The 53113-nt window shown below is 68.8% G+C and carries 56 protein-coding genes (1 of these 56 cut by a window edge); 27 read left to right on the plus strand and 29 right to left on the minus strand.

What is annotated here, in order from left to right; all coding sequences use genetic code 11:
* Together ACFWUU_RS22880 and ACFWUU_RS22885 are read left to right on the plus strand one after the other, a co-directional pair.
* Positions 1–1016, plus strand: partial view of a sensor histidine kinase gene (locus ACFWUU_RS22880; RefSeq protein WP_380177955.1) — the 3' portion only. Its footprint begins 103 nt before the window's first position; 1016 of the gene's 1119 nt are visible here — the last part of the coding sequence; its start codon lies beyond the left edge, outside the window; it ends in the stop codon at positions 1014–1016.
* Positions 1013–1672, plus strand: a complete 660-nt coding sequence (locus tag ACFWUU_RS22885) for a response regulator transcription factor (protein ID WP_137258486.1) — start codon at positions 1013–1015, stop codon at positions 1670–1672. The genes ACFWUU_RS22880 and ACFWUU_RS22885 overlap by 4 nt, the downstream gene beginning before the upstream one ends.
* A 42-nt stretch (positions 1673–1714) precedes the next feature.
* Here ACFWUU_RS22885 and ACFWUU_RS22890 read toward each other — a convergent pair whose 3' ends face one another.
* The 4 genes from ACFWUU_RS22890 to ACFWUU_RS22905 all read right to left on the minus strand — a co-directional run bounded on the left by ACFWUU_RS22890 (position 1715) and on the right by ACFWUU_RS22905 (position 5246).
* A complete protein-coding gene (locus ACFWUU_RS22890) occupies positions 1715–3022 on the minus strand; it encodes an NAD(P)/FAD-dependent oxidoreductase (protein ID WP_380177957.1) in 1308 nt (435 codons plus the stop codon).
* 108 nt (positions 3023–3130) lie between these two features.
* Complete coding sequence (locus tag ACFWUU_RS22895) at positions 3131–3460, minus strand: VOC family protein (RefSeq protein WP_170989975.1); 330 nt, start codon at positions 3458–3460, stop codon at positions 3131–3133.
* A gap of 60 nt (positions 3461–3520) precedes the next feature.
* Positions 3521–4705, minus strand: coding sequence for a GNAT family N-acetyltransferase (locus ACFWUU_RS22900; RefSeq protein WP_380177959.1), 1185 nt, complete (start codon positions 4703–4705; stop codon positions 3521–3523).
* A gap of 40 nt (positions 4706–4745) precedes the next feature.
* The gene (locus ACFWUU_RS22905; protein ID WP_380177961.1) at positions 4746–5246 is read right to left on the minus strand and encodes a DinB family protein; all 501 of its coding nucleotides are present in this window, start codon (positions 5244–5246) and stop codon (positions 4746–4748) included.
* 62 nt (positions 5247–5308) lie between these two features.
* On the opposite strand from ACFWUU_RS22905, the gene ACFWUU_RS22910 reads away from it, so the two are divergent.
* A complete protein-coding gene (locus ACFWUU_RS22910; protein ID WP_233715115.1) occupies positions 5309–6070 on the plus strand; it encodes a DUF4118 domain-containing protein in 762 nt (253 codons plus the stop codon).
* 83 nt (positions 6071–6153) lie between these two features.
* On the opposite strand, the gene ACFWUU_RS22915 is transcribed toward ACFWUU_RS22910, so the two are convergent.
* Positions 6154–7050, minus strand: coding sequence for an NADP-dependent oxidoreductase (locus ACFWUU_RS22915; RefSeq protein WP_380179051.1), 897 nt, complete (start codon positions 7048–7050; stop codon positions 6154–6156).
* Between ACFWUU_RS22915 and ACFWUU_RS22920 the strand changes: the two genes are divergently transcribed.
* The 4 genes from ACFWUU_RS22920 (at position 7049) to ACFWUU_RS22935 (ending at position 10489) form a co-directional block, all read left to right on the plus strand.
* Entirely contained in the window at positions 7049–7426 is a 378-nt protein-coding gene (locus ACFWUU_RS22920; RefSeq protein ID WP_380177963.1) for a winged helix-turn-helix transcriptional regulator, read from the plus strand. The genes ACFWUU_RS22915 and ACFWUU_RS22920 overlap by 2 nt on opposite strands.
* A 145-nt stretch (positions 7427–7571) precedes the next feature.
* Positions 7572–8393: a Bax inhibitor-1/YccA family protein gene (locus ACFWUU_RS22925; RefSeq protein WP_137258480.1), complete on the plus strand. Its 822-nt coding sequence runs from the start codon at positions 7572–7574 to the stop codon at positions 8391–8393.
* A 111-nt stretch (positions 8394–8504) separates the two neighbouring features.
* Positions 8505–9644, plus strand: coding sequence for a VOC family protein (locus ACFWUU_RS22930; RefSeq protein WP_380177965.1), 1140 nt, complete (start codon positions 8505–8507; stop codon positions 9642–9644).
* A 5-nt stretch (positions 9645–9649) separates the two neighbouring features.
* Positions 9650–10489, plus strand: a complete 840-nt coding sequence (locus ACFWUU_RS22935) for an LLM class F420-dependent oxidoreductase (RefSeq protein ID WP_380177967.1) — start codon at positions 9650–9652, stop codon at positions 10487–10489.
* Positions 10490–10555: 66 nt separating this feature from the next.
* On the opposite strand, the gene ACFWUU_RS22940 is transcribed toward ACFWUU_RS22935, so the two are convergent.
* Both ACFWUU_RS22940 and ACFWUU_RS22945 read right to left on the minus strand, forming a co-directional pair.
* Positions 10556–10786 (minus strand): DUF4287 domain-containing protein, encoded by a 231-nt coding sequence (locus ACFWUU_RS22940; protein ID WP_137258477.1) that lies wholly within the window; start codon positions 10784–10786, stop codon positions 10556–10558.
* 179 nt (positions 10787–10965) lie between these two features.
* Complete coding sequence (locus ACFWUU_RS22945) at positions 10966–11994, minus strand: SGNH/GDSL hydrolase family protein (protein ID WP_380177969.1); 1029 nt, start codon at positions 11992–11994, stop codon at positions 10966–10968.
* Between the two features lie 77 nt (positions 11995–12071).
* Here ACFWUU_RS22945 and ACFWUU_RS22950 point away from each other — a divergent pair, with 77 nt between their 5' ends.
* On the plus strand, positions 12072–13445 hold the full coding sequence (locus ACFWUU_RS22950; RefSeq protein WP_380177971.1) for a cystathionine beta-synthase: 1374 nt from the start codon (positions 12072–12074) through the stop codon (positions 13443–13445).
* 232 nt (positions 13446–13677) lie between these two features.
* Here ACFWUU_RS22950 and ACFWUU_RS22955 read toward each other — a convergent pair whose 3' ends face one another.
* Positions 13678–15129, minus strand: coding sequence for a flavin-containing monooxygenase (locus tag ACFWUU_RS22955; RefSeq protein ID WP_380177973.1), 1452 nt, complete (start codon positions 15127–15129; stop codon positions 13678–13680).
* A 22-nt stretch (positions 15130–15151) separates the two neighbouring features.
* A complete protein-coding gene (locus tag ACFWUU_RS22960) occupies positions 15152–16375 on the minus strand; it encodes a lactate racemase domain-containing protein (protein ID WP_380177975.1) in 1224 nt (407 codons plus the stop codon).
* A gap of 82 nt (positions 16376–16457) precedes the next feature.
* On the opposite strand from ACFWUU_RS22960, the gene ACFWUU_RS22965 reads away from it, so the two are divergent.
* On the plus strand, positions 16458–17810 hold the full coding sequence (locus ACFWUU_RS22965) for an FAD-binding oxidoreductase (protein WP_380177977.1): 1353 nt from the start codon (positions 16458–16460) through the stop codon (positions 17808–17810).
* On the opposite strand, the gene ACFWUU_RS22970 is transcribed toward ACFWUU_RS22965, so the two are convergent.
* Positions 17779–18528 (minus strand): hypothetical protein, encoded by a 750-nt coding sequence (locus ACFWUU_RS22970; protein WP_380177979.1) that lies wholly within the window; start codon positions 18526–18528, stop codon positions 17779–17781. The two genes, ACFWUU_RS22965 and ACFWUU_RS22970, sit on opposite strands and share 32 nt — an antisense overlap.
* Before the next feature lie 19 nt (positions 18529–18547).
* Between ACFWUU_RS22970 and ACFWUU_RS22975 the strand changes: the two genes are divergently transcribed.
* Positions 18548–19027 carry an NUDIX domain-containing protein gene (locus ACFWUU_RS22975; RefSeq protein ID WP_380177981.1) on the plus strand — a complete coding sequence of 160 codons (480 nt, stop codon included), beginning with the start codon at positions 18548–18550 and terminating at the stop codon, positions 19025–19027.
* A gap of 9 nt (positions 19028–19036) precedes the next feature.
* Positions 19037–19858, plus strand: coding sequence for an AAC(3) family N-acetyltransferase (locus ACFWUU_RS22980; RefSeq protein WP_380177983.1), 822 nt, complete (start codon positions 19037–19039; stop codon positions 19856–19858).
* Here ACFWUU_RS22980 and ACFWUU_RS22985 read toward each other — a convergent pair.
* From ACFWUU_RS22985 to ACFWUU_RS23000, 4 genes are all read right to left on the minus strand, one after another.
* Positions 19842–20864, minus strand: coding sequence for an NADPH:quinone reductase (locus tag ACFWUU_RS22985; protein ID WP_380177985.1), 1023 nt, complete (start codon positions 20862–20864; stop codon positions 19842–19844). The two genes, ACFWUU_RS22980 and ACFWUU_RS22985, sit on opposite strands and share 17 nt — an antisense overlap.
* Before the next feature lie 10 nt (positions 20865–20874).
* A complete protein-coding gene (locus tag ACFWUU_RS22990; protein WP_380177987.1) occupies positions 20875–21372 on the minus strand; it encodes a GNAT family N-acetyltransferase in 498 nt (165 codons plus the stop codon).
* A 70-nt stretch (positions 21373–21442) separates the two neighbouring features.
* Positions 21443–22258 carry an alpha/beta fold hydrolase gene (locus ACFWUU_RS22995; RefSeq protein ID WP_380177990.1) on the minus strand — a complete coding sequence of 272 codons (816 nt, stop codon included), beginning with the start codon at positions 22256–22258 and terminating at the stop codon, positions 21443–21445.
* Between the two features lie 82 nt (positions 22259–22340).
* Entirely contained in the window at positions 22341–23165 is an 825-nt protein-coding gene (locus ACFWUU_RS23000; protein WP_137258467.1) for an alpha/beta fold hydrolase, read from the minus strand.
* 119 nt (positions 23166–23284) lie between these two features.
* On the opposite strand from ACFWUU_RS23000, the gene ACFWUU_RS23005 reads away from it, so the two are divergent.
* The 3 genes from ACFWUU_RS23005 to ACFWUU_RS23015 all read left to right on the plus strand — a co-directional run bounded on the left by ACFWUU_RS23005 (position 23285) and on the right by ACFWUU_RS23015 (position 27206).
* Complete coding sequence (locus tag ACFWUU_RS23005; protein WP_380177992.1) at positions 23285–26017, plus strand: BTAD domain-containing putative transcriptional regulator; 2733 nt, start codon at positions 23285–23287, stop codon at positions 26015–26017.
* An 84-nt stretch (positions 26018–26101) separates the two neighbouring features.
* Entirely contained in the window at positions 26102–26620 is a 519-nt protein-coding gene (locus tag ACFWUU_RS23010; protein WP_380177994.1) for an RICIN domain-containing protein, read from the plus strand.
* 73 nt (positions 26621–26693) lie between these two features.
* Entirely contained in the window at positions 26694–27206 is a 513-nt protein-coding gene (locus tag ACFWUU_RS23015) for a DinB family protein (RefSeq protein WP_380177996.1), read from the plus strand.
* 8 nt (positions 27207–27214) lie between these two features.
* On the opposite strand, the gene ACFWUU_RS23020 is transcribed toward ACFWUU_RS23015, so the two are convergent.
* Complete coding sequence (locus ACFWUU_RS23020) at positions 27215–27586, minus strand: YciI family protein (RefSeq protein ID WP_380177997.1); 372 nt, start codon at positions 27584–27586, stop codon at positions 27215–27217.
* A gap of 136 nt (positions 27587–27722) precedes the next feature.
* Here ACFWUU_RS23020 and ACFWUU_RS23025 point away from each other — a divergent pair, with 136 nt between their 5' ends.
* The 4 genes from ACFWUU_RS23025 (at position 27723) to bfr (ending at position 31108) form a co-directional block, all read left to right on the plus strand.
* Positions 27723–29663 (plus strand): heparinase II/III family protein, encoded by a 1941-nt coding sequence (locus ACFWUU_RS23025; protein WP_380177999.1) that lies wholly within the window; start codon positions 27723–27725, stop codon positions 29661–29663.
* Between the two features lie 51 nt (positions 29664–29714).
* Positions 29715–30344 (plus strand): hypothetical protein, encoded by a 630-nt coding sequence (locus ACFWUU_RS23030; protein WP_380178001.1) that lies wholly within the window; start codon positions 29715–29717, stop codon positions 30342–30344.
* 88 nt (positions 30345–30432) lie between these two features.
* A complete protein-coding gene (locus tag ACFWUU_RS23035) occupies positions 30433–30642 on the plus strand; it encodes a bacterioferritin-associated ferredoxin (RefSeq protein ID WP_380178003.1) in 210 nt (69 codons plus the stop codon).
* On the plus strand, positions 30629–31108 hold the full coding sequence (gene bfr / locus ACFWUU_RS23040) for a bacterioferritin (protein WP_137258460.1): 480 nt from the start codon (positions 30629–30631) through the stop codon (positions 31106–31108). Before ACFWUU_RS23035 ends, bfr begins: the two co-directional genes overlap by 14 nt.
* Positions 31109–31112: 4 nt before the next feature.
* Here the strand turns inward: bfr and ACFWUU_RS23045 are convergent, their stop codons facing one another.
* Positions 31113–33413, minus strand: coding sequence for a CDP-alcohol phosphatidyltransferase family protein (locus tag ACFWUU_RS23045; protein WP_380178005.1), 2301 nt, complete (start codon positions 33411–33413; stop codon positions 31113–31115).
* A gap of 81 nt (positions 33414–33494) precedes the next feature.
* On the opposite strand from ACFWUU_RS23045, the gene ACFWUU_RS23050 reads away from it, so the two are divergent.
* Both ACFWUU_RS23050 and ACFWUU_RS23055 read left to right on the plus strand, forming a co-directional pair.
* On the plus strand, positions 33495–34520 hold the full coding sequence (locus ACFWUU_RS23050; RefSeq protein WP_380178006.1) for a glycosyltransferase family 4 protein: 1026 nt from the start codon (positions 33495–33497) through the stop codon (positions 34518–34520).
* 74 nt (positions 34521–34594) lie between these two features.
* Entirely contained in the window at positions 34595–35500 is a 906-nt protein-coding gene (locus tag ACFWUU_RS23055) for a YbhN family protein (protein WP_380178008.1), read from the plus strand.
* A 1-nt stretch (position 35501) separates the two neighbouring features.
* Here the strand turns inward: ACFWUU_RS23055 and msrA are convergent, their stop codons facing one another.
* Complete coding sequence (gene msrA, locus ACFWUU_RS23060) at positions 35502–36146, minus strand: peptide-methionine (S)-S-oxide reductase MsrA (protein ID WP_380178010.1); 645 nt, start codon at positions 36144–36146, stop codon at positions 35502–35504.
* An 88-nt stretch (positions 36147–36234) separates the two neighbouring features.
* Positions 36235–37677, minus strand: a complete 1443-nt coding sequence (locus ACFWUU_RS23065) for a PLP-dependent aminotransferase family protein (protein WP_380178012.1) — start codon at positions 37675–37677, stop codon at positions 36235–36237.
* A gap of 63 nt (positions 37678–37740) precedes the next feature.
* Between ACFWUU_RS23065 and ACFWUU_RS23070 the strand changes: the two genes are divergently transcribed.
* On the plus strand, positions 37741–38397 hold the full coding sequence (locus ACFWUU_RS23070) for a YitT family protein (RefSeq protein ID WP_380178014.1): 657 nt from the start codon (positions 37741–37743) through the stop codon (positions 38395–38397).
* A 3-nt stretch (positions 38398–38400) separates the two neighbouring features.
* The gene (locus ACFWUU_RS23075) at positions 38401–38697 is read left to right on the plus strand and encodes a DUF1905 domain-containing protein (RefSeq protein ID WP_380178016.1); all 297 of its coding nucleotides are present in this window, start codon (positions 38401–38403) and stop codon (positions 38695–38697) included.
* Between the two features lie 60 nt (positions 38698–38757).
* On the opposite strand, the gene ACFWUU_RS23080 is transcribed toward ACFWUU_RS23075, so the two are convergent.
* Together ACFWUU_RS23080 and ACFWUU_RS23085 are read right to left on the minus strand one after the other, a co-directional pair.
* Positions 38758–40179, minus strand: coding sequence for a hypothetical protein (locus ACFWUU_RS23080; protein WP_380178018.1), 1422 nt, complete (start codon positions 40177–40179; stop codon positions 38758–38760).
* Between the two features lie 10 nt (positions 40180–40189).
* Complete coding sequence (locus tag ACFWUU_RS23085) at positions 40190–40771, minus strand: hypothetical protein (protein WP_380178020.1); 582 nt, start codon at positions 40769–40771, stop codon at positions 40190–40192.
* Between the two features lie 178 nt (positions 40772–40949).
* Between ACFWUU_RS23085 and ACFWUU_RS23090 the strand changes: the two genes are divergently transcribed.
* From ACFWUU_RS23090 to ACFWUU_RS23100, 3 genes are all read left to right on the plus strand, one after another.
* A complete protein-coding gene (locus ACFWUU_RS23090) occupies positions 40950–42104 on the plus strand; it encodes a cystathionine gamma-synthase (protein WP_380178022.1) in 1155 nt (384 codons plus the stop codon).
* Positions 42101–43471, plus strand: a complete 1371-nt coding sequence (locus ACFWUU_RS23095) for a glutamate mutase L (RefSeq protein WP_380178024.1) — start codon at positions 42101–42103, stop codon at positions 43469–43471. Before ACFWUU_RS23090 ends, ACFWUU_RS23095 begins: the two co-directional genes overlap by 4 nt.
* A 196-nt stretch (positions 43472–43667) precedes the next feature.
* On the plus strand, positions 43668–44891 hold the full coding sequence (locus tag ACFWUU_RS23100) for an AI-2E family transporter (protein WP_380178026.1): 1224 nt from the start codon (positions 43668–43670) through the stop codon (positions 44889–44891).
* Here the strand turns inward: ACFWUU_RS23100 and ACFWUU_RS23105 are convergent.
* From ACFWUU_RS23105 to ACFWUU_RS23145, 9 genes are all read right to left on the minus strand, one after another.
* On the minus strand, positions 44888–45670 hold the full coding sequence (locus tag ACFWUU_RS23105) for a nucleotidyl transferase AbiEii/AbiGii toxin family protein (RefSeq protein WP_380178028.1): 783 nt from the start codon (positions 45668–45670) through the stop codon (positions 44888–44890). The two genes, ACFWUU_RS23100 and ACFWUU_RS23105, sit on opposite strands and share 4 nt — an antisense overlap.
* The gene (locus ACFWUU_RS23110; protein WP_380178030.1) at positions 45667–46026 is read right to left on the minus strand and encodes a hypothetical protein; all 360 of its coding nucleotides are present in this window, start codon (positions 46024–46026) and stop codon (positions 45667–45669) included. The genes ACFWUU_RS23105 and ACFWUU_RS23110 overlap by 4 nt, the downstream gene beginning before the upstream one ends.
* A gap of 12 nt (positions 46027–46038) precedes the next feature.
* Entirely contained in the window at positions 46039–46689 is a 651-nt protein-coding gene (locus ACFWUU_RS23115; protein WP_380178032.1) for a nucleotidyl transferase AbiEii/AbiGii toxin family protein, read from the minus strand.
* A 76-nt stretch (positions 46690–46765) separates the two neighbouring features.
* Positions 46766–47923: a hypothetical protein gene (locus ACFWUU_RS23120; RefSeq protein WP_380178034.1), complete on the minus strand. Its 1158-nt coding sequence runs from the start codon at positions 47921–47923 to the stop codon at positions 46766–46768.
* Positions 47924–47931: 8 nt separating this feature from the next.
* Entirely contained in the window at positions 47932–48513 is a 582-nt protein-coding gene (locus tag ACFWUU_RS23125) for a hypothetical protein (RefSeq protein WP_137258444.1), read from the minus strand.
* Between the two features lie 60 nt (positions 48514–48573).
* Positions 48574–48867: a hypothetical protein gene (locus ACFWUU_RS23130; RefSeq protein WP_380178037.1), complete on the minus strand. Its 294-nt coding sequence runs from the start codon at positions 48865–48867 to the stop codon at positions 48574–48576.
* Positions 48864–49457, minus strand: coding sequence for a hypothetical protein (locus ACFWUU_RS23135; protein WP_137258442.1), 594 nt, complete (start codon positions 49455–49457; stop codon positions 48864–48866). Before ACFWUU_RS23135 ends, ACFWUU_RS23130 begins: the two co-directional genes overlap by 4 nt.
* A gap of 186 nt (positions 49458–49643) precedes the next feature.
* Positions 49644–51263: an MDR family MFS transporter gene (locus tag ACFWUU_RS23140; RefSeq protein ID WP_137258441.1), complete on the minus strand. Its 1620-nt coding sequence runs from the start codon at positions 51261–51263 to the stop codon at positions 49644–49646.
* Positions 51260–51859 carry a MarR family winged helix-turn-helix transcriptional regulator gene (locus ACFWUU_RS23145; protein ID WP_380178039.1) on the minus strand — a complete coding sequence of 200 codons (600 nt, stop codon included), beginning with the start codon at positions 51857–51859 and terminating at the stop codon, positions 51260–51262. Before ACFWUU_RS23145 ends, ACFWUU_RS23140 begins: the two co-directional genes overlap by 4 nt.
* A gap of 237 nt (positions 51860–52096) precedes the next feature.
* Between ACFWUU_RS23145 and ACFWUU_RS23150 the strand changes: the two genes are divergently transcribed.
* Together ACFWUU_RS23150 and ACFWUU_RS23155 are read left to right on the plus strand one after the other, a co-directional pair.
* Positions 52097–52870, plus strand: coding sequence for a type II CAAX prenyl endopeptidase Rce1 family protein (locus ACFWUU_RS23150; protein WP_380178041.1), 774 nt, complete (start codon positions 52097–52099; stop codon positions 52868–52870).
* Positions 52871–52917: 47 nt separating this feature from the next.
* Positions 52918–53103 (plus strand): hypothetical protein, encoded by a 186-nt coding sequence (locus ACFWUU_RS23155; protein ID WP_380179053.1) that lies wholly within the window; start codon positions 52918–52920, stop codon positions 53101–53103.
* Positions 53104–53113 lie beyond the last annotated feature (10 nt).

Consider the following 53113-nt stretch of genomic DNA (forward strand, 5'->3'; position numbering starts at 1 on the left):
AGGACCCGATCAGCCCCGGCCTCCTCGCGATCGACTTCTACGTCGGGATGGCGCTGTGCCTCACGCTCTGGTTCCGCCGGCGCTGGCCGCTCCAACTGGCGATCATCGGCGCCGCCGTCTCGACCTTCTCGGACACCGCCGGGGTGGCCGCCTTGATCCTGATCCTCACCGTGGCGATCCATCGGCCGCTGCGGACGACCGTGCTGGTCTTCGGCGTGAACGCGATCAGTCTGGCCGTCTACGTCCAGATCAGGGACAAGCCGGACGATCCCACGGCGGTCGTGATCGCAGCGATCTCCGTGTACGTCGCCGTGGCCGGCTGGGGTCTCTACATCCGATCCCGCCGCCAGCTCCTGCAGACGTTGCGAGACCGCGCCGATCGCGCCGAGGCGGTCGCGCGACTCGAGGCCGAGCGGGGCCAGCTCCGCGCCCGGGAGGAGATCGCCCGCGAGATGCACGACGTACTCGGGCATCGGCTGTCCCTGCTCAGCGTGCACGCCGGTGCGCTCGCGTATCGCCAGGACGCGTCCGCGGACGAGGTCGCCGGCGCCGCCGAGATCATCCGGGCGAGCGCGCACCAGGCGCTGCAGGATCTCCGCGAGGTGATCGGCGTACTGCGGGCGCCCGTCGGCGAACTCCCGCAGCCGGCGTTCTCCGACCTACCCGCACTCATCGACGGCTCCCGCGAGGCCGGCATCCCCGTCGACCTCACCCTCGACGCACCGGGCGCGATGCCGGAGCACGTCGGGCGTACGGCGTACCGCATCGTGCAGGAAGGCCTCACGAACGCGGTCAAGCACGCGCCCGGCGAACCGGTGACGATCAGCGTGACCGGTGCCCCCGGCAACGGATTGTCGGTGGAGCTGCGCAACCCGGCGCCCAACCGCAGACGAGGAGATGGCCAAGGTTTGAAGGGACTCAGCGAACGCGCCGCCCTGGTCGAAGGCCGGATCGAACACGGCCGCACCCCCGAAGGCGACTTCCGCCTCTACGCCTGGCTACCGTGGCCCGCATGACCATTCGGGTGCTGATCGTCGACGACGATCCGTTGTTGCGGGCCGGGCTGAAGTTGATGCTGGGCGGCGCGCAGGACATTCGCGTGGTCGGCGAGGCCGGCGACGGTTCCGGCGTACAGACACTGATCGATCGGCTCGCGCCGGACGTGATCCTGATGGACATCCGGATGCCCGGCACCGACGGCCTGACCGCGACCGAGACGGTACGGCGCCGTCCGGGCGCGCCCGAGGTCGTCATCCTGACCACGTTCGACGCCGACGAGCACGTACTCCGGGCGCTCCGCGCCGGCGCGGCAGGCTTCGTCCTGAAGGACACCCCGCCGGGCGAGATCGTCGAGTCGGTACGCCGGGTCGCGGCCGGCCAGCCCGTCCTCTCGCCGGCCGTCACCAAGCGCCTCATCACCCGCGTCGCCGACTCCGGCACCGACAGCCGCAAGGCCAAGGCCGTCGCCAGGCTCAAGGACCTGAACGACCGCGAACGCGAGATCGCCGTCGCCGTGGGGGAGGGGAAGTCGAACGCCGAGATCAGCGCGACGCTCTACCTCAGCGTGCCGACCGTGAAGACGCACGTCTCCCGCATCCTCACCAAGCTCGACCTGAACAACCGCGTCCAGATCGCGTTGCTGGTGCACGACGCGGATCTGCTGAACGAATGAAGAAGGCCGGCCCCCGGCGAGTCGAGGGCCGGCCGATCAGGTTTACGACTGGGTGGCCCGGCGGAACTCCTCGTTCGGAGTCTGCAGGCTGCCGAGGCTGGTGACCTCGCGGCGGAAGAACAGCGCCAGCGTCCAGTCGAGGATGACGCGGGCCTTCCGGTTGAAGGTCGGGACGCGGGACACGTGGTACGTCCGGTGCAGGAACCAGGCCAGCCAGCCCTTCACCTTCACGCCGTACAGCTGGGCGACGCCCTTGTGCAGGCCGAGGCTCGCGACCGAGCCGACGTACTTGTGCCGGTAGTCCTGCGGCGGCTGGCCGTCGACCACCCGGAGGATGTTCGCGGCGAGCTGGTGGGCCTGGCGGACGGCGTGCTGCGCGTTCGGGGCGCAGAAGGCGCCGGTCTCGCTGGTCAGGTCCGGTACGGCGGCGTTGTCGCCGGCGGTCCAGGCGTCGTCGAGGCCCTCGATCCGCAGGTTCGCCAGGGTCTTGATCCGGCCCTTCTCGTCCAGCGGGAAGTCGGTCGCGGCGAGCGCCGGGTTCGCCTTCACGCCGGCGGTCCAGACGATCGTGTCGGCGTCGAACTCCTCGCCGTCGCTGAGGATCACATGGCCCTTCTCGCAGGACTCCAGCCGGGTCTCCAGCTTGATGTCCATGTTGCGCTTGCGGAGCTCGTCCACGGTGTACTTGCCGAGGTCCTCACCGACCTCGGGCAGGATCCGCCCGGTGGCCTCGACCAGGACCCAGCGCATGTCCTCGGGCTTGATGTTGTCGTAGTAACGGGTGGCGTAACGGGCCATGTCCTCGAGCTCGGCGAACGCCTCGACACCGGCGTACCCGCCGCCGATGAAGACGAACGTCAGCGCGGACTTGCGCAGCGCCGGGTCGGGCTGCGACGAAGCGACGTCGAGCCGGTCCAGGACCTTGTTGCGCAGCGCGATCGCTTCCTCGACGTTCTTGAACCCGGTGGCCTCGTCGGCCAGGCCGGGGATCGGCAGGGTCCGGGCGATCGAGCCGAGCGCGACGACGATCTGGTCGTAGGCGAGCTCATACTCCGGGCCCTCCTCGGGCATTACCTTGGCGACCTTGTGCGCGTGGTCGATACCGGTCACGCGGCCGGTCACCACCCGGCAGCCCTTGAGGGTCTTGCGCAGCGGTACGACGACGTGCCGCGGTTCCACCGATCCGGCCGCCGCTTCGGGCAAGAACGGCTGGTAGGTCATCACCGACCGCGGGTCGACCACGGTCACGCGGATCCGGCCCTTGCGGGCGGCGCGGCGCAGGCCGTACGCGGTGTACATCCCGACGTAACCGCCTCCGACGACGAGGATGTGCGGCACCTGGGCTGTCATGCGGTTCACTCTCCCTGAGTGGTTCTCCGACTTCATGTTAACTTCAACGCTAAGGGCTCGTGAAAGATTTCACAAACCCCCGGAGGAGTGATCTCACCCACCGAACAGCTACTCGGACTCACCCTCCAGAGCGAGGCGATACCCACTCGGAGTACGGAGCAGGAGGCGGCGATAGGTCCACCCCGGAGCAGGGTCGTTCTGCTCGAGTTCGAAGTCGAGGCCGGCCTCCTTGCAGCGGGCGATCGCCGCGTCCACGTCGGACACCGCGATCTGCCAGGTGAGCACACTCGGCGGATCGTTCTCCGCCTCCGCCTGCTGGATCCCGAAGTGGATCGTGTCCGTGCCGAACGCGATGAAGTCCGGGTACTCCGATCCCTCGTAGATCACAGGTAGCCCGAGCTTCTCGTAGAAGGCGCGCTCGGCCGCAAGATCGGACACGTTGAGAACGGGAGCCAAACGCGTGAACAGCGGGTCGGTAGCCACAGCTACCAGCGTCCTCTACGTCGTGCCGAGGCGGTAGACGGAAACGTGGGACGGGGAGTCGGCGGTGAACGGCGTGCTTGACCAGTCGGCGTGGCGGGATTCCAGGGTGAAGCCGGCGAGTTGGGCCATCAGGTCGAGCTCGGCAGGCCAGATGTAGCGGTGGGGGCTGCGGAAGAGTTCGGCCTGGGTTCCTTCGGTGAAGTGGAAGTGGTGGGAGACGACGTGTTGTTTCAGTACGTCGTACGTGTCGAGAAGGATGTAGCCGGGGTCCGCGATGCCGACGGTGGCCGGGGTGCCGGGTGGGAGGCGGCGGAGTTCGGGGACCCAGAGTTCGATGACGAAGTGGCCGCCGGGGGAGAGGTGGCGGGCGGCGTTGCGGAAGCAGGCGACCTGCTCTTCCTGGGTGAGCAGGTTGGAGATCGTGTTGTAGACCAGGTACACCAGGCTGAACTCGCCCGGCACCCTCACCGCGGACATGTCGCCCACGACCACGGGGATCGCGGTCTCGTCGGCCTTCGTGCGGAGTTCGGCGAGCATCGCCGTGGACAGCTCGATCCCACTTACCGACACGCCCTGCGCCGCCAGCGGTACGGCGACCCGCCCGGTGCCGATCGCGAACTCCAGCGCCCGCCCACCACCCACGAGCTCGGCCAACCGATCCACGGTCGGCTCAAGGACGTCGGCCGCGAACATCCCGGTGCCGGGAGTGTCGTACCGCTTCGCCACCTCCGCGTCCCACAGTTGCGTGCCATGGGTCCACTGCATGACATCCTCGGCGCCGTCTTCCCCGGTCTTGTGGAAGCCGAGGCGGTCATAGAGCCGCCGGGCGCCGGGATTGTCGCGTTCGACGTGGAGTTCCAGCGGTACGCCGCGACCGGCTGCCTCGGACTGCAGTTCGGTGATGATCGCAGTACCGATGCCGCGGTTCTGCACGTCCGGATGGAGCTGGATGCCGTTCAGCTCGACGGCTTCCGGCGTACGGCTGACGCGCAGGCGCCCGACGCGCTGTCCGTCGAGCTCGATCACGGTGAGATCGGTGGCCGGGTCGTCGATCGACTCGCGGCTCCAGTCCGCGAAGCCTTCGCGCCAGGCTGGCTCGTCGAAGTCCGGCGCCAGCCGTCCTTGGGCACGGGTGGCGGTGAGGGTCACGTCAGCGAGGAACTCGACGTCCGCGAGCGAGGCTTCCCGGATTCGGTACATGCCGAGGAACCTACGCAGGCACTCGGACCGCAGCCACCGGTTATTCGCCCACCTCGCCGTCGGTGGCTTCGCGGAGGAGGTCCAGGTGGCCGAGATGGCGAGCGGTCTCCTCGATGATGTGCGCCACGGCGTACCGGAGGTTGAAGCGCATGTCCTCCGAGCGGGCCACGTCGTCGAAGGACGCGGCGGCGGTGATCTCGCGAGAACGCGCGCACTCGGCCCGGTACGCCGTGAGAATCGACTCGACGGTGTCGCCCGGCAGGATCGGGAAGCCGCCGTGCGGATCCTCCTCGCTCCACGGCCATTCGAGATCGAGCCCTCCGAAGTCGATCGAGAACCAGAACCGCTCGACCGCGGTCAGGTGTTTGACGACGCCGGCCGGGGTCAGCGCCGACGGATCGACGGGCCGGGCGAACGCTTGCTCCTCGGTCAGGCCGCTGAGTTTCAGTTCGACGGTGGAGCGGAGGAAGTCGAGCAGGCCGGTGAACGTACTGCGTTCGTCGGCGTCCTCCGGTGGCCGGGTACGGGTGATCTCGGGCATCCGCCAACGGTAGGCGCGACAGAGTTCCGCGAGAAGGGTTGATCGGGACAGGTGAAGTGCGCATGAATAGGGGTGTGGAGAGTTACCGCACGCCCGTCCTGACGGCCTCGCTGCTCGCGCCCCCGGCGGTTTGTGCGCTGCTGACCCCGTTCCGCGAGCATTTCGACAACGCCAACGCGGCCCTGCTGCTGGTCGTCGTGATCGTTGCCGTCGCCGTGTTCGGCATCCGGCTCGCCGGTGTGCTCGCGGCCATCTCCAGCGCGGTCTGGTTCGACTTCTTCCTGACCGTCCCGTACGACAGCTTCACGATCAACAGCAGCAACGACGTCGAGCAGGCCGTCCTGCTGCTGGTGATCGGGATCGCGGTCACCCAGATCGCGATCTGGGGCCGGAGGCAACAAGCCAACGCCTCCCGGCGCCGGGGTTACCTGGACGGCGTGATCACCACCTCGCAAGCGGTTGCCGCCGGTGGCTCCACCGACGACCTGATCGACCAGGTCCGCACCGAGCTGACCGCCCTGCTGGGGATCGACGGCGCCAAGTTCGTTGCCGGCAGCAAGCAGACCACGGCGCCGCGGCTGAACCCGGACGGCTCGGTCACCCGCGGATCCCATGTCCTGAAGGTCGAGCGCGACGGCCTGCCGACGAACGCCGAGATCGAGCTGACCGTCCAGCACGCCGGCGAGACCCGCGGCCGCTTCCTCCTCACCGCGGCCACCCGCATCGCGCGCCCCGACCTCGAGCAACGCCTGGTCGCCGTGGCCCTGGCCGACCAGGTCGGCGCGGCCCTGTCCACGCAGGAAGCCCTCCACCCCCATATCTGACCCCCGATCCGGCCTGCGGGAGCAAGGCGTCCCGGGTGGCCGCCGGTCCCGGCGTCGCGCCTGCCCATACGGGCGCGACGCCGTCAGACCGTGAGGACCAGTTTCCCGGTCGCGCGGCCGGTCTCACTCAACTCGTGGGCCTTCGCCGCATGCTCGAGCGGGAACACCTGCTCGACCGAGACGCGCAACGCGCCGGCGTCCACCAGGTCCGCGATCGCATCCAGGTCCTCGGCCGTCGGCGCCATCCGGAACTCGTCGTACCGGATCCCGCGGGCGGCGGCCATCGGCCGGACCTCGGCGCGGTCCGGACCCGTCCCGCGGACGTCGAGCAGGATTCCGTCCGGGGTCAGTACGTCGAGGGACCGTACGGCGTACTCGGCCCCGATCGGATCCATTACGACGTCCACGTCGTGAACCGCCGTCGTGAAGTCGGTCGTGGTGTAGTCGATCAGCTCGTCCGCGCCGAGGCCGCGAAGGAACTCGTGCTTCGAGGCGCGTGCCGTACCGATCACATGAGCGCCGCGGTACTTGGCGATCTGTACGGCGAGGTGCCCGACGCCTCCTGCCGCGGCGTGGATCAGGACGCGGTCACCCGGCCCGATCTTCGCGACACCGGCCAACGGCTGGTACGCCGTGAGTCCGGCGGTGGGCAGTGCCGCCGCGTGGACCCAATCGACCGTGGACGGCTTGCGGGCAAGGCGATCCAGGCTCGCGACGGTGAACTCGGCGTACGCACCGCGCGGCGGATAGACGACTCCGTACACCTCCTCGCCGGTGTCCTCGCGGGTGCCGGCGAAGTCGAGGCCGAGAACGAACGGGGGCGGGCCGAAGCGGGGGAGCAGGCCGGAGCGGATCTTCCAGTCGCTCGGGTTCACCCCGGCCGCGCGGACCCGGACCAGGGCCTCGCCGTGGCCCGCTTCGGGGCGTTCCAGTTCGGCGAGCTCGAGGACGCCGGGATCGCCGAACGTGTACTGCGTGATGGCGTTCGATGACTGGGTGAAGACCTACGGGCGTGACTGCCCGTCACGGACCGTCATCGACGTACTGGCGAACAAGTGGGCCTTGTACGTCCTCGGCGCGCTGCGTCGCTTCGACCGGCCGCTGCGCTTCAACGAGCTCCGCCGGCTGCTCGACGGCGTCACTCAGAAGATGCTGACCCAGACACTCCGCACGCTGGAGCGGGACGGTCTGGTCACCCGGACGCTCTATCCGGCGGTCCCGGTCCGGGTCGAGTACGCGCTCACTCCGCTGGGGGTCGAGGCCGGTCAACTGACCACCGCGATCGCCGAATGGTCCGTCGCCCACGCCCACCAGATCCACGCCTCCCGCGCCGATTACGACGGTCGCGAGCAGTAACTCGATAGCGAAGCGATTGGATTGCGCAACCGGTTGTTTTGAAGGGATTTCGGTTGCGGAACAGCCGCGCGATTCTCAGATGTTGTTCAGGATGGGACCGTAGTATTTCGATACGGCCCCGGAAGTGGGTCATCAGGAGGAAATGATGCAGAGCAGTAACCCGGTGCTGAACCGGTCGAGTGCGTTTGCGCCTGGCCAGGGCCAGGCCTATCCGGGGGCCGCTCCGTACGGTCAGCCGAGCCCCTACGGCGGGTCGGGTATGCCGCCGCAGCAGTACCAAGGTGCTCCGGCCGCCAGCCGCCCCATGACGATGGACGACGTGATCGTCCGCACCGCCGCCACCCTGGGTGTCGTCGCCGTGGTCGCGGCGATCGCCTGGAAGACGATCCCGGACACCGTGGTCGGCCCGACGTTCCTGGCCGGTGCCCTCGTCGCGTTCGCGATCGCGATGGTGCTGTCCTTCTCCCGCCGGGTGAACCCGGTGCTGTTGATGATCTACGCCGCGGCCGAGGGTGTGTTCCTCGGGATCGGCTCCAAGTTCATCGCGAACTGGGTCGGTGATTCCGGCATCATCGTGCAGGCCGTGCTGGCCACGATGGTGACGGCTGGTCTGACGCTGGCGACGTACAAGTACTTCGCGATCAAGGTGACGCCGAAGTTCACCCGGATGGTCATCATCGGCACGATGGGTTTCGCCGGCGTGCTGGTGATCAACCTGCTGCTGAGCCTGTTCGGTGTGCAGACCGGGATCAGCGGCTTCGGCCCGATGGGCCTGCTGTTCGCGGCGCTCGGCGCCGGTCTCGCGGTGTTCAACCTGATCCTCGACTTCGACATGATCGAGCAGGGCGTCCGCCACGGTGCCCCGCAGAGCGAGGCCTGGCGCGCCGCGTTCGGCCTGACCGTCACCCTGGTCTGGCTGTACTGGAACATCCTGCGCATCCTCGCAATCCTCCGCGGCGGCGACTGAACCGCGGCGGCACGACAGCCGTAATGTCTTCAGGAGGGCCGGTTCAGGTGGACCGGCCCTCCTGGCATTTCCGGACGCGGTTCGTCCGGTTCCAGCTCTACTGTGGTCCCCATGACCACCGAATGGCGGCACCTCAACGGCACCCTGACCACGTGGTACGACGCTCCCTCACACGCCGCCGGCGCCGCGCTGGTCGAGCGCCTCGCCCCCGGCGCCGAGATCGACCTCCGGGCGAATGGTCTGCGCCTGCGGACCGACACCGAGGAGTCCGCCCGAGACATCTCGAAGGCGGCCGGAGAACTGGGCCTGACCGCTGATCCGAGCGCGCTGCAGCAGGTCAACCTCGCCTTCGAGGCAGCCGACCCGGCCGCGGTGACCACCTTCTGGCGTACGGCGATGGGCTACGAGGCCTCGTCCACCGGCCTCCAGGACCCACTCGACCGTGACCCGGCGGTCGAGGTCCACCCGCTCACCGACCCGCGACCACTCCGCAATCGCATCCACGTCGACGTCGTACGTCCGTCCTATGCGGTGGACGCGGCCCGCGCTGCGATCGGCCAGGAGCCGTACGGCGCGTGGGGCGTCGCGCTGGCGGATCCCGAAGGCAACGAGGTCGACCTGGTCCCGGGGGACGAACTGTCGCCGGATGCCGACGACTGGTGGGCCAACTTCGCTGCGATGGTCTTCTACCCGACGACCTCACCCGCCCAGGCGACCCGTCTGACCTCCGCCGTCGCGCAACTCGCCGATGATGCAGGCATTCCGCTGGAGATCGACCTGCGACCGACCGGGGTGACGATCGACGGCAGCAAGGACCAGTGGGAGGACGACATGCCGAACGGCGGCCCGGCCTTCGTCGAGCTGGCGCAGCGCATCCAGGCTGCCGCGCACGACCTAGGACTCACGCCGGACCCGCGCCCGCTGCGCTTCGTCCAGTTCGGCATCGATGCGGTCGACGGCGACGTACTCAGCACGTTCTGGCGGACCGTGCTCGGCTACCAGCCTGATCCGCGCGAGCAGGTGTCCGACATCTACGATCCGCGTCGGCTGAACCCGGTCCTGTTCTTCCAGCAGTTGGACGCGAACGACGAGCGCAGCAAGCAGCGCAATCGCATCCACTTCGAGCTCGTGGTGCCTGACCCTCAGGCGCGTATCGACGCGGCGCTGTCCGCGGGCGGGCGCATCCTCGAGCGGACCCCGCAACGCTGTCTGATCAGCGACCCGGAGGGTAACGAGCTCGACATACGATGAGGGTCATGCGATTCGCGATCAAGACCTCGCCCCAGAACACTCAATGGGCCGACATGCTCGCAGTCTGGCAAGCGGCCGACGAGATCGAACTGTTCGAGTCCGGCTGGACCTTCGATCACTTCTATCCCATCCACTCCGATTCGAGCGGTCCGTGCCTGGAAGGGTGGGTGACGCTGACCGCGCTCGCGCAGGCGACCAAGCGGCTCCGGATGGGCACGCTCGTCAGCGGGATCCACTACCGGCACCCGGCGCTGCTCGCGAACATGGCCGCGACCCTCGACATCGTCTCCGGTGGCCGGCTGGAGATCGGCATCGGCGCCGGCTGGAACGAAGAGGAGTCGGGTGCGTACGGCATGCGACTCGGCTCGCTGAAGGAGCGCAGCGACCGGTTCGAGGAGGCCTGCGAGGTGCTCGTCGGCCTGCTCACGCAGGAGACCACGACGTTCCACGGCGAGCACTACCAGTTCACGGACGCCCGCTGCGAGCCGAAGGGTGTGCAGAAGCCGCATCCGCCGATCTGCATCGGCGGCAGCGGCGAGAAGCGGACCCTGCGGACGACGGCGAAGTACGCCCAGCACTGGAACTTCGGCGGCGGTACGCCGGAGGAGTTCGCCCACAAGCGCGACGTGCTCTACGCACATTGCGCGGACATCGGTCGCGATCCGAGCGAGATCACGCTGTCTTCACACGTCCGGCTCGGGCCTGACGGCGACTACGCCAAGGTCGCCGCGGAAGCCGAGGCGCTCGGCGCGGTCGGGCTTGATCTGGCCATCGTGTACCTGCCGCCGCCGCACACTCCGGCCGTCCTCGAGCCGCTGGCGAAGGCCCTCACACCACTCGCCTGACCGGGAATGTGAAAGACCTGCCCCTCCACCTGAAAGGGCAGGTCTTTTCGTTGTCTCCTTTGCGGCTCAGCCCATTCGCCGGTGCGCTTTGACCAGGTCGAACTCGTGAACGATGGCGGTCGCGTGCCCGTGCGCGAGTTCGTACTCGCTGGAGAGCCACCGCACTCTGTCGTCGAAGCGCAGGAACGACGGTCCGTCGTTCATCAGCTGGAACCACTCGGCCATCTGGCGTCCGGTGCACCTGGGCACGGCCTCCACCAAACGCTGGTGTGTCTCCTCGGAGTGGTTCAAGCCCATCTTCGCCTCCCGTCATCGGGGTACCGCGTAGTTATCGACTGTGCACCACTCGGCCGCCCGGAGGCAAGACTCCCGACATGAAAGGTGTCGCTCAGCGGACGCACAAACCAAACTCAAAACATCTCATCCCACCCCCATCATCAGAGCAGCTCTGATGATGGGGGTGGGATGAGATGGGACTATTGACCGACAGGGACTGTCTCGGGTTGTTCTTTCGAGTTCTCGTCCACCCGGTCGACGTCGGCCTTCGGGTGCCGGCGGCGGTGCCGCAGCTCCGCCCAGCGACCGCGCGGACCGCGCTCCCGGCCGGCAACCTCGGTGGCAGCCACCTCGGTGCCCGCTTTTCGGGCGGCCTGTACGGCGGCTTCCGCGATCGGGAGGATCGCCTCGCCGCGGAACGGCTCCGGATGCACGAACGACTCCGGCCCGACGCCCATCGCCGCCGCCACCGACGGCAGCAGTGCGGCGGACGCGGCGGCGTACCCCGTGGCCGACGGGTGGAAGTTGTCCCGGCCCCACATCGCCGGGTTGGTGCGGAACACCTCGCCGAGCAGCGACCCGAGCGACACGGTACGGCCGCCTGCTTCGACCACTGCGATGGTCTGAGCGGCGGCCAGCCGGTGGCTCCAGGACCGGGCGACCTGCCGCAGCGGCGGCATGATCGTCCGGACCACACCGAGGTCGGGGCAGGTGCCCACCACCACCTCACAGTTCGCGGCGCGCAACCGGCGGACAGCGGTGGAGAGCAGCCGGACCGAGGTCGACGGCGGCATCTTGGCCTTCACGTCGTTGACGCCGATCAGGATGACCGCGATATGCGGGCCGGTCTGCAGAGCGGCGTCGACCTGGGCGGCCAGATCGCTGGACTTCGCGCCGGTCTTCGACACGTCGACCAGCCGCACCGGGCGTTTGGCCAGCTCGGCCAGACCGGAGGCGAGCATCACCCCGGGAGTCTCGTCCGGCGACTCGGTGCCGTAACCGGCCGCGCTCGAGTCGCCGATCATCGCGAACGTGATCGGAAGTCCTGGATACCGGCCGTACAGACCGTCGCCCGGAGTGGGGTAGTACCTCGTCGGTCCGATCACGCGTTTCGCGTACTCGGCCTCAGCGGTCAGTACGCCGTAGAACGTGGCACCGATGAGCCCGAGTCCCCCGCCCCCGAAGGCTGCGGCCTGGGCCAGCTTCTTGGCTGCCCTGGCTCTACTCATGAGTCCAGGATTACACGGTGTTACGACGATGCAAGTGAAAATAGGGCAATGGGGTCGGTATCACTACAGTAAAGATCGTGCGCTACGCAGAATCACTCCTGGACCTGGTCGGCAACACCCCGCTGGTGCGGTTGTCGAAGACAACAGACGGCGCGAAGCCGCTCGTGCTCGCGAAGGTTGAGTACTTCAACCCCGGCGGCTCGGTGAAGGACCGCATCGCGGTCCGGATGATCGAGGCCGCGGAGGCCTCGGGCGAGCTGAAGCCCGGCGGCACGATCGTCGAGCCGACCTCCGGCAACACCGGCGTCGGGCTGGCGATGGTTGCCCAGCAGAAGGGCTACAAGTGCGTCTTCGTCTGCCCGGACAAGGTCAGCGAGGACAAGCGCAACGTGCTGAAGGCGTACGGCGCCGAGGTCGTGGTCTGCCCGACCGCGGTGGCGCCGGAGCACCCGGACTCGTACTACAACGTCTCCGACCGCCTCGTCCGCGAGATCGAGGGCGCCTGGAAGCCGAACCAGTACGCGAACCAGAACAACCCGCGCTCGCACTACGAGACCACCGGCCCGGAGCTCTGGGAGCAGACCGAGGGCAAGATCACCCACTTCGTCGCGGGCGTCGGCACCGGCGGCACGATCACCGGCACCGGCAAGTACCTCAAGGAGGTCTCCGGCGGTCGCGTCCAGATCGTCGGCGCCGACCCGGAGGGCTCGGTGTACTCCGGCGGCACGGGCCGGCCGTACCTGGTCGAGGGTGTCGGTGAGGACTTCTGGCCGGAGACGTACGACCGCAACATCTGCGACCGCGTCATCGAGGTCTCCGACGCGGACTCGTTCGCGCTCACCCGGCGGCTCGCTCGCGAAGAGGCCATGCTCGTCGGCGGCTCCGCCGGCATGGCCGCCGCGGCGGCGATCCGGCTCGCGCATGAGCTCGACGACCCCGAAGCCGTCATCGTCGTACTGCTGCCCGACGGCGGCCGCGGCTACCTGACCAAGGTGTTCAACGACGACTGGCTGGCGCAGTACGGCTTCCTCGCGCACGCCCGCCAGGGCAAGACGCTCGGTGACGTGCTGGCCGGCAAGGACGGCAGCCTGCCGCCGCTGGTGCACACCCACCCGCACGAGACGATCGCCGAGGCGGTCGCGATCCTTCGCGAGTACGGCGTCTCGCAGATGCCGGTCGTCCGGGCCGAGCCGCCGGTGATGGCGGCCGAGGTGGCCGGCGCGGTGTCGGAGCGGACGCTGATGGACGCGCTGTACTCCGGCAAGGCGCGGCTGGCCGACATGGTCGAGGTGCACATGGACCCGGCGCTGCCCTCGCTGGGCGCCGGCGAACCGGTGACCAAGGCGGTCGAGCTGCTCGAGGATCGGGACGCCCTGATGGTGCTGGACGACGGCAAGCCGGTGGGCGTGCTGACCCGGCAGGACCTACTGGTCCATCTGTCCGCCGACTGAGAGTTAGCGGTCTACGACTGACGGGATGATGGCGATCAGTGCCGTGATCACGATGCCGATCACGATCACCGCCGCGCCTGCGATCTGAAGGATTTCCATGTCTCAAGAGTCCTTCAACCGGGCTGCTGAGACATCGGCCTCCGGATCGGTCTTTCCTTCATCCCAAGGTCGTACGTCGTGACCCCGGACTCCTACTTCAGGAGTCCGGGCCATCACCTAAGGGACACTGCCCTTAATGGACGACGGCGAAGTCGCTCGGATCGAGCCGGCGGGTACGACGCCAGTACGACATCGTCCACTCCGGCCAGATGGTCGAGTTCCGCCCGGACGCGTCCAGGTACCAGCTGGTGCAGCCCGACTCCCAGACCGTCCCGCCGAGCTCACCCTGGATCGAGTCGACGAACTGTTCCTGGGCCTCCTCGCGGACCTCGACGTACGACGCGTTGCGCCGGCGCAGCAGGTGCAGGGCCTGCATCACGTACCGGACCTGGGCCTCGATCATGAACACCATCGAGGAGTGGCCGAGGACGGTGTTCGGGCCGACCAGCAGGAACAGGTTCGGGTAGCCGGAGACCGTGATGCCGAGGTGCGCGCCGATCCCGTTGCGCTTCCAGTGGTCGGCCAGGTCGACGCCGTCCTTGCCGAGGATCGGCATCCGGGTCAGGTTCGCCGAGACCGCGAACCCGGTGCCGTGCACGATCGTGTCGCAGGCCCGCTCGGTCCCGTCGGCGGTGACGACGCCGGTCGGGGTGATCCGGGCGATCGGGGTGGTGACGACGTTGACGTTCGGCCGGGTCAGCGCCGGGTAGTAGTCGTTCGAGATCAGCACGCGCTTGCAGCCGATCTGGTAGTCCGGGGTCAGCTTCGCGCGGAGCTCGGGATCGGTGACCTGTTTGTGCAGGTGCCGTTTCGCCTGTAGCTCAAGGCCTTTCATCAACTTCGGGTTGCCCGCGAAGCCGGCGCCGCGGCCTTCGAGTCCCCAGTAGATGACGTTGCGGATCGTCCGCTGGCCAGCCGGGAAGCGCTCGTGCAGCTTGCGTTCCCAGCCGCCGATCGCGCGGTCCGGCTTGCCGGTGACCCACGGCGCTGTGCGCTGGTAGACGTCGAGCTGCGCGACCTGCGGGGCGATCTGCGGCACGAACTGGATCGCCGACGCGCCGGTCCCGATCACGGCGACATTGCGCCCGCGGAGGTCCGCCGAGTGGTCCCATTGCGCCGAGTGGAACGTCGTACCCGCGAAGGAGTCGAGGCCGGGGATGTCCGGCAGCTTCGGCTCGTGCAGGCTGCCGACGCCGGTGACGAGCGCCTGGGTCTCGATGGTCTCGTCGCCGTTCACGGTCACGGCCCAGTGGCCGGTCGCCTCGTCGAAGACGGCTTCGGTGACCTCGGCGCCGTACCGGATCTTGTCGGTGATGCCGTACTTGTCCGCGCAGTACCGCAGGTAGGCGAGGATCTCGTCCCACGGCGCGAACATCCGCGTCCAGCGCGGATTCTGCTCGAACGAGAACGAGTAGAGGTACGACGGGATGTCGCAGGCGCAGCCGGGATACGTGTTGTCCCGCCAGGTGCCGCCGAGATCGTCCGCCTTCTCGAGGATGACGAAGTCCTCACACCCGGCCTGCTTCAGCTTGATTCCCATGCACAACCCGGCGAACCCGGACCCGATGATGACGACCTCAGCCATACCGCCTGAGGTTACCGGCGGGTCACTGAAGCCGGTAGAGGGTCTCCCCGGCATTCGGTACGACGAACGTGTCCGGATCGGCCTCGTACGCCGCCAGGTCGAACTCCGCGGGGTCCAGATAGCCGAGGTTGGCTGCGAGTACGACGTCCTCCGGGATGCCCGTCGCGAGCGTGACCTGCACGCGAAGGTGCTCGCCGCTGGCGGGATCCCAGGTGCCGGCGCCGCGGAGGTGGGTGGAGTGCGCGAGGACGCCCCAGTGCAGGTCGCGGAAGTGGTCCCACTGGCCGACGAAGTAGTCGCGGCAGTGGTACCCGATCTTCTCGATCTCCGGGTGCATCGCCGCCAGCTTCGTGACGTGCGGCGCGTAGAGGATGACCTCGCCGCCGTCCGCGACGATCGGCTCGACCTTGTAGAAGCCCTTGGCCGCGGTCCAGATATCGGCGTACTTCGGTGGCATCACCGACACGACCCGCTGGACCGGATGGTCGAGGTAGCGGACGTGGGTCCGCGCGGAGATCTCGGTCGCCGCCTGCCAGGACGATTCCGTGTCGCCGAACGCGACCGCGTGCAGCGCGTCGGTCCCTGACTGCGCGACGACGGACAGGGCGAGCTTCTCGGCCGGGATGAGCGAGGCGGCCTCGTTGATCAGGGCGCGGACGGGGGTGATGCCCGGCGTACCGATGATGTTCGCGCTGGTGATGAGGGCGCCGAGCCAGTGGGAGAAGTCGATGACCTCCTGGCCGGCGACGCCCGGGAAGAAGTACTTGTTGCCGCCGGAGAAGCCGACCACCTCGTGCGGGAAGACCGGGCCGACGACCAGCGCGACGTCGTGCTCGACGACGGCGCGGTTCAGCCGGACCGGGACCTCGTCGCGGAGCATCTCGTCGGAGATCTCGCCGACCCGCTCGGAGCTGATCGTGCCGAGGTCGACGAACGTGTCCGGCTTCCACCACTCGTGGTTGATCACGTTCGGGTAGTCACCGCCGAGGTGCTTGCGCAGCTGCTCCGGGGTCATCTCCGCATGGGTGCCCAGGGCAACCAAGATTGTGACCTGACTGCCCTGCAGGGCGTCGGTGACCGCCTTGAGCAGCAACGGCAGCGGGCAGCTCCGGGTCGCGTCCGGGACGATCACACAGACGCTGCGGCCCTCCAGCCCTGCGCCCGCGAGCGCCTCGCCGACGAACGTCGTCACCTCGTCCTCGGTCAGGACCTGGCCCGCACCACCGATCACCGCCGCATTCGTCACCCTCCGACCCTACCTATCTCCGATGTTGACCGGGGCAAAGGTCTCGGCGCATTCTCAGCGAGGGGAGTGGGGGAACTGCGAGATGAGACCAACGGGGTTTGGTGGCGTTCTGTTGCAGGCCGGGGACACGGAGTACGACGCGGCCCGCACGGTGTTCAACGCGATGGTCGACCGCAAGCCGGCGATGATCGCCCGGTGCGAGTCGGCCGCGGACGTCCAGGCGGCCGTGCGGTACGGCGTGGAGAACGAGCTCGAGCTGGCCGTCCGCGCCGGCGGGCATGCGGTGACCGGGGCGGGCGTGTCGGACAGCGGAATGGTCCTGGATCTGCGGCGGATGAACAGCGTGCAGATCGATCCGTTCTCGCGGCTCGCGCGGGTGGGCGGCGGTGCGATCTGGCGGGACCTGGATCGCGCGGGACAGCGGTACTGCTTGCTGACGACCGGTGCGCGGGTGCCGTCGGCCGGGGTCGCCGGGGTGACGCTCGGCGGCGGCTCGGGGTGGCTGGAGCGGAAGCTCGGGCTGTCCTCCGACGCGCTGATCTCGGTCGAGCTCGTGACCGCGGACGGGCGGTTGCTGATCGCGGACGAAACGAAGAACACCGAGCTGTTCTGGGCGCTGCACGGTGGCGGCGGGAACTTCGGGGTCGCGACCTCGCTGACGTTCCGGCTCACGCAGGTGGTGACGACGACGCTGGCGTTGCTGGTGTGGCCGATGGCGGCCGGGCCTTCGGTACTGCGTGCGTATCGCGATCTGCTGGAGGGTGCGCCGGAGGAGCTTGGCGGCGGCGTCATGTTTCTGACTGCGCCCCGGGCCGGATACGTGCCAGAAGGCTTGCAGGGGCAGCCGGCTGTGCTCGCGGTCGCGGCGTACGCCGGTGGGGTGGACGAGGCGCGGGAGGTGTTCGCGCCGATGTACGCGCTGGCGCCGGAGGGACAGTTCATTGCAGAGCTGCCGTACGCCGACCTGCAGGCCGCGCTCGACAATCCGGCCGGGTTCCGGAACTACTGCTCCGCGGAGCATCTGCGAGAGTTCCCGGATCCCGCCGTACTCGCGTTCTGCGATCGCGCCCGGGAGATGATCACGCCGTCACCGTCACAGCAGGTCGTCCTGCCGTGGGGTGGCGCCGTACGACGGTCTGCCGGGGACTGGCCGCAGGCGTACCGGGACGCTGAGTGGGTGGCGCATCCGTTCGGGGCGTGGGCGGATCCGTGTACGGACACACAGGCGATCCGGTGGGTGCGGGACGTGTGCGCGGACCTCGAGCCGTGGTCGACTGGGCAGGTGTACCTGAACTTCATCGGGTACGAGGGGCAGGATCGCGTGGTCGCCGGATTCGGTGCGGCGAACTACGACCGGCTGGCCCGGGTGAAGTGTGAGTACGACCCCGAGAACGTGTTCCACCTCAACCAGAATATTGAACCTGGTTGGCGTTAGCCGTCGCGCGACGCCATTGCACGGCGGCGATCACGGCGTACGCGATGCCGGCGAGCGGAACGGACCAGAGCCGGAAGAACGGGAGCCCGCCGGAGACAGCGGTGCCGACGAAGGCGACGGCGTACGTCGTGACGCCGGCGATCGTGCCGCGACGGCGGCTGTCGAGGGCGCTGCTGGGAAGCGGACCCAGGTGGCGGTCGAGGGCGGTGCAGATCGCGCTCAGGGCGACGAGCGAGGTGACAATGAAGAGGAAGCCGCCGGGGATCCCGCCGAAGACGATCGCGACCGCGTTGAGGAAGGTCAGCGGCGCGAAGACGATCGCGATGTCGGCCGCTCCGAAGGTCAGGTGCTTGATCCGACGTTTGCCCAGGTCGAGGTCGCCGGCCGGACGGATCGGGCCGGGCTCGCCGCTCAGTCGCCGTACGGTCAGGATCAGGCCCGTCGCGATGACGATCAGGAGCAGGACGGCGAGGATCGAGAGGATGACGGTCCGGGACGTCGACATGTACTGGCGGGATTCATCGCCGTACAGGCAGGTCGCCGTGGGCGGGAACCAGTTGGTGTGGACGGCGGTCGCGTCGGGGCCGAACTTGCGTGAGCAGTCCCGGGTCGGGTCGTACCAGCCCGGCTGAGACAAGGTGACCGCTGCCGTCCACACCAGGCCGCCGATCAGCCCCAGCCCCAGCACCCAACCAGCACGCCGCCTCACCCAGTCCACGCGCCCTACCCTCTCATTGGTGGACTCCTACCTCGCCCAGCTCCGTCGTGACGTCGGCTCCCGCCTGCTCCTGCTTCCCGGCGCCCAGGTCCTCGCGGTGGATGCAGCCGACCGCATCCTCTTCCAGAAAAGCCGAGACACCGGCCTCTGGGAACTCCCAGCCGGCGGCGCCGAACCAGGCGACAGCTTCCGCACCGCGGCAGCCCGAGAGTTCACCGAGGAGACAGGCCTGGTGGTCGCCCCCGACGATCTCGTCCCCTTCGCCAGCCTCTCCGAGGCCGACCTTCACACCCTCACCTACCCCAACGGCGACATCGTCCAGTGCTTCGCGCTCTGCTTCGAAACCCGTCACTGGACCGGCACCCTCCGCCCGGGAGAGGACGAGGTCGTCGAGGCCGGCTTCTTCGCGACGCCGCCCGGTCCTTTGCATCCGCCGACCGAGGTGGTGCTCGGGTTGCACGCGGAATATCGGGAGACCGGTCGGTTCCAGGCGAGATAGCTTGTCGGGATGGTTGTGACCAAGGCAGATCTCGTCGACGGGTTGCGGCAGCTCGGGCTCGCGTCCGAGGTGATCGTGCATTCGTCGCTCAGTTCGTTCGGGTACGTCGACGGTGGGGCCGAGGCGGTTTGTGCGGCGTTGACCGAGGTCTGCGGGACTGTGCTGATGCCGGGTGGGACGTGGGATCTCACCGGGATCCCGGCGCCGCCGGGGCTGGTCCGGCCGGACAACGCCTACTGGAACGCGACCGACTGGCCCGAGTTCGACGAGAAGTTGTCGGCGGCAACCAGTTTCAGCGACGACCTTCCGATTGATCGTTGGCTGGGGCGGATTCCGGAGGTGTTCCGCCAGACCTACTCGACCCTGCGGACCTCGCACCCGCTCTTCGCCTACCAGGCTCTCGGTCCCGCGGCCGAGCGGCTCCTCGCAGCACAGCGCCCCGACTGGCCGCTCGGACCGATCGAGGCGCTCGACGGCGACGTACTCCTGCTCGGCGTCAGCCACACCTCCAACACCACGATCCACCTCGCCGAGCAGCACCTCGGCCGCTCGCTCTTCTACCGCTACGCGAAGAACGCCGACGGCCTCTGGATCGAGCTCCCGAACATCCCCGGCGAGAGCCACCACTTCGACGACATCGAGCCGGTACTGCGTTCCGCGACGACGGAGATCCGCATCGGGCAGGCGCGCGTACGCCGGATCCCGAAGGACGCCGTACTCGCGGCAACACAGCAACTGATCCAGGCCGACCCGGCCGCCCTGCTCTGCACGGACAACCCGGAATGCCGCTGCGCAGCCGCTCTGCAGCAGTTGGTCAGCGTACGTCGATGAGAACCTTGCCGACGATGCTCCGCTCGACCGCGGCGTGTGCCTCGGCGGCCTGCTCGAGGGCGTAGTGATGCAACGGGAGCCCAGCCTCGGCTCCCACACGTACGGCGCCGGCCCGGACCGCGGCGTCGATGTCACCGAGCGCACGCGGACGCCAGGACTCAGGAGCGTTGTACAGCAGGACGAACTGCCAGCGAGCATTCGGCACCATCGACGGGCGCACCGGAAGCTCGAACGTGTTGCCGCCGTCGGTCGCGTAGATCGCGACCGAGCCGTGCATCGCGATGATCGCGGCGTCGATCGTCGCGTTCGCCGCGGGAGACACCTCGACGATCGTGTTCACGCCGTGCGGGACGATCTCGCGGACTTCCTCGATCACGTCCTGCTGCTTGTAGTTGATGACGTGATCGGCGCCCGCGAGCGCGGCCAGGTTGCCCTTCTCCGGGCTGCTCACGGTGGTGATCACGGTCGCGTCCGACCACCGCGCGAGCTGGATCGCCGCGTTGCCGACCGCGCCGGCGCCACCGGCAACCAGCACGGTACGACCGGCGAGCCTGCCCGGGCCGAGGTGATCGGGGCCGTCCTCGGTCACCGTCAGGCAGCGATGTGCGGTCAGGAACGGTACGCCGAGAGACGCGCCGAGGTCGTACGACGCTTCGTCGGGCAACTCCACCACGTGACGGATCGGCACCACGGCGTACTCCTGGGCGGTGCCGCCGGACGGTCGCTGGTACGCGGCCTCCCAGATCCAGACGCGGCGACCGACGAGCCCCGCGTCGACGCCCTGGCCGACGGCGTCGACCTCGCCGGAGCCGTCCTGGTTCGGCACCTGGGGCGGGTCGACCGGCGTACCGGCCTCGCTGCCCCGGCGCGACTTCCAGTCGGTCGGGTTGATGCCCGACCGATGGATCCGCACCCGCACTTCGCCGGGCCCCGGATCGGTCATCGACCGGTCCACGAGGGTCAGGACGTCAGGTTCACCGGTTCGCGAGTACTCGATCGCACGCACGTCACCGACGCTACCTCAGTTGTTTGGTGAACATGAGGCAGGCGCTGTCGTCATTGCGGACCATCTCCATCGGCGGCACCTGCTTGCCGTCGTAGATCAGGCCGCGTCCGTCGGGGAGATACCCACGCCGTACGTACATCCGCTGCGCGCTGCCGTAGTCGGCGTACAGGCCGACGCCGATCCCCACCGCCGGGGAGCGCTCGGCCACCTTCGCCTCGGCCGCGTCCATCAACGCCGACCCGATCCCACGCCGCCGGTACGACGGCAGCACGTTGAAGTCCGAGATCTCCGGAATGGTCTTGAAGTACGGCGGGACCCAGTAGATCGTCACGTAGCCGACGTACGCGCCGTCGACGGTCGCCACCAGCACGTCCCGTGTCCCGGCGGCCTGCTCCGCCACGTACCGCTCGTACTGGCTCTGCGGCTTGTCCCAGCCGAGCGCGGCCATCGCCGCCGCGATCACCGGCGGATCGTCGGGCTGCAGCGGCCGAATCTCCAGACCGTCCATGACCGGGCAGCCTAGCTGCGGCCGGCCGCGCAGGTCGCCCGAATAACCGGGCGACCTGCGGCAGGCCGGATCAGCGGGACGCGCGGGCCGCGGTCTCGATGACCTTGGTGATCGGGCCGGGATCGGAGATGAGTCCGAGGTGGCCGGTCGGGATGCGGGTGATGGTGGAGTGGGCCCGGGTCGCCATCATTTGCTGCGACGCCGGGGTGATGATCAGGTCCTTGGTGCCGAGGACGTACCAGGACCGGATCGTCGCCCAGGCCGGCGGACCGGAGGGGACGTTGCCGGCGCTGAACGTCAGCGGCCGCTGGGACGGGTAAAGCCTCTCGGCGGCGCTGTGCGACAACCCGGAGGCGAACGACTTCACGAACGTGTCGTGCTTGAGGTACAGGTCGACGTCACCGGCCGGTGCCCCGGGGTACGGGACCAGGTCGAAGACGGTCGTCGGGTCGAGTACGGCGAGCGCGGAGTCGGCGCCGACCAGCGGCAGGACGGTCTCGTTCTGGGCCGGGGCGAACGCGTCGACGTACACGAGTGCCTTCACGTTGGAGTTGCCGGTCGCCGCGTTGGTGATGACGGCACCGCCGTACGAGTGACCGACGAGCACGATCGGGCCGGACAGCGTCGACAGGAAGTCCCGGATCGTCGCTGCGTCGGTGGTGAGGTTGCGGAGCGGGTTGGGTGGGACGCGGACCGTGTAGCCGTCGTCGAGGAGTTTGTTGGTGACCTTCTGCCAACTCGATCCGTCGGCCCACGCTCCGTGGACCAGCACGATGGTGGGTTTCGGGCCGCTCGGGTGTGATGCCGCCGCGGGTGACACGGCGGCGAGCACGAGCGCGAGTACTGCGACCAGTACGGCGAGCACTCGCGTGCGGTGCTGATGCATGGATGAGCCTTTCGTCATGCGACTGTCGCCGGGAGGGCGCGCGGGAGCGTGACGAAGCCTGTGGTGCTCGGAAGTATCGGGACTAGGACTGGAAGAACTCGAGCAGATCGGCGTTGACCACGTCGGCGTGCGTCGTGGGCAGACCGTGCGGGAGGTCCTTGTACGTCTTCAGGACCCCGTTCTTGAGCAGCGCCGCCGACTTCGGGCCGGAATCGGCGTACGGGACGATCTGGTCGTCCTCGCTGTGGACGACGAGCACCGGGATCGTGATCTGCTGCAGATCCGAGGTGAAGTCGGTCTGGGAGAACGCGACGATGCCGTCGTAGTGGGCCTTCGCGCCGCCCATCATGCCCTGGCGCCACCAGTTCGCGATGATCGCCTCGGACGGCTCGGCGCCCGGCCGGTTGTAGCCGTAGAACGGTCCTTCGGGCAGGTCGCGGTAGAACTTCGACCGGTTCGCAGCGAGCGAGGTCTGGAACCCGTCGAAGACCTCCTTGGGCAGGCCCTCCGGGTTCGCGTCGGTCTTGACCATCAGCGGTGGGACCGCGCACAGCAGCGCGGCCTTGGCGGCCCGGTCCTCGCCGTGCCGGGCCAGGTAGTGCGCGACCTCGCCGCCGCCGGTCGAGTGCCCGACGTGGATGCAGTCCTGCAGGTCGAGATGGTCGACGACCGCCTTCAGGTCGTCGGCGTAGTGGTCCATGTCGTGCCCGTCGCCGGTCTGCGTCGACCGTCCGTGGCCGCGGCGGTCGTGCGCGACGACGCGGTACCCCTTGGAGAGGAAGAACAGCAACTGGTTGTCCCAGTCGTCGGCCGACAGCGGCCAACCGTGACTGAAGACGATCGGCTGTCCCTCACCCCAGTCCTTGAAGAAGATCTCGGTGCCGTCGCTGGTAGTGATCGTTCCCATCGTTCGGACCCCCTCAGCTCGAAAACCCCTTGTGTACAAAGGTTGTCCCCCAGCCAGCCTCGGGTCACGATACCCGCGACGCCCCGCCGGTGCCACCGTCGGGAGTTACTCTGACCGGCATGCAGCTGAGGGTGCTCGGCGCACTCGAGGTGTGGGTCGACGGCGAGCGAACGGGTCTCGACGCGGCACGCCAACGCGGCGTACTCGCGCTGCTCGCCGTGCGTCCCGGTGCGCCGGCATCTCGAGACTGGCTGATCGACCAGCTCTGGTGCGGTACGCCGCCGCCGAGCGCCCGCACGACACTGCAGTCGTGCGTGTACCGGCTCCGGCGTCGCTTCGAGGGCTCGGCGTTGCGGATCGAGAGCCGGCCGGACGGGTATGTGCTGGAGGTACCGGCCGGGGAGTCCGACCTGTCCGAGTACGAACGGCTGGTTGCGGCCGGCCGGACCGCGCTGGACTCGGAGCGGTTGGAGGAGGCAGTCGGGCGGTTCCGGGAGGCGTTGGCTCTGTGGTCGGGGGACTTCCTCGCGGACGTCGATCTGCCTGCGGTCCGGGAGCGCGCGGGTGAGCTCGAGGAGGGCCGCCTCGAAGTACTCGAGACGTGTCTGCAAGCTGACCTCGAGCTGGGGCGGCACAGCGCTGTCGTACCCGAGCTCCAGGCTCTCGTCGCGCGGCATCCACTCCGTGAGCTGCCGTGGCAACTGCTGATGACGGCTTTGTCTCGCGCCGGCCGCCGGGCCGAGGCACTCGACACCTACCAGCGGTTGTGGCGCGTGCTGGACGAGCAACTCGGCGTACAGCCGTCGGCCGCCGCCCAGGAGCTGCAGGCGCGCATCCTCGCTGCGGGCGAGCCTGAGCCGGCGCCGACCCGGCAGGCGCCGGTACCGCACCAGCTTCCGGCGGGTCTGCCGGGATTCGTCGGGCGTGGCGGTGCCCTCAAACGGCTGGACGAATACCTGGACCGGTTCCGGACCCGACCGGCCGCCGGCCTCTGCGTGGTCACCGGACCGGCGGGAATCGGCAAGACGACGCTGGCCGTCCACTGGGCCCGGCAGATCGCCGACCGGTTCCCCGACGGCCAGCTGTACGCCGACCTGCAGGGCTTCGATCCGTCCGGCCGAACGGCAAACCCCGGTACGACGCTGGCCCGGTTCCTGACCGCCCTCGGGACTCCGCCGGACCGGGTGCCCGCGGACCTCGAAGCCGGCACGGCCGCGCTCCGCAGCTTGCTCGAGGACCGCCGCGTACTCCTGGTTCTCGACAACGTCCGGTCCGCCGAGCACGTCCGGCCGTTGCTGGCCGGCGGCCCCGGCTGCCTGACCGTGGTCACCAGCCGGGACCGCCTGGCCGGCCTGATGGTCACCGAGCAGGCGGCCGCGGTGACGCTGGAGCCGTTCGGCGCGGACGCGGCCCGACTGTTGCTTGAGGCAAGGATCGGTCCGGAACGATTCGCCCGCGAGCGGACCGCTTCCGACGAGCTGGTGGCCGGCTGTGCGGGGCTACCCCTCGCGCTCGCCGTTGTCGCGGCGCTCGCCGACCTGCACCCGAGCTGGCCCTTGGCGAGCCTCGCGACCGAGCTCCGCCGCAACGTCCTGGACGCGTTGTCGGCGGGCGATCCGGCGACCGATGCCAGAGCGGTGTTCTCCTGGTCGTACCGGTCGTTGAGTCCGGCCGGCGCGCGGCTGTTCCGGTTGCTCGGCGTACATCCCGGTCCGGATCTGGATGTCGCCGAAGCCGCAGCGCTGGCCGGCGTGACTGCTGCCGAGGTCCAGCCGCTGCTGGACGAGCTGTGCCGCTCGCACCAGCTCACCGAGACCGCTCCTGGGTGGTACGCGATGCACGACCTGCTGCGTAGCTACTCGATCGAGCTTGCCGAGCCCGGTGAGGCCCAGGCCGCGCTCGGACGGTTGCTCGACCTGCTCGTACGCACCGGCTACGCCGCCGCGCGGATAGTGAGCCCGACCCGCGACGCGGTGAGCCTGCAGGATCCTGACCCGACTGTCGTCGTCGACCCTCCGGCGACACGCGCCGCGGCCATGGACTGGTTCGCCGCCAGACAACGCACGCTGGTCGGACTGACCTACCTCGCCGGTTTCGACGAGCAGGTCTGGCGGCTGGCGTGGCTCCTGTACGACTTCCTGGACTATCGCGGCGACTGGAACGAGTTGATCGCCCTGCACGAGCGTGCACTGGCCGCGGTGACCCGACTCGGCATCGTGACCGAGGAGGCCCGGGCGCACCGGAACCTGGCCCGCATCAACCTCAAGCTGCGTCGGCTGGACGCGGCACTCGCCGAAGAACAGCAGGCGCTCGACCTGTCGCGGTCACTCGGCGACCTGACCGGCGAGGCGCACGCGTACATCGGTATCGGCCGGGTGCTGTCAGCCCAGGGTCACAAGGCCGACGCGGTCGTCGCGTCGAGGGAAGCGCAGGGGCGGTACCTCCAGGTCGGTCACCGGTCCGGGCATGCGATGGCGCTGAACAACGAGGGCTGGGACCATGCCGCGCTGGGGGACTACGAGCGCGCCATCGTCTGTTGCGAGGAGGCGCTCGCCGAGTTGCGCGAGATCGGTGAGCTCGACGGCGAGTCCGACACCCTGGACAGCCTCGGCTTCGCCTATGCGCGGCTCGGTAGGCACGACGACGCACTCCGCTGCTACCGACGCGTGATCGAACTGGAGGAACTTCTCGGCCGGCGCCACCAGCTCGCCGAGAGCTACGCGTCGACCGGCGACATCCACGAAACGATCGGCGAACACGCGACCGCCCGCGACTACTGGATTCGCGCCGCCGGACTGTTCGAGGAGCTCGATCACCCGAACGCGGCCGTGATCCGAGCCAAGCTCGGCTGAGTCGCGCCATCGGCGCGCCATCGTGACGCCAGGGCTGGTTGCGACGGTGGATCCCGAAATCGACACACGAACTCGGGAGGAAGTATGAACACCCTTCGCAGCGCAGTTCTCGGACTGGCCGTCGGTGCCGCTCTGATCGGGGCCTCGGCCGGTTCGGCCGCTGCCAAGCCGGTCGACCGTGAGCTGCTCACCGGCAACCGGATGGCGGTCGCGGCCGACCCGGTGCAGACGCTGAAGAACAAGGCGACCAACCGGTGTCTCGACGACAGCGGCAACGGTCTGCGGACGCTCGGGTGCAACGGCAAGATCACCCAGAAGTGGCAGATCCACGTCTGGGCCGACACGACGCGTCAGCTCCGCAGCATCGGGACCGGTGAGTGCCTCGACGACAGCTCGAAGGGTCTGCGGACCATCTCGTGCTGGGCCGGCTCGAACCCGAACTCGAAGTTCCAGAGCTGGTACAAGCTGACGTACTCCGACGGCACGATCCGGCTGCAGAACCAGGCCACCAAGCGGTGCCTCGACGACAGCGGCAAGGGGCTGCGGACGCTCGGGTGCTACCCGAACTCCAGCCCGAACCGGAAGTTCCAGAGCTGGTCCTGACCCCTGTGCAGGTACTGACCTCTTCGTCGGATAGAGGTCAGTACCTGTCCGCTTCTGCCTCTAGGCTCGGAGTATGACGACGAACCAGAGCGGTGAGCGGCAAGACATCCTCGACTTCCTGGCCAAGCACCGGTACTTCCTGCGCCACACCGCGCAGGGACTCACCGACGAGCAGGCGAGCACCCGCAGTACGGTCAGCGAGCTGACGATCGGCGGGCTGATCAAGCACGTGGCGTCGGTCGAGCAGCACTGGGCCGAGTTCGCCCAGGGCAAGGGGGAGGCGACGCCGACGGAGTACACGCCTGAGGTGATCGCGGCGTGGGAGAACCAGTTCCGGCTGGTCGAGGGCGAGACGCTGGCCGACGTACTCGCGGAGTACGAGAAGATCGCCGCCGCCACCGACGACCTGGTCCGCACGCTCGACCTCGACACGTCGTACGAACTGCCGGCCGCGCCGTGGCAGCCGCCGGGCGTCTTCTGGTCCGTCCGCCGCGTCTTCCTCCACATCACCGCCGAAACCGCCCAGCACGCCGGCCACGCCGACATCATCCGCGAAACGATCGACGGCCAGAAGTCGATGGGCTGAATCCCGGCTCAGCTCGCGGGGTCGCCTGAGTACCTGCCCGGGACCTGGAAGCGCCGCACCTCCTGCGGCCAGTCACAGGCGACCGCGATCTTGCCCGCCCACAGCCGCGCCGCCTGCTCGTCGGCGACGTCCACGACCGCGAATCCGCCGAGGTGTTCCTTCGACTCGACGTACGGGCCGTCGGTGAACAGCGGCGTACCGCTGGATGCGTCGACGCTGAACACGGGGGCGTCGTCGTCCAGGCCGCCGGTGAAGATCAGCACCCCGGCGGCCTTCATCTCGTCCACCAGCGCGCGGACGTTCCTCGACTTCACCTGCATCTGCTCGAACGTGGCGTCCGGTGTCCATTCCGCGTTGAACGCGATGAGGTACTCGGCCATTTCTCCTCCTTTGTGAGCGACCCCCACGGCCACTCTCCACCTTCCCAACGAACGGCGACCTGCCGATCCGACCGCGAGTTCGAAACATTCCGGACCGCGGTCGCATCAAGGCAGGTAAGGGGAGAGGTGCAACATCATGCGATTCAAGGGGCTGGCCGCAATGGCCGTGGGGATCGCCGTTCTGGCGTTGGCTGCCGGAACGGCAACAGGGGAGACACGTACGCCGGGGATCCAGATCGTTCCCGGACCGGACGGTCCGCTCGAGGCGCAATTCGTGCCTGGGGCAAGTAACGTCGTACCGGCGACTGCCGCGCCGGCCACCGACATCGGGCAGAACAAGATCCAGTCGCTCGCCGCGCCGTTCTACGCGTGCCCGGGGTTCAGCGGGATCGAGCGGACGAATCCGGTGGCGAACCTGTACGCCGACAAGTTCCAGTGGGGACCGTACGCGGCGTACAAGGTCGGTAACGGCGGCGGCAACATCAACTGGGCGTCGAACCCGTACAAGAACGCCAGCTGGTACATGTGGTTCCACTCGCTGCGCTGGCTCGGGCAGGGCATCGTCGCGGCCGGCCAGGGTGACCTGACCGCGCTGACGCGGGTCAACACGATCGCGTACGACTGGTACCGCGACAACCCGTACTCCTGGAAGGGGAACGTCGGTGCGTGGGAGTCCACCATGCACCGGACGAACGTGCTCCTCTGTCTGCGGCAGGCGATCCTGTCCGGGCTGCAGGTGACCACGCTGCCGACCCGGTACGCCTGGCTGGACACGGCGTTGCTGAGTCACGCGCGGTTCCTGACGAACTACTGGAGCGGCGCGTGGAACCACGGGACCGACGAGAGCATCGCGCTGTTCGGCGTGGGCTGCACCCTCGGGCGCGCCGATTACAGAAACCTTGCCCAGCAACGGTTTGCGGCCGGGATCACGACCTCGATCGATTCCCAGGGTGCGACCAACGAACAGTCGACCGGGTACGCGTCGTTCAACTACTCGCTCTGGGGTCGCGCGATCGCCGTGATGCAGAACTGCGGCGTCGATCCCGGTACGACGATCTCCACCCGGCGCGCGTTGCTGGCGAAGTTCTTGACCTTGGCAACGAATTCGCTCGGCAAGCTGCATCAACTCGGCGACACCGAGGTGCAGTCGACGTACCCGTGGGTGGGTACGCCGTTGGAGTACGCCGGCTCGTTCGGCGCCGACGGGGTGGCGCCGCCGTGGCGGGTCGGGATCTACTCGGCCGGGTACGTGTTCGGGCGGACCGGGTGGGGGACCGACGCAGCACGTGGGTTCACGGGCGAGTCGTCGTACAGCATCAGGTTCGGACCGCCGCGGGCGTTCCACGGGCACTTCGACCACACGAGCATCACGTACACGGCGCGCGGGCGGGACATCATCGTCGACGGCGGATATGCGGCGTACAACGCCGGCGCTTATCGCACGTGGGTCGTGAGTCCTGGTGCGCACAGTGACATGACGACGCCGCTCTCGACGTACCTCAATCCGACGACCCGGCTGACCGCGTCATCGGTGAAGACGAACGCCGAGTCCTATGTGTTGAGCGATGCGCCGGGGAGCGGGATCAGTCGCGTCCGCTCGGTCCTGGTGCTGAAGGACCCGGATCTGCTCGTGACGTGGGACCGCGCGTCGGCGAGGACTGCGCAGGCGTTCCAGACGCTATGGCATCTGCCGTCGGACCAGCGGGCGAGCGTGTACTCGCGGACCACCGCGATCGCTGCCGCGCCCGGCGACACGACGAAGACGATCCTGTTCCAGATCCCGTACAAGCAGGCACTTCCGGCCGGCGCGATCCTGCTCAAGCAGGCGCAGACCAACCCGATCCAGGGCTGGGTGTACCCGACCAGCTACGCCCGCAAGTCCGCTCCAACCCTCATGCTGGCCCGCTCCGGCACGACCGCGTCGATCCTGTCCTTCGTCGTCCCGGTCCGCTCCACCGGCACGGTCACCTACAGCGTCCGCCAGTCCGGCACGACCTTCATCGTCAACCTCAACGTCGGCGGGAAGGCCACCAGCATCGCCATCTCCGGCGGCGGGTCCCTCTACCGCGTCCGTTAGCGCCTTGCGAGAAAGGTGGATCGGGCGCGCCCGGGCAGCCAGGATGGTGCGGTGATCGGTGGTTTCGTTGCCGAGGGCGCCTTGATCGGCGCCGCCGGCTGCGCGGTGTGGGAGGTCGCGGTCCTGGTACGCCGCTGGGTCCGCGACCGGCGACGGCTGCGCAAGCTCGCGGCGTACCTGGACAAGACCCGCGAGAAACTGCGCGACGTCGCACTGAACGTTTGGAAGGCCAACGATCCTTCGCTCCGCAGTCTCGCCCACACGATGCTCGACGTCGCCACCGAACTGGAAACAGCCACCACCCGCTGCCAGTCCCACCGTTGGCGCCCCCGTCGAGAACACACCCAACAACTGAGCAACCTCCTGGCCGCGTCCCAGGTACTACGCCGTGCCTCCCATGACCCTCATCTGACCGGCACTGCGGACGCAGCCACCCTCAGCATCCTCGCCGACAGCTTCCGCCGAACCGTAGCCCTGGAAACCGTCGTAGAACCCCGCTTCACCGCCCCCATCGTCCCCAGCCCGTCACTCCCCACCAGCACGCCGGCCCCGCCCGCAAATCTCGACATAGCCCGCGCGATCACCACCGGCCTCGCCACCCCCAACCGAGCCATCCACAAATCCCCACCCGCAAAGCCCTACGTAGGCAAACACCGCGAGAAGAACACCCGACAGCTGTAGAGGGCACCACCCGCCGAGCCCGCTACTTTTGACCGTGTGACGGACATGACCATGACTAGGACTGGTAAGTGAGGGTAGCCTCACCTGTGTGATCGTCTGCCACTGTGAGGTCGTTACCGACCGCGACGTCCGTCGGAGTATCGACAACGGCGCGCGGACGGTCGCGCAGGTGTGCGGTGCGACCGGAGCGGGACGAAACTGTGGCGGTTGTGTCTTCTCGGTGAAGCGGTTGTTGTGCCAGCATGGGAGGCCGGTCTCAGCAGCCTCAATCACGGAGGTGGCAGGTGCAGCCGGTTAGCCCACGCGTCGTCGTACTGCTCAACGAAGCGCTCACGCTCGAGTTGACGGTCATCAACGGGTACTTCCTGGAAGCCAGGATGCTCGACAACTGGGGATTCGGCCGGCTGGGCAAGGCGTTCTACGACCTGTCCATCGACGAGATGAAGGACGCCGACGCGCTGATCAGCCGGATCCTGCTGTTCGACGGCCACCCGAACCTGCAGAAGCTGGGCGCCATCTCCGTCGGCGAGGACGCCCAGGAGATGCTCCGCCTCGGCCTGGACGGCGAGCTCGCCGCCGTCGCCCAGTTCAACGCCGCCGCCAAGGAATGCCACGACGTCGGCGACCACGGCTCCGCCGCCGTCTTCGAGGAAATGGTCCGCGACGAGGAAAAACACGTCGACTGGTTCGAAAGCCAGTTGGACGCCATCGAACGCATCGGCCTCCAGCAATACCTGGCCCAGCAACTCGACCCGGGCAAGTAACGGGCTACCCACCGTAGGTGGTGAGGAAGCGGTCTCGGAAGGTGTCCATCGGCCAGACCGGGGCGGTGGCGGTCGGCCGGAGACCGGTTTGCCAGCCCCAGGTTGCTGCTCGGTTTGTGACGGTTGGGTCGGCGGCGATGATGCTGATGGGTACCTCGTGGCTTGCGCCGTTGCCTGAGACGATGCTGGCCGGTTGGTGGTCGCCGAGGACGACGAGGACCAGGTTGGGGTCGTGGACCTGCTGGACGAACGAGGTCAGGGCGTCTAGCGAGTAGGCGATCGACTGGTCGTATGCGGCCTTGACCTGGTCCGGCTGCCGCCATACGTCTTCTGGCGAGTCGCCCTCGGCCGGCATCGGGTTGAAGACCGAGCCGTCGCCCACCTGGCTCCAGTCGACCATCCGGGGCAGCGGCGCCCAGGGCGTGTGGCTGGAGACCAGGTCGAGCTCGGCCATGACGGGAGCGCGGTTCGGCTTGTCCAGCTCCAGCCGCTGGAACGCGGCCAGCGTGTACTGGTCGGGCATCGAGGCATAGCTGAACGACGGCCCGGCGTACCCGACGTTCCGGCGGTCGTAAACCGTGTCGTAGTGGTAGTACGTCTTCGCCACCGACCAGTCCTTGTCGTTGGACGGTACGTCGGCGACCGTCCGCCAGCCGGCGCGACCGAACGCGTCGGCAAGGGTGACCCGATCCAGCGTGACGAGGTGGTCGTACCGCTGCTGGTTGTTCACCCACAGCCCGGACTGCAGCGTGGCGTGCGCCAGCCAGCTGATGCCGCCGAACGTCGGCGAGGTGAGGAAGCCGCTGCGCGAGGAGAAACCGGCCTGCTGCAGCCGCCGGTCCCCAGCCTCGAGCGCCGACCCGACGACAGGCGAGTCGAGCGCCGTACGTCCGTAGCTCTCGACGAAGACCAGGAGCACGTCCTTCCCTTTCAGGCCGGTCAGCAACTGGGTGCCCGGGGTGGCGCGGAACGGATCCTCCTTGAGCGCCCGTTCGAACTCCCGCTGGTCCCGGACGTCCTCACCGACCTGCGTGGCGAGCCGAGCCGCGGAGGCCGAGGGGACCCGTCGTACCGGCTGCGGCCCGGCGCCGGTCAGCGCGGGCACGAGCGAGATCACCGCGAGTACGGCGACGATCCGCAACGTCGGCCGCCGGTGTCTCGTCACGAGCCGGGTCACCCGCACGCCCGACAGCGGCAGCAGGGCGAGCAGAGCCAGGCACAGGAGTCCGACTCCGATGAAGACTGCGACGGCGCCGACGCGGCCGATCGAGTCGCCGAGCAGGCCGAACGCGGAGCCGACGTACGCCGCGTCGTACACAGGGTGGAACCCGCGGTCGAAGGCGAAGTAGAAGCCCCTGTCGAGCAGCCGCAGAACCAGCAGCACCCCGACGAGAACACCGCCGATCACCGCGAAGATCCGCCCGAGCCTCGACGGCAGTACGCAGACGAGTACGACGAACACCAGGCCCTCGAGCGGGATCCGGAGGAACGCGGCCGGCGACAGGCTGGCGGTGTGGTCAGGCAGGAGAAGCGCAGCCCAGAGCAGCAGCACCGCCAGCGTCGACGCCACGGCCGCGCGAGTACCGGGCGGACTTCCGGCCTTGCGCCACAGCTTCCAGATCTGGCGGCCGAACGACTCGCACAGCAGCGCCAGCGCGATCAGCAACACCACGATGGCCACGGCCTTGGGCAGTACGTCGGTCGCCACGAGCGTCAGGGTGATGCCCTGGATCGCGGCGACCACCTTGGCCCAGTAGCGAGGCGGGAGCGACGCTTGCAGCCACGGCAACGCCCAACTGGCCGCCACGAACAGATAGCGGGCCGCACCGATCGCAAGCACCCACCAGCCCGCCGTACGGCCGACGTACACGCTCAGGACCATGATCAGGAACGCGTCGACCTCCATGTCGAAGCGCGCACCGAACGCCGACACGGTGCCCGTACGCCGAGCGACCTTCCCGTCTACGCCGTCGAGGAACAGCCCGACTGTCGCGAGCGTCACGAGGACCGCCACCGGCGCCTCGCCGCCGAACGAGTCCGCCGTGAGTGCCGCGACCCCGCACGCGAGGACCGCGCGAGTCAGTGTCACCCTGTCCGCGGGGCCGAGCCTGTCACGACGCTGATGCGCCATGGCGCGGGTGAGCAGCGTGGCAAGGCCGGCTCCGCAGACGACACCGGCCACCCAGCCGGCGACATCGAGACCGGTGACCGCTGCGAGTACGCCGAGGAGCACGAGCACACCGGCGAAGCCGACGAGCGGGCCGGTCCGGATGTGGCGGCGCACTCGACCCTGAACCAGACGCACAGTGCCTCCGTAGCTACGGGTACGACAGTCATACGAGAACAGCGTCGCACCGGTTCAGCCGACCAGGAGAAGGAGACTGAGGTGCACTTTCTGGTCCCGGAGGGTATCGATGACCCGCGGCGGCCGAGCGGTGGCAACGTCTACGACCGACGCGTCTCTGACGGGCTCAGGGCACTCGGCTGGTCGGTCCAGGAGCACGCCGTCGCCGGCCAATGGACGCAGCCGGACGCGGCGGCCCGCTCGGCCGTGGGCGCGGCGCTGGCCCGAGTCCCTGAGGGCGGACTGGTGTTGGTCGATGGCCTGATCGCGTCCGTGGTCCCCGAGGTACTGGAGCCGGAGGCCGACCGGGTGCGGCTCGTCGTACTCCTGCACATGCCGCGGGACGAGGCGCGCGAGTTCGCCGCGCTGTCGGCGGCATCCGCGATCGTGGCCACGAGCGACTGGACCCGGCAGTGGGTGCTTGACCACTATGCGCTGCCGAAGGATCGCCTGTACGTCGTTCGACCGGGCGCTGACGTGGCCGACCTGGCAGCCGGTTCGCCGTCCGGCGGGCGGTTGCTCTGCGTCGGGGCGATCACCCGGACCAAGAGGCCCGACGTCCTGCTCGATGCGCTCGCCATGGTGGATGGTCCGGCTTGGCGGTGTGACTTCGTCGGCGCACTGGACCTCGAGGTGGAGTTCGCCGACGGGCTGCGGCGGCAGGCCAAGGAACTAGGGCTGGCCGACCGGGTGTGCTTCAACGGCCCGCTCACGGGCGTTGAACTCGAGCGGGCCTACGCAGCGGCGGATGTATTGGTGCTGGCGTCCCAGGCCGAGACCTACGGCATGGTCGTCACCGAGGCGCTCGCGCGCGGGCTGCCGGTTGTGGCGACGGAGGTCGGCGGCGTGCCGGAGGCCCTTGGCTATACGGGTGACGGCTGTCGACCGGGCCTGCTGGTCGCGCCTGACGACCCACAGGCTCTCGCGCAGGCGCTGCGTCGGTGGCTGGGGGATCCGCTTGAGCGCGACCGGCTGCGGGTGGCGGCCAGGGCCCGGCGCCTGACGCTGTCCGACTGGTCACAGACCTCACGCGAGCTGTCGGACGTGCTGTCGGAAGTCGACGGATGAACCAGCAGTAGGTGCGAGCCGTGCTACAGGTACGAGGCCGTACTGCGAGATCGGAGCCTGCCATCAGCCGAAGCGTGTGGACCTGGGCTCGCCTGGCGGGCGGTGCTGCGATCCTCGCCGTTCTCGTCTGGCGGGTAGGCACGGGCCCGTTGCTGGACGGGCTCCGGCTGACGACCGGTTGGCCGCTCGCGGCCGCGCTCGCAATCACCGCAGTGACCACGTTGTGCTGCGCCTGGCGGTGGCGGCTCATCGCCCGCGGGCTCGACGTCGAGTTGCCGCTGCGGACAGCGGTGGCGGCGTACTACCGATCCCAGTTCCTCAACGCCACGCTGCCCGGCGGGGTGGTCGGCGACGTACACCGCGCCGTACGCCACGGTCGCGAGGTCGGCGACGTAGGCCGCAGCCTGCGAGCCGTCGCATGGGAGCGTACGTCGGGATTTGCCGTGCAGCTCATGCTGACAGCTGCCGTGCTGTCTCTACTTTCGCCCGCCTTTGTTCCTGCGGTCGCCGTTGGGGTCGTGGTCGTCGCCGTACTCCTTTGTTTGAAGGGACGTCGGCTCTCCTCGCGGATCGGACGCGCCTTCACCAGCGACCTCCGCAACGCAGTCCTCGCGCCACGTGCCTGGCCACGCATCCTGCTCGCCTCCACCATCGCCGTACTCGGCCACGCCGCTGTCTTCCTGATCGCAGTACGAGCGACCGGCGCTCACGTGTCGCCGACACGGCTGCTCCCCCTGGCCCTGGTCGTCCTGACCGCCTCGGCCCTCCCGACAAACATCGCCGGCTGGGGCCCCCGCGAAGGCGCCGCCGCCTGGGCCTTCAGCTCCATCGGCCTGACCGCGGCAGCAGGCGTCACCGTCGCCGTCGTCTACGGCATGCTCGCCCTGGTCGCCACCCTCCCCGGAGCCGTCGTCCTGGTGGTCGCGCGCCAGAACGCCAAAATGCCCCTGAACTCAGAGAGTCCAGGGGCATCGCGCTAGCTCAGGCGCCAGCCGGGAACTTCGCACCGGTGTTGCTGTGGCACCGGTAGCCGTTGGGGTTCTTGTGCAGGTACTGCTGGTGGTAGGCCTCGGCGTAGTAGAACGTGGTGGCGGGGGCGATTTCGGTGGTGATGTCGCCGTAGCCGAGGGGCTTGATGACCGGGGCGTACAGGTCGCGGGTGCGCTCGGCCTCCGCGCGCTGGGCGTCGGTGGTGTAGTAGATCGCCGAGCGGTACTGCGAACCGAGGTCGTTGCCCTGGCGCATGCCCTGTGTCGGGTCGTGGGTCTCCCAGAAGACCTTCAGCAGGTCGGTGAAGGTGGTCTTGGTCGGGTCGTAGACGACCCGGACGGCCTCGGTCTGGCCGGTGCGGCCGGTGCAGACCTCTTCGTACGTCGGGTTCGGGGTGTAACCGCCCGCGTAGCCGACGGCCGTGGTGAACACGCCGGGCTGCTGCCAGAAGATCTCCTCGGTACCCCAGAAGCATCCGGTGCCGAACCAGACCTCCTCGAACCCCTCGGGCGCGGCGGCGGTCTGCGGCGTGTGCAGGACGATGTTCTCGTCCGGTACGGCGAAACCAGGGGTGGGACGGCCCGGCAGAGCGGCCTGGGGCTCGACCATGGCGGTGTTGCGGGTGAAGAACGACATTCTCACGCCTCTCGCAGAGTGACTCTCATAGTCTCTCAACGCCGAATGTAAGGCGGACCTTCCCCGCACCCCTTACGGCGCGATGACGTCACGCGATCATCGCGGCGGACCGCCGGGCCCGGGGCATACCGCTGGTGAGCGACGCGTACGACGCCGCAAGCCGACGTACTCCGTCACGGAGCGCATCCGCGGGCAGCGTGTACGGCAACCGGATGAACGACTCCAGCCCGCCGTCCGGCGAGAACCGCGCGCCGGCGACCAGCAGTACGCCGTTCCGCTCGGCCAGCCCGACCAGGCTCGAGCCGACCGGCTCCGGCAGGTCACACCACAACGACAACCCGCCGCCCGGCAGCCGGAACCGCCACGACGGCAGCTCCTCGGACACGGCCTCGGCCAGGGCGTCCCGCTGCCGGGCGATCGTCAGCCGGCGATCCGGCAGCAGCGAGCCGCGCTGCCGCAGCAACTGCGCGACCACCAGCTGCTCCACTACCGGCGCCCCGAGATCGAGCGACGCGCGGGCGTCGAGCACCTGCGCGACCAGCGCCTCCGGCACCCGCATCCAGCCGATCCGCAGACCGCCCCAGAACAGCTTGCTCGCCGACCCGACCGTGATCACACCTTCCGGGTGGTACGACGCGAACGGCGGCGGCATCTCCTGCCCGTCGAGGGACAACCCGTACAGCGTCTCGTCGACGATCACCGTCGTACGGCTCCGCGCGAACGCCGTCGCCAGCTGCTTGCGATCCGCCGCCGGCATCAACCATCCGGTCGGGTTCTGGAAATCCACCACCAGCCACGCGGCCCGCGGCGCGGTCTGCCTGATGGTTGCCTCCAGCAACGGTAGGTCCCAGCCGTCCGGGCTCATCGGGGTGGCGACGATCCGGCAGCCGCTGTGCCGGATCGCGTCGACCGAGTTCGGGTGGGTCGGGCTCTCGGTCAGCACCCGGTCGCCGATCTGGGTCATCGCCCGGATCGCGATCGACGTCGCGGCCAGCGCGCCGGCGGTGATGATGATCTGGTCGGGCGAGGTCGGCAGGCCGCGTTCGGCGTACACGGCTGCGACCTCGGCGCGCAGCTCCGGCAGGCCCTGCGGGTGATAGCCAGGGGTGGCGAGCTGCGCGGGGAGCTCGTCCATGGCCGACGCGACGGCCGCGCTGATGCCTGGGATGGCGGCCGGGGCGGCCGCGGTGAAGTCGTAGTGCCCGTCGGTCTCGAACGTCGGCGCGTGATGCCGGCTGAGCGAGGGCTGGACCCGCCCCGGGAGGGCGGTGACGCTGCCCGAACCGCGGCGGCTGATCACGTACCCACGGTCGCGCAACTCCCGGTACGCCGAAGCGACCGTCGTACGGCTGACGCCGAGGCTGTCGGTCAGCTCGCGCTCGCTCGGCAGCCGCGAACCGGGCGTGATCCGGCCGTCCGCGATCAGCAGCCGGAGCCGCTCGGCCAGCAGCCAGTACGCCGGTCCGGTGCCGTCGGCCCACGCACCGAGCAGGCCGACGAGCGTGCTGGCCGGGAGATATTGCCCCTTCATGCAGTCCACTATGGCGTAATTGGCTATCGAATACCAGGCCACTTACAGCTGACACTGGAGAACGTGACCGCCACCTCGGACGCGCCGCCGCGCCAGCTAGCGCCCATCAACCCGATCCAGCAGCTGAAAGCAGGCCACCTGCCGCGACGCCTCGTCCAGCTGTACGTCGGGCTGACCCTGTACGGCGCGTCGATGGGCCTGATGATCCAGGGCAACCTCGGCCTGGACCCGTGGGACGTGTTCCACTCCGGCATCACGAAGCATTTCCCGTTCAGCTTCGGCACCGTGGTGATCGCGGTCAGCTTCGTCGTACTGCTGGCCTGGATCCCGCTGCGGCAGTGGCCCGGCCTCGGCACGATCAGCAACGCCATCGTGATCGGCCTGGTCACCGACCTGACCCTCGCGACAGTCGACCGCCCGGACGCGCTCTGGCTCCGGATCGTCTTCATGCTGGCCGGCGTCGTCGTCAACGCGCTCGCCGGCGCGCTCTACATCGGCGCGCAGTTCGGCCCCGGCCCGCGCGACGGGCTGATGACGGGCCTGGTACGTCGTACCGGCCTGAGCGTCCGCCTCGTCCGTACGTCGATCGAGCTCACCGTCCTCGCCACCGGCATCCTCCTCGGCGGCTCGATCGGCGTCGGCACCGTCGTCTACGCCCTCGCGATCGGCCCCCTCGTCCACTTCCTCCTACCAATCTTCACCGTCCGCCTGAAATCCTGAGGTGTGAGCACTTACCGGTTCTCGGCACCGCTGTGGCAACACCCGGGCGAAGGCAGCTGGTACTTCGTCGCAGTCCCGGAGCAGATCAGCGATGACATCGCGGATCTGACGGAAGGACGGCGCAAGGGCTTCGGGTCGGTGCGGGTCAGCGTGACGGTTGGTGGGAGCACGTGGCAGACATCGCTGTTCCCGAGCAAGTCCGGTAGCTACGTGCTGCCGGTGAAGAAGCTGGTGCGGGTCGCCGAGAGGCTGGCCGAAGGTGCGCCGGTCGAGGCGCAGTTGGATCTCGTCGACTTCTAGGGCGGAGTACGACGAACGCCGCCGGGGTGAGCGGCGGCGTTCGTGGTGTCGTGCTGGTGGTCAGTTGCCTCGGCCGGTGTCCTTTGAGGACTTGGTTGCGAGCTGACCGGTGCGTTGTGTCTGGTCCTGCCTTCCGGACTGGGCGGTCTCGGCGGCTTGCTGGGGAGACGACGGCCGCGGAGGGGCGACGTCGCCCGCGGCCTGCGCGGCTCTGGAGGCTTCTGCCTTCGCAGCCAGATTTCCGCCGCTCGCCTCCGTCTGCCCCTGAGCTGCACCCTCGACGGGCTGCTCGGCGTGGTTCTCCGGTTCCTCGGCGACCCTGGTCCAGCCCTCGGCCCTGGGCACCTGCTCACCGGTAGCCTCGACCTGCTGGCCGTCCTGGCCGCTCTGGACCACGACCTGCTGACTACCGCCTTCCACCGCGTTCTCAACGACAACCGGCTGGCCCTCAGCGGTCTGCTGGCCGTCGCCACCTTGCTGGCCCTCGGCAACTTCTTCGCCTTCGGTCTGCGGGGTGTCGCCGGGCTGTTGCTGGGCGGTTTCCTCGGTCCGGACGATGGGGTGCTGGCCGACGTTGTGAACGTTCGGGTCGAGCTGCGGCTGCTGGCCCACCTGCTGGCCCACCTGCTGGCCCTGCTGGCTCACCTGGTTCAGCAGTGCGCTCAGGTTGGCGTTCTCCTGCTGGATCTGCGCCATCCGGGTCTCGATCAGCTGCTTGATCTCGCCCTGCAGCCGCTGGAACTCGGCCAAGGCCTGGACCAGCGCCTGCTCGGTCTCTCCGGCCGCCTGCCCGCCGGCCGCAGCCGTCAGCTGCTGCATCACCCGCTGACCCCCCGGCACCTGCTGCGGCACCTGCTGCGGCACCTGCTGGCCCTGGACCGGTTGCTGCCCCTCAACTTGTTGCCCCTGGCCCTGAACCTGCTGCTGACCGGCACCCTGCTGCGGTTCCTGCCGTGGCGCATACAACTCAGGTTTGAAAGCCGACTCCATCTGGCCCTGGACCATGTTGGAGATCTGCGACTTGGTCATGGCCGGGTCGTTCCCCATCGCCAGCCTGACGTTGGGGTCGGCGTTCTTCGCCTCCTTGGCCGCCAGCACCATCGCGGCCTTGACCATCTTGGTGCCGTGCCGCACGTCCTGCCAGCGGGAGATCCGCCGCGCCGCCTGACGGAACGGATTCCTGGTCGGGCTCTGCTGGCGCTGGCTCCACTGCATCCGGTTGGTCGCGCGCTGGCTCATCGACTGCGACGTCGCGGCGTGCTGCTCCGGGCGGATCTGCGCGTTGACGCCCACCTGCGCCAGCCGGGCCAGGTGCGCCGGCGTCATCCGTGAGCTGCCGATGCGCGCCAGCACGTCCTTGTCCCAGTTCTTCACGTCGCGCGCGGCCAGTGCGTACCCGGCCTTCATCGTCTTCGTGCCGCGTGACCGGGCACGCCAGCGGGAGATCCGCCCCTGGCGGGGTTCCGAGGAGGGCTCGCTCATTCCGGGTCTCCTAGTCGATGTAAACGGCGTAGTTGACCCCGACAGACGTCGTCAGCGGGTCCTTGCTGGGCTTGTTGCTGTACAGGTGGATCTGGGCGCCCGGGCGCAGCCAGACGGCGAGATGCCGTCGGCCGGTGCCGGCGCCCGGCTCCCACTCGTCGACGAACGTGACGCTGGTCTCATCACCGATGTAGTCGGGCTGTCCCCAGTGCTTGGTCGCGAGGGTGAGGTGGTCCGGCCAGTGCGCGTCCAGACCGGCCTCGGCCGCGGCGATGTCATCAGGACCGATGTCGTACGCCGACCAGCCGCTGTCCGGGCAGTCCGGGAACGCGAGCCCGTCGAACACGATCATCGTCGTCCCGCGCCGGGTGGTGAATCCCCAGGAGACCATCTCGTCGCCGATGACCTCGCCGGCCTCCAGCGGCCACGGCTGCCAGGTCGTCCGGCCCATCACCCGGTTCACCAGGGCGCGCACCACCTCCGGACCGGCATCGTCGCCGTCCGGACCGGCGATCACGGCCCAGTCCAGGATCTCGGCGAGGTCCGCCATCGCCAGGTCGTCCTGGTCGAGCGGCCTGTCCTGCGTCTTCATCCGGCCCCGTCGTCCTTCCTCTCGGTCCCCGGCGGCAACCACTGACCGCAACCGTAGGCGGCGCAGTGGGTCATTCGCCACCTGGTACGACGCGCCTGTGGACAACCTGGATCCCGGCAATCGGCCCGGCTGTGGACGGCGTGCACGGGTCGATCAGACCAGGCCGTACGCTGGTCCGGTGAACACGGAACACCACTACGGCTTCGAGACGCTCGCCATCCACGCCGGGAACGAGCCTGATCCGACCACCGGCTCGGTGGTCCCGCCGATCTATGCCACCAGCACCTACAAGCAGGACGGCGTCGGCGGGCTGCGCAACGGCTACGAGTACTCCCGCTCCGCGAACCCGACCCGGACGGCGCTCGAGGAGTGCCTGGCCGCGATCGAGGCGGGCAGCCGCGGGTTCGCGTTCGCCAGCGGGCTGGCGGCCGAGGACACGCTGATCCGCTCGCTGTGCGTGCCGGGTGACCACGTGGTCTTCCCCGACGACGCGTACGGCGGCACGTTCCGGCTGTTCTCCAAGGTGCTCGGCAACTGGGGCGTCGAGATGACGCCGGCCGCGGTCACCCACCCGGAGGCGATCCGGGCCGCGATCCAGCCCGGGAAGACCAAGGTCGTCTGGCTCGAGACCCCAACGAACCCGTTGCTGAACGTCGCGGACATCGCGATCGTCGCCCAGATCGCGCACGACGCCGGCGCCCTCCTCGTGGTCGACAACACGTTCGCCTCGCCGTACCTGCAGCAGCCGCTGGAGCTCGGCGCCGACGTGGTCGTCCACTCGACCACGAAGTACATGGGCGGGCACTCGGACGTGGTCGGCGGCGCGCTCGTAGTCCGCGACGCGGAGCTGGCCGAGAAGATCGCCTTCCACCAGAACGCGATCGGCGCGGTCGCCGGCCCGTTCGACTCGTGGCTGGTGCTTCGTGGCATCAAGACACTCGGCGTCCGGATGGACCGGCACAGCGACAACGCCGAGAAGGTCGTCGAGTTCCTGCAGCGGCACAAGTCCGTCAGCCAGGTGCTGTACCCGGGCATCGACGGCCACCCGGGCCACGAGACCGCCGCCAAGCAGATGAAGCGGTACGGCGGGATCGTGAGCTTCCGCGTCACCGGTGGCGAGAAGCATGCGCTGGACATCTGCAACAAGGCCGAGGTCTTCACGCTCGGCGAGTCCCTGGGCGGCGTCGAGTCGCTGATCGAGCACCCGGGCAAGATGACCCACGCCTCGGTCGCCGGTACGCCGCTCGAGGTCCCGGCCGACCTGATCCGGCTGAGCGTCGGCATCGAGACGGTCGACGACCTGCTCCTCGACCTCGACCGCTCGATGGCATGAGCCTGGTAGTGGCCGTCGACTTCGGGTCGACGTTCACGAAAGCGGTTGCCGTGGACATCGGCTCGGGCGAGTTGGTGGCCCGGGCCGAGCACCGTACGACGATCGACACCGACGTGATGGACGGCTGGAATGCCTGCCGGGTCGCGCTCGAGGATGTCGATCGTGGGGTGAAGAAGGCCGAGGTGCTGGCCTGTTCGAGTGCGGGCGGCGGCCTGCGGATCGGTGTCGTGGGCAACGAAGAGCTCGTCACCGCGGAGGCGGGGAAGCGGGTCGCGTTGTCCAGCGGCGGCCGGGTGGTTGCCGTCGTCAACGGTGGGCTGACCGCAACCGGTCAGAAGGAGCTGCGCAAGGATAGGCCGGATGTAGTACTGCTGCTCGGCGGGACGGACGGTGGCAACTCGGCGGTGCTGCTGAAGGCGGCCGAGACGCTGGCGAAGTACAAATGGCGGAAACCGGTCGTTGTCGCGGGCAACATCGAGGCGCAGGCCGAGATCGCCGCCACGCTGACGGCCGCCGCCGTACCGCACGTGCTCGCGGACAACGTCGTGCCGGAGATCGGCGTGTTCGCTCCGGACAGCGCGCGGGCCGCGATCCGGGAGATGTTCCTCGCCCATGTGATCGGCGGGAAGAACCTGTCCCGCGATCCGTCGTTCGCGAGCATGATCCGGGCCGCGACGCCGGACGTCGTACTGCGTGGTGTCGAGGTGCTCGCCCGCCTCCATGGCGACGTGGCGGTCGTGGACATCGGCGGCGCGACCACCGACGTGCATTCGGTGATCGAGCTCGACCCCGAGGACGCGAACCTCGGACGCGAGGTGGTCGCCACCCATCCGGTCACCCGTACGGTCGAGGGTGATCTCGGCATGCGCTGGAGCGCCGTACCGGTGGTCGCGGCGGCCATCGAGGCCGGCCTGATCGCGGATGCGGACGCAGTACGAGCTGCTGCCGAACGCCGGCATGACGATCCTTCATTTCTGCCGCAAGACCAGCAGGAAGCGTCGTACGACGAGACGCTGGCGAGCGTCGCCGCGACGGTCGCGCTCAGGCGGCATGCGGGGCGGCAGCGGATCGTGTTCGGGCCTGGCGGACGGGTGATCGAGCGCTCCGGAAAGGACCTGCGCGAGGTGGATCTGCTGGTCGGCTCCGGGGGAGTGCTGCGACACAATCCGCCGGAGGTCGCGGCGCGGATCCTGGGCTCGATCGGGACGAACGCGCAGGAGGAGGGCTGGCTCGTCCCGCAGCGGGCGGAGGTGTGCGTGGACGCGGATTACGTGCTCGCGGCCGTCGGCCTGCTCGCGCACGACGAGCCGAAGGCGGCGGAGGGGCTGGCCGCCCACATTCATGGAACCGGTGCGCGCGGGCACTAAGGGCATGTGTCCCGACCCCGCGCCTACTGCGGGGCACTCGGCACGGCACCTCGCCGCACGGGTGCAAAGGCCACGATGCTCCGCATCGAGACCTTCGCCCCCGCGCGCCGATGCACCGCACCGAGCACCTCCTCGCTACGGCGCGGGATCGGGACACATGCCCTAGTCTCAGCAACAACCGAGCTGCGGAGGTGTGATGAGCGAGGCGGGGCGGGACGACGCGGAGGTCTCCGAGGATCAGAGTCCGGTGGCGGACAACGAGGTCGTTGAGGAGTCCAGCGAGTCGGAAGGGCAGAAGCTTGCCGATGACGTAGCGCCGGTCGACGACGCCGGGGTGACGCGCGGGATGTACATCGCCAGCACCTGGGCCTGGCGGTTCCTCGCGGTCGTGGCGGCGGTCCTCGTGATCGGGTACGGCATCCGGTACCTGTCCGAGGTCTTCGTACCGATCACTGTCGGCGTACTGCTGACCGCGCTGCTCGTGCCCATCACGAACGGCCTGCAGAAGCTCCGCCTCCCGCGCGGCGCCGCGGCCGGGATCACCGTGATCGCCACGGTCGTGCTGGTAGCCGGCCTCCTGACGCTGGTCGGCACGCAGATCGCCGGTCAGTTCGACAGCTTGTCGACCCAGGTCGGCGAAGGTGTGCAGAAGCTGCGCGAGCTGGGCCGGATCAACTTCGGCCTCACCGACCAGGACGTCACCAACGCGATCAAGACCCTGCGCGAACAGATCACCTCCGGCGGCGCGATCGGCCAGCAGGCAGCAGCAGTCGGTACGACGGCCACGCATGTCGTCGCGGGGCTGTTCATCTCGCTGTTCTGCTTGTTCTTCTTCCTGTACCAGGGCGAACAGATCTGGGCCTGGCTCGTCCGGCTGTTCCCGCGCCGGGCCCGCGACAAGGCGGACTCCTCGGGTCGGCGGGCCTGGGTCTCGCTGACCGCATTCGTCCGCGCGACGATCGTCGTTGCGGCCGTGGACGCGATCGGCATCTCACTCGGCGCCGCGATCCTCGGGCTGCCGCTGGTGAGCGCGATCGGGATCCTGGTGTTCGTCGGCGCGTTCGTCCCGGTCGTCGGCGCACTGGTCAGCGGCGTGGTCGCCGTACTCGTAGCATTGGTTGCCAAGGGCCCCATCGTCGCGATCGTCATGCTCGCGGTCGTGATCGGCGTACAGCAGCTGGAGGCCCATGTCCTCCAGCCGTTCCTCCTCGGCCGCGCGGTCAGCGTCCACCCGCTGGCCGTCATTCTCTCGATCGCCACCGGCGTCGTGGTCGCCGGCATCGTCGGCGCGCTGATAGCGGTCCCCACCGCCGCCGTCCTCAACGCCATCGTCAACCACCTGGCCGGCAACGACCCACCCCCGGACCCCCCACGCCGCCCGCTCCCCAGACGGCGCCATCCCCTTCCGACCGAGGACTAGCTGCCCCGCTCGCCCTTGCTGCGTTCCTGGCTCAGGGACGGCCGGTGCCCCGCCGAGCTGCTCGAGCCGGCGGCCTGACTCTGCCCGGGCATCGCCTGGCCGCTGTTCAGCAGACCGACCGACTTGTCGATGTCCGGGTTGGCCTCTCGGGTCCGGATCTGGTTCGCCCAGGCGCCCATCCGCTCCTTCAGCCCGGCCGTTTGCTCAGCATCCAGACCGTACTTGGCGTACTCCGCGTCAGGGATCCGCTGGGCGTCGTCGAGAAGCTGCGCGAACATCGGCCGGTCCATCGGGGACGCCTCGCGGGCGTCGGCCAGCTGGAGCAGGTGGTCGGTCGAGTAGCCGGCCTCCATCGCGGCGTTGACGTCCACGAAGTCCTTGGCCTCGCCGCGGGTGTAGATCGAGGCGGCCTTGGACCCGACGGCGTCTTCCACCGAGATCACCGGGCCGACGTCGGTCTCGACGGCGGGCTTGCTGCGGTAGTCCTGACCGAGGTCGATATGGGTCTTCTCGTCACCTCTCGCGACCTCGATGCGCGCGTGCGCCGGGTACTGGCGGGTGACCTCCGCGGTGTATCCCTGTTCCTCGAACGCCGTCTTCAGGCCCTCGACCGACTCACCGACGTTCTGGTTCAGGTCGTTCGTGAACAGGTCGATGTCGTCGGACTCGCGGCTGCCGATGCCGTGCTTGGACAGGGCGTTGCCCCCGGCTAACGCGAACCCCTTGTCCCGGAGTGAGGACAACGCGATCCGCGTTGCGCGTTCATGTTCCGGCTTCATCCCCGGGTTCCGTTGGCCGGGCCGGCCGAGGTGAGCTGCGGGAAGGCCTGGTTCCACAACTCGGCGCACCGGCGTGGGAGCCGGAGCCGCTGCCAGACGGCGAACAGCACGTCGCGGTTGAGGAACTCGCTCAGGTCGTCCTGGGTCGAGGCTTCGCTGATCACCTTGCTGTACAGCGCGATCGCGTCGTCGACACTGGCCAGGTCGTACGTCCGGTGCGGGCCCCAGTCGAGGCGGCTCGGCAGGTCCACGACACCGCTCGTCGGCCCCTGGAGACGGTCCAGCGACTCGGGAACGATGTAGGGGATCATCGAGGCGTACGTATCGCCGGGCTGGGCCTCGTTCTTGTCGCTCATCTGACCATCGTCTCAGAGAGCAGGCCCACCGGACGGCGGGTCGAGTTCCAGGGCCCACCCGGTCGCCGTACGCCGGATGCGCGCGATCTGCTCGGGAGTAGCGCCGTACCGGGTGAATCCGCTGTCCGGGAGCCGTGCGCCGGCCCGGAGTTGGGCGGCGAACATCTGACGGTCGAGCGGGAGGGCTTCCCGTTGATCGGCGAGCGCTAGCAAAGTGGCCGGGTCGTGGCGTCCGCTGTCCAGCACGGACTGGACGTCGATGAAGTCGCGCGGTTCGAGCCGGGAGTACACCGCGCCGACCTTGCTGCCGATCGAGTCCTCCTCCGACAGGACCGCACCAACCTCGGTCAGCACCGGTGGGCGCTGCCGGTGATCCACCCCGAGGTCGACCTTCGCGGCCGAATCGACGACAAGCCGGGCGAACACGGGTGCGCGCCTCGCGATTTCGGCGGTGAGGCCGTTCGCCTCGTACGCGCTGACGAGCTGCTCGACGGCGCGGGTGAAGTTGTCCGGATCGAGGATGTTGGTGAAGAGATCGATGTCGTCGGATTCGCGCGTGCCGTAGCCGTGGGCCTGGAGGGCGTAGCCGCCGGCGAGGACGAAGCCGTAGGGGGCCAGGGCTTCCAGACCGATGGTGGCCAGCTTGGTTTGCAGCGGGTTCACGACGGCCAGTCTGCCTGGTCCGGAGTACGAAAGACGCCGCCGAGCCAGGCTCGGCGGCGTCTTCGGATGACCGGGGTCAGCGGTTGAGGCCGCCCTTGTCGTTGTTCTTGGTGAGGTTGGCCGGTTGGCCGGTCTGCTCGCCCTGCTGGGCGGTCTGCTGCTGGGGCTGGCCGACGGCCTGGCTGGCCGGGGCTACGCCGCCTGCGAGGCGGGCCGCGTTCTGGGCGTCGATCTGGGCCTGCGACGCCTGGGCGAGGTTTTGGATCGCGTCGTTGGTCTCGACCGAGATCTGACCGGGAAGGCTCTCGCTCCACTGCTGGATCATCGCCAGCTGCGTCTTGTTGTCCATCGCCTGGGTCATGTCCGCGCCCATCGGCGGGTTGTGCCGGCCGGCGTTGTACGTCGCCAGCGAGCTCTCGGCCTTGAGCATGGTGTTGTTGAACTTGGCCTCGAACCAACGGCCCACCTTGCCGGGGGTCGCGGCAACCGCGTCCCGGGCAGTCCGGGCGCCGCCGACGACCGCGTCCCGGGTGTCCCGAGCGGTGCCGACCGCAGCTGTCCGGAGGTCCCGGGCGCCCTGGGCGATCTGCTGGCCGGTCTCGTTCAGCCGGTCGGCGCCGGCCTGCCACGCCTGGTCGAGGCGGACCTGACCGCGCTGAGCAGCGTCGACGATGCCGTCCCGGGCACCCCGGTAGGTGTCCGCGACCTGCCGGCCCGCGGCGTTCACTTGGTCCACCCCGCGGTTGTACGCACCGGCGACCTGCTGGCCGAGCTCCTCGGCACCGGCCCGTACGTCGCGGCCTGCCTGCACGACCGTGTCACGGGCGTCGCGGCCGGCCTGCGCCACGGTGTCCCGGGTGCTCTCGTACGCACGCGTCGCGCCGCCGACCGCGGCGTCGCGGTACTCCCGGGCCTGGGTGGCCAGGGTCTGGGCGGCGTCACTCAGCCGGTGCTGGGTGTTGTCGTACGCCAGGTGAACCCGGGCGACGGCGCCGCGCACAGCAGCGTTGACCCGGTCCCGCAGCGGGTCGGTGTTCGCCGCGCGCATCAGGTTCGCCTGCTGACGCGCGTCCAGGCCGGCGAACTCGACCGAGGCGGTGCGCTGCTCCGGCGTCATACCGACGAAGGCGCGGAGGTTCGCCTGCTCGTTCTCGTTCAGGTTCGCGAGCCACTCGCCTGATTGCATCCAGCTGCCCTGCTGCCACGCGGGGCTTTCCTGAGTAGGGGTCGTCATTACGTCTCCTAGTTGATGTAGACCGCGTAGCTGACGCCGACCGCGGGGGTCAGCGGGGAACTGGTCGGCTTGGTGCTGAACAGCCGCAGGTGCGCGCCCGGCAGCAGCCAGGTGGCCAGGTGGCGCTTGTCGGATCCGGCGCCCGGACCCCAGTCGTCGAGGAAGCCCGGCTGGCTGTCGTCACCGACGTACGTCGGCTCGCCGAAGTACTTGCGGGCCAGCTCGAGGTGCTCCGGCCAGTGCGCGTCGAGACCGGCCTCGGCCTCGGCGATGTCGGCCGGCTCGATGTCGTACGCGCACCAGCCGCTGTTCTTGGCATCCGCGAACGCCATCCCCGGGAACACGATGATCGTGCTGTTGCGCTTGGTGGTGAAACCCCATGACGCGACCGCGCGGTCGATCTGCTCACCCTGGGCGAGCGGCCAGGGCTGCCAGTCGGTGGCCGAGGTGACCCGCTGAACGATCGCCCGGACGACCTTCGGCCCGCTGTCGTTGTTGTTCGGTCCGGCGATCGCCGACCAGTCGGTGATCTCGGCGAAGTCGGCGAAGGCCCGGTCGTCCTCGTCGAGTGGCCTGTCCTGCGTTTTCATTCCGGGCTTGTTCCTTCCGGGGTGTCGGGGAATTGCGTTGAAAACAAGGCGGATCCGGTGTTAGCGGGCCGGACCGTTCCGGTCGTTGCCGCGGGCTGCCGGGCCGCCGGTCTGGGGGCGGGCGCCGGTGCTGCCCGCTGCGCGGGTAGGTCCGGGTGGTAGCAGGCCGGCGCGGAGGTTCGCGTCGAGCGAGCCGGCGGCCGGGCCTGCGGTGGCGGCGTTGCGAGCGTGGGCGAGGGCAGTGAGCGAGGTCTCGGACACGCTGCTGTGGTCTCCGGTGGTCGCCGGGGTGCCGACGTTGGAGAACTCGCGGTCGCGTTGAGCTTCTCGGGCGATGGCTGTTGGTGTCCTCATGTCCCCTCCTCGTTGAGGTAGACCGTGTAGTTGATTCCGACCGATACCGACAACGGGCGCGGTGTCGGCTTGTTGCTGTACAGGTGGATCTCGGCGCCCGGCGGCGTCCAGACCGCGAGGTGGCGGCGATCGGCGCCGGCCCCGGGGGACCAGTCGTCGACGAATCCGGTCTTGCTGTCTATTCCGACGTACGCCGGCTGTCCCCAGTGCCGGCAGGCGAGGTCGAATTTCGCCGGCCAGTGTTCGTCGAGTCCGGCGACCGCCGCGTCGATGTCGTTGCGCTCGATCGCGAACGCGACCCAGCCGCTGAACGGGCTGTGCGGCAGCACCTGGTCGTCGTACACCGCGAGCTCGGTCTTGCGCCGGGTCAGGAATCCCCAGCCGTCCAGCTGGTCGTCGATCACGGTCCTGCGGTTGATCGGCCACGGCTTCCAGTTGGTCGCCGACTTGACCCGGCGGATCAGGCGGCGCACCGGATCGGGGCCGGTGGCACCTGACTGCGGTCCGCCGAGGCGTCGCCAGTCGCGGACCTCGGCAAGGTCCGCCATCGCGCGGTCGTCGTCGTCCAACGGCCGGTCAAGTGTCTTCATCCGTGCGGCTGTTCCTATCGTCGCGGTACATCACACTCTGCTGTCGAAGCTACGACCCCGGCGGGGTCAGACGGCCCGTTCATCTCACGGAGCGCAAAAGAACAGCCGCCCTGGGAAGCTTCCCAGGGCGGCTGTCGGGTAGGTCAACCGGAGTTTGGTCTCAGTGCGGTAAACCTCGGTGCCGGGTCAGTGCATCGCGGCGGCGGCAGAAGCCTCCAGCGACTCCTCGCCCTCGCCCTCACCTTCGGCCTTGGGGCCGTCGTTGCGGCCGGCCAGCCGCTGCTCCGGGGTGATGATCGCCAGGATCAGCGCGATCGCCAGGAACGGCAGCGAGACCAGGAAGACGTCGTCCATCGCGTCGACCAGACCGTGCAGTGCGAAGCCCTTGAACGGCTCCTTCAGCGAGTGCAGCGCCTGGACGCTGTTGGCCGCCTTGGCCAGTCCGTCGACCATCGACTGCGTGGCGTTCGGGATGATGTCGCCCAGGTGGTCCTTCAGCCGGCTGGTCAGTACGGCGCCGTAGACCGCCGTACCGATCGCGCCGCCCATCGAGCGGAAGAACGTCATCGTCGAGGTCGCGCTACCCATGTGCTGCCGGGGAACGCTGTTCTGCGCGGCGGTGACGGTGATCTGCATCGACAGACCCAGGCCGGCGCCCATGATGAACATGTAGATCGCCAGCTGCCAGTACGGCGTGGTCAGGGCCAGCGTGGACAGCAGCACCATCGCGCCGCCGACCAGCACCGCGGAGATGATCGGGAAGTGCTTGTACCGCCCGCTCTTGCTCATCATCTGACCGCTCGGGATCGACGCGGAGAAGATACCGACGATCATCGGCAGCAACGCCAGGCCGGAGCGGGTCGGCGACAGGTCCTTGACGGCCTGCAGGTACAGCGGAAGGAAGATCAGCGCACCGAACATCGCGAAGCCCAGCAGGAACGCGTATCCGGCGTACCCGGAGAAGATCCGGCCCTTGAACAGGTCCATCGGGATGATCGGCTCGGCCACCCGCAGCTCGATCAGGACGAAGGCGACAGCCAGTACGACGGCGCCGATCAGCAGCGCGAGCGTGGTCGCGTTGCCCCAGCCGTTGCTCGGACCGCTCCAGGAGACGGCCAGCAGCAGCGAGGTGACGGCGGCGGCGACCGTGGAGGCGCCGAGGTAGTCGATCTTGTGCGAGCGCTTCACGTGCGGCAGCCGGAGTACGGCGGCAACGATGCCCAGGGCAACGAGACCGATCGGGACGTTGATCCAGAAGATCCAGCGCCAGCCGGGACCGTCGGTGAGCAGACCGCCGAGCAGCGGGCCGGCCACCGAGGACAGGCCGAAGACGGCACCGAAGTACCCCATATACTTGCCGCGCTCGCGCGGCGGGATCACGTCGCCGATGGTGGCGAACGCGAGGGACATCAGACCGCCGGCGCCCAGACCCTGGACGGCGCGGAAGCCGATCAGCTGCTCGATGTTCTGCGACAGCGCGGAAAGCACCGAGCCGCCGAGGAAGGTGACGATCGCCGCGATGAACAGCGGGCGGCGGCCGTAGAGGTCGGAGATCTTTCCCCACAGCGGGGTCGAGGCGGTCGAGGTCAGCAGGTATGCCGTGACCACCCAGGACAACTTGTCGAGGCTGTTGAACTCGCTGACGATACGCGGCAGCGCCGTACCCACGATGCTCTGGTCGAGCGCGGCCAGGAACATCCCGGCCATCAGGCCGCCGAGAATCACCAGGATCTGCTTGTGGGACAGGTAGCTAGGACCGCTATCAGGCGCAGCGCCGCCGGCGGTGGCAGGCTCTGTGGTGCTCATTTGGTGCTCTCCAGGTTCTTGTCGGTGTTCTCACGGGCTGCGGGGTCGCCGCTGGCCGCGGAGTTCTGGTCTGTACTGCGCTCTGCCCGGGCGGAGGGTCTCGGGGCCACGGCGGCCCACCCCTTCTCGGCCCAGGCGGCGCTGGAAGGTGCTTCGGTCCGGGCGGCGACGCCGTCGGCGAAGCGGGTCATCAGCCGCTCGAAGGTCTGTACGTCCTCTTCGGACCAGCCCTCCATCGCGGCACTCAGCAGCTCCATCCGGTGACGGGCGCTGGCTTCCCACTGCTCGATGCCGGCCTCGGTCAGCTCGACCCGGAAGGCGCGGCCGTCGTCGGGGTCGGGGGAGCGGCGGACCAGGCCCAGCTGCTCCAGGGACCGGACGTGCCGGCTGGTGGTCGAGGCGTCGAGCTCGAGTCGCCCGGCGAGGTCGGACAGGCGCAGTGCGCCGTTGCACCGCAACGCGAACATCACGACGTGCGCGCTGTGGTCGATCGTGTCGCCGGGCTGCTTGGCCTTCAGCCGGCGTCCGATCCGGGTGAACGCGTGCATGACGCCCTCGATGGGGGTCTGCGGAGAGTACGCGTCGTTTACTTGCATGCTGCAAGCATATACATGCTTGCGTGATACACGCAAATGAGTTTCCAAGATCTTCAACTGAGCCGCCACTCATTTGCTCTCGGTCGTCGGATGGTCACTGTCCGCAGCCGAATCGCGCTGCGTACATCTTTTCGACGGTGTAAGGGGGTGTTTTGTGACGCGAGGTAGTGCTGGATCCCCTTCAGAGGTCGGTCCAGCACCCTGGTCGGGCGCTGCGGCCGTCGGAAGGCTGGGGCGGTGATCAAGCGATCGTTGGTGGTATTCGGGGTTGTCTGTCTGGTTCTGACCTGGGTGCCGTGGGCGATCCTCGGGCTGACCGGCACGGATGTGAACGAGGGCGTGGGGTCGCTTGTGTTCGCACTGGCTGCGTCCGGGCCGTCGTTGGCTGCGCTGGTGATGTGGCTGTGGCGGCGGGAGCGGCGGAGGGTGGTCCGCTGGTCCTGGAGGTGGCCGGTGGCGGCGGTCGGGTTCGGTGCGCTGGCTCCGTTCGCTGCTTGCGTGTTGTCCGGCCGGTTGCCTGAGCTGGCTGGTCGTGCGTCGTCCGTCGTCGCGGGGGCCGGAGGGGTGCTCGGCGCGGCGGCGTACACGTTCTTGGCGGGGCCGGTGTCGGAGGAGTTCGGGTGGCGGGGGTACGTGCAGCCGCGGCTACGGGAGTACTTCGGTCCGCTCGGGACGACTGCGGTGCTCGGGGCGGTGTGGGGGTTGTGGCATGTGCCGCTGTACTTCCTGCCTGGCACGGGGCAGCACGATGACGGGTTGTTCACGTCGGCGGGGGTGACGTTCTTCCTGGAGCTGTTCCCGCTGACGTTCTTGATGTTGTTCGTCAGCGAGAAGCTGCTGGGTGGGGTGCCGGGGGCGATCCTCGTGCACGCAGCGTGGAACCTGACCGAGGAACTGGTGCCACCGCTCGGGCACGCGGTCTGGCTGGAGTTGCTGGTCATGATCGTGATGGCTGCTGCGTTGCTGCCATCCTGGACGGCAGTCAGACCAGGGAGAAGGGTGGCGCGATGACGCAGGTTGCGGTGGTGACCGGTGGTGGGTCCGGGCTGGGGCGGGAGATGGCGCTGGCACTTGCGGCAGCCGGATTCGACGTGTGGGTGACAGGTCGGACTGAGGAGAAGCTTCAGGAGACCGCCGCCCCCCCCCCCAAGGGCGCCGCGGGCGGGGGGACGGGGGGTGGTGGGGTGGGGGGGGGTGGGGGGCCGGTGTGTGGGGTATGTGGTTGGGTGGGGGGTGTGGTTTAGGGGGGTTGTG

It is taken from the genome of Kribbella sp. NPDC058693, from assembly GCF_042715335.1.
Lineage (GTDB): Bacteria > Actinomycetota > Actinomycetes > Propionibacteriales > Kribbellaceae > Kribbella > Kribbella jiaozuonensis.

What these genes read in the sequence shown, in the direction of transcription:
- ACFWUU_RS22885 (WP_137258486.1), top strand. Translation starts at nt 1,013, where the DNA reads ATGACCATTCGGGTGCTGATCGTCGACGACGATCCGTTGTTGCGGGCC.
- ACFWUU_RS22890 (WP_380177957.1), bottom strand. Translation starts at nt 3,022, where the DNA reads ATGACAGCCCAGGTGCCGCACATCCTCGTCGTCGGAGGCGGTTACGTC.
- ACFWUU_RS22900 (WP_380177959.1), bottom strand. Translation starts at nt 4,705, where the DNA reads ATGTACCGAATCCGGGAAGCCTCGCTCGCGGACGTCGAGTTCCTCGCT.
- ACFWUU_RS22905 (WP_380177961.1), bottom strand. Translation starts at nt 5,246, where the DNA reads ATGCCCGAGATCACCCGTACCCGGCCACCGGAGGACGCCGACGAACGC.
- ACFWUU_RS22910 (WP_233715115.1), top strand. Translation starts at nt 5,309, where the DNA reads ATGAATAGGGGTGTGGAGAGTTACCGCACGCCCGTCCTGACGGCCTCG.
- ACFWUU_RS22920 (WP_380177963.1), top strand. Translation starts at nt 7,049, where the DNA reads ATGGCGTTCGATGACTGGGTGAAGACCTACGGGCGTGACTGCCCGTCA.
- ACFWUU_RS22925 (WP_137258480.1), top strand. Translation starts at nt 7,572, where the DNA reads ATGCAGAGCAGTAACCCGGTGCTGAACCGGTCGAGTGCGTTTGCGCCT.
- ACFWUU_RS22930 (WP_380177965.1), top strand. Translation starts at nt 8,505, where the DNA reads ATGACCACCGAATGGCGGCACCTCAACGGCACCCTGACCACGTGGTAC.
- ACFWUU_RS22935 (WP_380177967.1), top strand. Translation starts at nt 9,650, where the DNA reads ATGCGATTCGCGATCAAGACCTCGCCCCAGAACACTCAATGGGCCGAC.
- ACFWUU_RS22940 (WP_137258477.1), bottom strand. Translation starts at nt 10,786, where the DNA reads ATGGGCTTGAACCACTCCGAGGAGACACACCAGCGTTTGGTGGAGGCC.
- ACFWUU_RS22945 (WP_380177969.1), bottom strand. Translation starts at nt 11,994, where the DNA reads ATGAGTAGAGCCAGGGCAGCCAAGAAGCTGGCCCAGGCCGCAGCCTTC.
- ACFWUU_RS22955 (WP_380177973.1), bottom strand. Translation starts at nt 15,129, where the DNA reads ATGGCTGAGGTCGTCATCATCGGGTCCGGGTTCGCCGGGTTGTGCATG.
- ACFWUU_RS22965 (WP_380177977.1), top strand. Translation starts at nt 16,458, where the DNA reads ATGAGACCAACGGGGTTTGGTGGCGTTCTGTTGCAGGCCGGGGACACG.
- ACFWUU_RS22980 (WP_380177983.1), top strand. Translation starts at nt 19,037, where the DNA reads ATGGTTGTGACCAAGGCAGATCTCGTCGACGGGTTGCGGCAGCTCGGG.
- ACFWUU_RS22990 (WP_380177987.1), bottom strand. Translation starts at nt 21,372, where the DNA reads ATGGACGGTCTGGAGATTCGGCCGCTGCAGCCCGACGATCCGCCGGTG.
- ACFWUU_RS22995 (WP_380177990.1), bottom strand. Translation starts at nt 22,258, where the DNA reads ATGCATCAGCACCGCACGCGAGTGCTCGCCGTACTGGTCGCAGTACTC.
- ACFWUU_RS23000 (WP_137258467.1), bottom strand. Translation starts at nt 23,165, where the DNA reads ATGGGAACGATCACTACCAGCGACGGCACCGAGATCTTCTTCAAGGAC.
- ACFWUU_RS23005 (WP_380177992.1), top strand. Translation starts at nt 23,285, where the DNA reads ATGCAGCTGAGGGTGCTCGGCGCACTCGAGGTGTGGGTCGACGGCGAG.
- ACFWUU_RS23010 (WP_380177994.1), top strand. Translation starts at nt 26,102, where the DNA reads ATGAACACCCTTCGCAGCGCAGTTCTCGGACTGGCCGTCGGTGCCGCT.
- ACFWUU_RS23015 (WP_380177996.1), top strand. Translation starts at nt 26,694, where the DNA reads ATGACGACGAACCAGAGCGGTGAGCGGCAAGACATCCTCGACTTCCTG.
- ACFWUU_RS23020 (WP_380177997.1), bottom strand. Translation starts at nt 27,586, where the DNA reads ATGGCCGAGTACCTCATCGCGTTCAACGCGGAATGGACACCGGACGCC.
- ACFWUU_RS23025 (WP_380177999.1), top strand. Translation starts at nt 27,723, where the DNA reads ATGCGATTCAAGGGGCTGGCCGCAATGGCCGTGGGGATCGCCGTTCTG.
- msrA (WP_380178010.1), bottom strand. Translation starts at nt 36,146, where the DNA reads ATGTCGTTCTTCACCCGCAACACCGCCATGGTCGAGCCCCAGGCCGCT.
- ACFWUU_RS23065 (WP_380178012.1), bottom strand. Translation starts at nt 37,677, where the DNA reads ATGAAGGGGCAATATCTCCCGGCCAGCACGCTCGTCGGCCTGCTCGGT.
- ACFWUU_RS23080 (WP_380178018.1), bottom strand. Translation starts at nt 40,179, where the DNA reads ATGAGCGAGCCCTCCTCGGAACCCCGCCAGGGGCGGATCTCCCGCTGG.
- ACFWUU_RS23085 (WP_380178020.1), bottom strand. Translation starts at nt 40,771, where the DNA reads ATGAAGACGCAGGACAGGCCGCTCGACCAGGACGACCTGGCGATGGCG.
- ACFWUU_RS23095 (WP_380178024.1), top strand. Translation starts at nt 42,101, where the DNA reads ATGAGCCTGGTAGTGGCCGTCGACTTCGGGTCGACGTTCACGAAAGCG.
- ACFWUU_RS23100 (WP_380178026.1), top strand. Translation starts at nt 43,668, where the DNA reads ATGAGCGAGGCGGGGCGGGACGACGCGGAGGTCTCCGAGGATCAGAGT.
- ACFWUU_RS23105 (WP_380178028.1), bottom strand. Translation starts at nt 45,670, where the DNA reads ATGAAGCCGGAACATGAACGCGCAACGCGGATCGCGTTGTCCTCACTC.
- ACFWUU_RS23110 (WP_380178030.1), bottom strand. Translation starts at nt 46,026, where the DNA reads ATGAGCGACAAGAACGAGGCCCAGCCCGGCGATACGTACGCCTCGATG.
- ACFWUU_RS23120 (WP_380178034.1), bottom strand. Translation starts at nt 47,923, where the DNA reads ATGACGACCCCTACTCAGGAAAGCCCCGCGTGGCAGCAGGGCAGCTGG.
- ACFWUU_RS23125 (WP_137258444.1), bottom strand. Translation starts at nt 48,513, where the DNA reads ATGAAAACGCAGGACAGGCCACTCGACGAGGACGACCGGGCCTTCGCC.
- ACFWUU_RS23130 (WP_380178037.1), bottom strand. Translation starts at nt 48,867, where the DNA reads ATGAGGACACCAACAGCCATCGCCCGAGAAGCTCAACGCGACCGCGAG.
- ACFWUU_RS23135 (WP_137258442.1), bottom strand. Translation starts at nt 49,457, where the DNA reads ATGAAGACACTTGACCGGCCGTTGGACGACGACGACCGCGCGATGGCG.
- ACFWUU_RS23140 (WP_137258441.1), bottom strand. Translation starts at nt 51,263, where the DNA reads ATGAGCACCACAGAGCCTGCCACCGCCGGCGGCGCTGCGCCTGATAGC.
- ACFWUU_RS23145 (WP_380178039.1), bottom strand. Translation starts at nt 51,859, where the DNA reads ATGCAAGTAAACGACGCGTACTCTCCGCAGACCCCCATCGAGGGCGTC.
- ACFWUU_RS23155 (WP_380179053.1), top strand. Translation starts at nt 52,918, where the DNA reads ATGGCGCTGGCACTTGCGGCAGCCGGATTCGACGTGTGGGTGACAGGT.